The organism is Nostoc sp. CCY 9925, assembly GCF_963920935.1.
GTDB lineage: Bacteria > Cyanobacteriota > Cyanobacteriia > Cyanobacteriales > Nostocaceae > Nostoc.
This window is the reverse complement of the sequence record NZ_CAWUDO010000019.1, coordinates 1-57,671: the sequence shown is the minus strand read 5'-3', so window position 1 is coordinate 57,671 and position 57,671 is coordinate 1. Positions and strand designations below refer to the sequence as shown.

The window sequence follows — 57,671 nt, the reverse complement described above, 5'->3', positions numbered from 1 at the left end:
TGGTTAAACGTTGGCAGCCTGATGTAATTGTTCTAGACTTACAGATGCCAGTCATGGATGGCTGGAGTGCATCTAGCCAAATCAAAGCTATATCTCCTAACACTCAAATCCTTGCTTACTCTTCAGTAGAGGATGTAAGTTTTCAAGAGACAAAAAAAATGTCTAACTTTGATGATGTTTGTAAAAAAGATGTGCCTACCTCTGAGCTTATTGCTTTAGTTAGGCAGTTAGGTAAGCGTACAGGAAATGTCCAGTCACAGAATGAATGATAGATAATGTATTGCGTTACTAACCCAGGCTTAGCTCAATTCCAGGGATTTGAAGACATTATATTACTAAGAAACGTCGGTATATCCTGAAATTCAAGGTTACACCGACGCACTTTTCGATATTTTCTACTCTAGTCCTGAGTCCAGCTTACCTATATTTCTGTTTCCGGAACTGTGCGTCTAAATTCATCAATTAATTCATCTAGTTCTTCCAAAGCCTGATTTACGTCAATTCTTAAAGTTCCCAGGTTTGGCTGTTCCAGTAGACTCAGCAAGTAATCCCGCTTACTTTGTACTACGGCGATTCGTTCTTTTATAGTCTGTAGATCCATTATTTTTCTTGGTGTTAATTACCTTTAAGTTTAAACTTAACTCATAATCGAATATTCTGGAACACTAAGTAGGCTGACTTGAGGAACGAAAAAATGTCGGTTTTCGCTTCGTTCAATCCCAGCCTATTTCCTCCTAAATGAAGACTGAGGAAGTGTTTTTGTCCGCTGAATATGTAAGTTGGCTTTAAACAGACTATTCTTACTCCCTACTCCTTGCCCAAGTTACTATCCTTAATTGCATTAGTATAAGTGGACTTGGGCTATTGCAGACTAATTGGCTCATTGAGAATGCTGCAAGCAAGATGGGCTAATGCTCTTTCCTAATTTGTGACTCATAGCCGATGATAATAAAACTAATACCATTTCAGAAAATTCCTGCAACAAGTACGTAGGTAGGGGCACACAACTGTAAACCTTTACAGGCAATTCATTTGTTGCCAAGATTTTTAGAAATGGTATGAGATATTAACAATTTATACTCATCTAAGCTCATGCTAGGCCAAATCTCTTTGGGAACACTCGGTTTAACTATCGGTAGCATATTAACCATCATTGGCTTCATCGCCTATGCTGCTGATAATGCGACACTCAATCTTGTCGGATTTTTTTACGGGATTCCTCTATTGTTGGGGGGGCTGGCACTGAAAGCTAATGAACTCAAGCCAATACCCTTCAGCCAACCTACGTCACCATCAACATTAACATTGCGTCAGCAGCAAGCAACTGTAACTCAAAATAAAATTCGCAAAGATATCACCAGATATTGCTATGGTCAAGATGCTCATTTCGATACAACACTTGATTTTTTGGGTTTGAGTCCCAGTGATGAAGAACGACCAATAGTTACAGGGTTGCGAGAAACAGAAGTCAATGGAAGCTATGTTTTAATTTTAGAATTTGATTCACCGCTAATACCAATTGACTTATGGCAAAAAAAGCAAGAAAAAATGACCAATTATTTTGGGCCTGGAGTGGAAATTAAAATAACCCAGCCATCTGAAAATAAAATTGAAGTAGCATTAATAAAAAATGCTCAAAAAGAGTCAATAGTCAATAGTTAATAACATTGGGAACTGAGGACTGTGCATTGGGGAGCCAGCGAGGTCTTGCGGGTTTCCCCCATGAGCGACTGGCGTCAGCCTCTGCCAACTTGTTCGCTCTTGGCGTTCCCGTAAGATAGCAAGTGGCGTTATTGGGAGTGCTGTTAGCGGAAGCGGTGCGTTTAGCCTGCGCTGAGTTAACAGTTACGAGTTTTTATTCTCCACTCCGCCCCTCTGCCCCTCTGCTCCCCATCTCGCCTACTCTCTACTTCCTAGATAATTTACAAAATTCAGACACACAAAGCGATTCCCACTCCAAAATCGTTCGACTGAGTGATTTGTACCGACTTGTGCTGAGCGCAGTCGAAGTAGCGCAGTCAAAGTAGCGAACGCGAGTGCGTCTCGTAGAGAAGTCGAGGTAAGCCGAAGTCTAAAATCTAAAATGGTATTACTTTTCTAGACGAACTGCATACCATTGCAAATATTGTCCAGGACCAATATCTAATTCACAACTCGTGTCCAGTAAATATTGTGCTTGAGCCTCTACAGCATCAAACTTTTGCAAGTCAGGTGCCAAATCTTGAATTTTTAGTTGCTGGAGAGTTGTTTTGAGCTTTTCTAATAGCTCTGATGTTGTCAGAAATTTTTCTGGTTGATTTGTTTCTAGAACAACAAAATTATCCTGCTGGTACATTAGTGGATTTGGCATTTTTAAGCTCTAGTAAATGTAGATAGTTTTTGATTTTTTATTACAAAATAATTAGTCCTCATTTTGTATAAAAAATAATTAACACAGCAATCAAATCATAAGTTTTTTGTAGCCATTTTCTAAATATTATATAAATATTTTATCTGCCTCCTTTACCCCGCTGGGTTCTCTCTTGCTTTTGCGATCGCTTCTTCTTTTGGATTTATAAATAATCAGAAAGCGTTTGAAGTTTATGTCTTGATTATGATGTAACTATAAAATTTATTTTGTTAAATATATGAATAATATTTTAAATATTTTATTGATTATATTTATATAATTTTAATCACTCAAGTAGTGTTTTATAAATTTAACTAAGTATCCAAAATTCATGAACATAAGAATTTTTACTGATTTCTTCACTGCTGATTAACTAAAGAATAAAGCTTTCCACATATTATCATATTAATCTTATGTAATTATACTAAATTAGTGCTATGACAATCGTTGGCGAATAGACGCAATGAGTTGAAGTAAAAGAATATTAGTATTTAGTATTAGCTATATTCTGAGTACGATTTGCCAATTAGTTTGCACTATCTGGTTACGTTTTTAAAGGAACCACAAAATTAAATTATTAAGGTGTTGATTTACAATTCTCAAAAAAATTGCAATTTAACTTTAATAATGGGGAAATATAACAGTAACATTTCCTCCCTTAACCATAGCGGAACAAAAAGGTAGCAATTGCCTTTGAGTTCCAATTATAGATTGTATATGCAAATTAGTTATCTACCGCTTGCTTGCCTCAATAATATTGAGCAGTCTATTCTCAAAAAACAGTTGATTGTGAAGCCAAACACACCCTTGCCACAAATGCTGGCATCGATCAAAACAGCGATCGCTCCTATGCGATCTAATTGCTCAGCCTTTTTCAGGATAGTCGCGCAAGTAGAATGTAACTCATGTCAGGCATAAGCCCATTTCCTCTTTCTAAGCAACCACCACTGATTCTGGTAGCTGATGACGACAAGACCATTCGAGTGTTGTTGCGTAAAGCTATGGAACAAGAAGGTTACCGAGTGGTCGAGGTCAATGATGGTAAGCAATGTTTAGATGCTTACGAGACTATTAAACCAGATATAGTTTTGCTCGATGCTGTAATGCCCGTGATGGATGGCTTTACTTGCTGTAAGCAGTTGCTTCAGATTGCCAGAAATAATCTGATGTCAGCATTGGCAACTTTCGATACTGATTCTGTGCTTGGCAATACTGTGATATCCAAAATATGGGAGCGAACTCCCATCTTGATGATCACATGCTTGGACGATGAGGAATCTGTAGACCGTGCTTTTGAGGCGGGAGCAACTGATTATGTTACTAAGCCAATTCATTGGCCTGTATTGCGCCAGCGGCTACGCCGATTACTACAGCAAGCGCAAGTATACAAACAGTTAGAAGCTGCCAACCAAGCTTTGCAGCACCTCGCCAATGTCGATGGCTTAACTGGGTTACCGAATCGTCGTCGTTTTGACGATTATCTTAATACTCAGTGGATTAACTTAGCACAGGAGCAATGCCCCCTGTCACTTATTTTATGTGATATCGACTATTTTAAATTTTACAACGATAAATATGGTCATCCTGCCGGCGATGTCTGTTTACAAAAGGTGGGTACTGTTTTAAGCCAAAAGGCACAAAAACATCAGGATTTAGTAGCCCGTTATGGTGGCGAAGAATTTGCTGTGATTATGCCATATACTCATGCATCTGGCGCAGTTCACGTTGCTGCTGGAATGCAAACAGCAGTCAGAGATTTGCAAATTGTTCATGACGGTTCAGCGGTGAGCCAGTATGTCACCCTAAGTATGGGCGTAGCAACTGTTGTCCCCACTTGGGAATCTTCACCTTTGGATTTGATCGTACGGGCAGATAAAGCCCTCTACCAAGCAAAAGCTGGTGGGCGCGATCGCTTTGTCTCAAGTAGTCATTAGTAATTAGTTATTTATACTGCGTAATTTGTATCTAATTGTACTGACAGCAATCGAAGTAGCGAACGCGAGTGCGTCTCGTAGAGAAGTCGAGGTCAGCCGAAGTCTTGGTGATTGGTTATTCCCTGCGTCTGGCCATATCCCATGCCCAACGATCAAGAAGGATAAACTGGTAATGTGAAGTGGAACCATGCCCCGCTATTGGGAGCAGAGTCTACCCAAATTTGACCGTAATGCGCTCGAATGATGCGTTGGCATAAACAAAGGCCAATGCCGTAACCGTCTGTACCTTCATCTCGTTGCAGACGGAAGTGGTTTTCAAAAATGCGATCGCGATTCTCTATAGGAATACCAGGCCCAGTATCGCCAATACTGAACTGAACTTTTTGGGTGGTGCGGTGTAATCCAGCAATACTAATCTTCCCACCCTTGGGCGTATATTTTATGGCATTATCCAACAGATTTACTAGCACTTGTCGGATGCGTTCTGGGTCAGCATATACATATGGCAAGTCTTTGGGGATATCTGTTTCTACCTCTTGGGATTTGGTAGTGTAGCGATCGCGCAATTCTTCTAATACATCTAAAAACAGTTTACCTAGCTCTACTTTTTGTGGTAAAATAGGAATCTCTGTGTCTTTGCCACGACCTACCTGCAAAAGGTCGGCAATCATCCGGTCAATAATTTTAGTTTGAGCGCGGGCTTGTTTTAATAAATGTGCCGTCATCGACGGTTTGAGGCGCTGGAATTCCGCTGTTTCTACATTGTAGTTAGATTGAAGAGTTTCTATGGCGATCGCCGCAGCAGTTAAAGGATTGCGGAGGTCGTGTGCCAACATAGCAATCACTCGGTCTTTAAACTGTAACTGCTCCTGAAGGTTTTCTTTTTCCTGTTTCAAGCGAAAAATTTCGTCTGAGAGGCGGATAAGTTCAGCAGAAACGGCGACTGAACGGATTGTAGATTTGGGTGATGTCAGGCGACCATTATCGTCTACACGTTCTTGTAAGTCTTCCTGTAATTTTAAGTAGGTTTCTACAGCAGTTTGCCAACGAGGCCACCAGTTTTTTAATTGCGCTATTATATTACTCCCAGCTAAAATCTGCCGTGGTTCCGGATGGATTTTGATTAAAGCTGGTGTTGCTACCAATTTAAAGTGTTCTGCTAAGTAAGGCTGTTGACCAACATCGATGATTTGCAGTTCAAAACTATACTCAGCCTGCAATTCTTTTAAGTAAGCACGTATTCGCTGCACCTGTTGTCGGGACTTTGGGCGTCCATCGACAAAAAGTAGCAGCTGGAGTGGAGCCTCAGAATAAATAGGCTGATCCTGGGAAACTTGCATGTAATCGTGTTTCAGCACTGGTAACAACCCGGCGACGCTTTACAGAAAGTAAAATGGACTGATGGTTGTCGATGGTCGTTCGTTTTTCTTCAATTTAATATCTATTTTAGATTTTTCATACTCATATCAGATCTGCATTTTTGGCATAGGATATATCTTTTTGAGCCTTTTGCCTTCTTTGAGGTAACTTCATCTCCAAGAAACACTCAAGTCTCTTGAATATTAAGTCTTACATTTGGCCTGAATCCAAATTTTTCGCCAGAGTCAGCATGTGAAAAGTTTAATACTATGTCAAATTGGCTAGTACAGCAGTATGTGAATATGAGTAATCGTTTTGAACGGGGGAACACTGAACCAAACGTAGATGCTAATTGTATCCGATCTATCAGGTAGCTGTTAACTATTTTGACCAAGTGTGTAGAGGTTTTTTTTCAACGCTCAGTGCATTGGATCAAGTGTCTTTTGTGCCTCTATCCAATCATCAGTAGGATTGGGAAACAGTGATCAGTAATTACTACCTTTAAAATTGCGAAGGGCGCGGTGTTCTGGGTCTTTCTCAAACAACAGCTTTGCTATTCAAGAAGAATAGGGGGTGGGTTGCTTTGGAGGAAGCTTTGGATAACATACCAGCGATCGCACTTTCAGAGGAAGCACTCACTACTTTTGAGGCCTTTAACAAACACAGGGAGTGGGAAAGAACAAAGTGTTTGTTTTTATTCATACGGGGTGTTACACCGCCTATGTAGCGCTAACAAGAAACTCTTGACTAGAAAGCAAGTAGCACTCTCCGTAGAGAATCATTGATAGATACTAGGGAAACCGTTGCGACACTTAACTAGGAATTTTAGATTTTAGATTTTGCGAAAAGTTGAGCCATTCTTCAAAGCGGGTTTCCCGATTTGTGCGAATTAGCGTTGAGAGGAGGTTCCCTGCCATCAAAACTTTTCAAGACGGATTTTAGATTTTTTTGGCACTGCTGCTTTTTAGCAAGCTCATACCTCACCCCTAGTGAGTGAAACAAATCCAAAATTCTCAGCAGCGCGGTAGCCTCGTGGTCTGTTTCCATCCAAAATCCCAAACCAGTTAACTGCTTTACATAACCCCTACTCTCAAGAACTAAAAACTTACGCTAAGTTCCTGGAATTACTCAACACTGGCATTTTTCGGAGATTTCATTATCCAGCTTACCATCGTCAGATGAATAATCTTCAGAATCGATATTTAAGCCAGCGTTAGGCAATTTCATTGATTCCCCTTTTTTGATGAGGCTAAGGGGGGCTTTATTCATAGTCTATCACTTCAGTGGCTTGGCGATCGCATCAAACTAGTGCATTTGGGCGTAGCTTCAAGCTTTTAGTCGCTAGATTGTTATTTAATGAGCTATCAATCAATTATCAGGTCTGATAACGAAAAATCTAGATAACCATCTGAGAATGTGAGTATTGAAAGCAGGATACTTTTTTATGGTGACCATTGTGGGTTTATTTGTATTTTTTTCCAAAAATGTTACTTTCCCAGAATTTTAGGGAAATCTATAAATAAGCATGGGAATTATCAAAACCTAATGGCTGTAAAACGAAGACAACACGGTAGCTTCTGCTACCGTTTACTAATTTTTTGAGACATTATTAATAGCGCTACGCGAGTTACTAGGGATTGGGGACTGGGGATTAGAGAGATGGAAACATGAAGGAGTGTGGGGAAATTATAGAAAAGCTTCCCACCCTTGCTACACCTCCCACACCCCCCAATGCCCCATGCCTTCTCCCCAATCCCCAGTCCCATTTAATCAACAGTTTGCGCTAGGGTAGGAACTGAAACTCAATTTGTGATTTCCTGTGCTTCCTGCTAAACGTCGAGCTGTATTTCTGAGTTTGGCTGTTTTATTCACTTCGTTAACAGCCTGTGCTAACAGTCCAGTGACCAAAAACCTTGAGGAGTCTTTGGCAGCAGATCCTAGACTGCAAAATAATCCGGTTGTCTTTGGAGAACCTCAGGGTAACCAACCACAAGCACAGCAAAACGACTCAACAGTTCAGTTACCAGCTGATTTCCCTAAAGATATTCCACTATATTCCAATGCCAAACTAGAGGAAGTTAAACCTGCTAGCGATTCAGAAAACAGAGTCTCAACTCGTTGGTTGAGTTCTGACCCTAGCAACTTGATTGCTAGCTTTTATCGTAGTCAGTTGCAAACAAATAACTGGCAAATTGTGCAACAGCCAACAGATGATGGAGTAGGTGTCTTTGAGGCACGTCGAAATAATTCGCTGTTGAAAGTTTCTATTCAGCCTCAATCAGTCACCAATGCCACACCCAATCAACCCCAAACAGCTACTGAATTATTGATTGAGTACGTACCAAATAGTAGTACTGCAACAGCACAACCTACTCCAACTACAAGTCCTAACCAAACTAGTAACGAAGTTCCCCAAGCAGGAGATCCGCAGTTCATTGGCCCTGTAGCACCTGCAAATTTGGCATCACAGCCATCAACCACCGCTAATAACCAAACAACTCCTACAGCCACACGCGAATCTCAGACATTTAACGATCTCAATAAGGCACCACAAGAATGGCGACAACACATTCAAGATTTGGCTGCTTTAGGTGTTTTGTCTATAGAACCAAAGACAACTAAGAGCAATTCTGCTGCAACAACTAACCAATTTGAATCCGGTAAAATCGTTACACGTCGGGAATACGCCCGATGGCTAATTGCTGCTAATAATGCTATGTATGCCAGTAATCCAGCTAAACAAATTCGCCTGGCATCAGAAAGTACTCAACCAGCTTTTAGTGATGTGTCCTCAAAAGATCCTGATTTTCCAGTAATTCAGGGATTAGCTGAAGCTGGGCTAATTCCCAGTCCTTTATCTGGAGATTCTACAGCTGTTTTGTTTCGTCCTGATGCTCCCTTAACACGGGAGGTGTTACTGCTGTGGAAATTACCTTTGGATACTCGCCAAGCCTTACCCTCTGCTAACTTAGATGCTGTCAAACAAACTTGGGGTTTTCAAGACGCAGCGCGAATTGATTCTAAGGCTTTAAGAGCAGTGTTGGCTGATTTTCAGAATGGGGAACAATCCAACATTCGACGGGTGTTTGGCTATACGACCTTGTTTCAACCCAAAAAACCAGTAACTCGTGCTGAGGCTGCTACAGTTTTGTGGTACTTCGGAACTCAAGGTGAGGGTGTCTCAGCGGCTGATGCCTTGAAATTAAAGCAAAGTTAAACTTGTTGCGTATTTTATCAAAGATAATGTAAACCTAAGTATTTACAGCGTTTTTATCTGTGGTTGATGAATTTTTAGGGCATAGTTAAGTAAAATAACGTAAATAAACTCAACAGGCTTGTCTAGTTTTGAAGTAACTCAAAAAACAAGTTGTCAGATTATCGCCGTTTGATTACCTACTTTTAAACGAATTAAAAATCCCCACAGGTAAAACAAATATGAAAAAACAAGCTGTAGCGGCAGGATTTGTTTTGTTTTCTTTCATGTTAACGCCCAAAGCCTCAGCTGCTAGTTTCGATCAGCTTTATGTATTTGGCGATAGTCTTTCTGATACAGGCAATATATACAAGGCTACAGGAAAAACATTCCCTCTAAGCCCACCTAACTTTGAAGGACGTTTTTCCAATGGGCCGGTTTGGGTGGATTATCTCGGAGATCAGTTAGGGTTAAAGCCCACTTTAGTGAGTGATATTGATTTCACTACTATTCCTCCCACACCTTTTCCTACTCAAGGGATAAACTTCGCTTTTGGTGGTTCTAGCTCTGGTTTAGGTAACGCTTTCGTTCCCGATCCAAATTTACCGGGAGTACTCAAACAAGTCTATGGTTTTGCTGCAACTCTGCAAGCAAATAATCAAACTGCCGACCCAGATGCACTTTATACATTATGGGCAGGTGCGAATGATTTATTTTTTGTCAACTCGGAAGACTCGACCACACCAATCACTAATATATCTCTGGCGTTGAATACTCTGGTGGGAGTCGGCGCGAAAAATATTATAGTGTTTAACTTGCCAGATTTAGGGCAGTTACCAGCAGCTAAAATCAACGATCGCAACCCTACAACCCTTAGCAAATCAGTTGGTGAGTTTAACTTGAGTTTAGCAGGAACTGTGAGCGCTTTGAGCCAAAACCCGAATCTCAACATCATCTCTGTTGATACTTTTTCTTTATTTAATCAGGCAAGCACATTTGGTTTTACCAATGTAACCGAGTCTTGTCTATCTAGGCCAGATATATGTAACCCAGTCGATAACAAGTTTCTCGTCTGGGACGGTTTCCACCCAACCACCGCTGCTCATAAGGTGATAGCGGACACTGCATTGGCGGCGATTGAGGCTAAGTCTGTTCCTGAACCTTCGACAGAGTTGGGGACATTGTTGGCAGTTGCTACTTTCGGTGCAGTAGGAATACTCAAGCGCCAGCAAAAAAGGTCGGCACTTACGACTGCGGGTCTGGTTTCTAGCGCCCAATCGTCTCATACAGTTGACAACTAATTATTATTAATGTGGGATTACGATCGCTTATTTGAAATAATTGCAGAGTTGGTGATGCATCATTCTCCTAGTGGTGCAGAAGCCGAAATTAACCAGTTGTTGATCCAACGATTTAGGGCACTGGGTGTAGAAGTCTGGTGCGATCGCGCCGACAATATTATTGCAAAAATCCCTGGGCGAAGTCCAGACCGAGCGATGTCTAACGACAAGCCGCTTCGCGCCTACGCCATTACAGCCCATAAGGATGAAATTGGGGCAATAGTCAAAACTCTCGGCGATGAAGGTCGCGTCGAAGTACGCAAACTCGGCGGTTCTTTCCCGTGGATTTACGGTGAAGGGGTGGTAGATTTACTGGGAGATAACGAAACAATCAGCGGGATTCTCTGCTTTGGTTCCCGCCACGTTTCCCACGAATCTCCGCAAAAAGTCCAGCAGGAAGATACTAGCCTCAAGTGGGAAAATGCCTGGATTGAAACGAAACGCACTACAGCTGAACTAGAAACCGCTGGGATTCGACCCGGAACGAGAATGGTAATTGGCAAACATCGCAAGCTAGCAATTAGATTAAAGGATCATATTGCCAGTTACACGTTAGATAACAAAGCCTCTGTTGCCATTTTGCTAGCTTTAGCTGAAAACCTCAAACAGCCAGCTGTTGATGTTTATCTGGTGGCTTCTGCAAAAGAAGAAGTCGGGGCAATTGGGGCATTATTTTTTACTCAGAATCAGCGTTTAGATGCCTTAATTGCTTTAGAAATTTGTCCATTATCTGAGGAATATCCTGTTAAAGATGGGGAGATTCCTGTACTTCTATCTCAAGATGCTTATGGGATATATGATGAAGGATTAAATGGACAAATACGCCAATGTGCTAAGCAGTTGGATATGCCAATTCAGTTTACAACTCTTAGTGGATTTGGTAGTGATGCTTCAATTGCGATGAAATTTGGACATGTTGGACGTGCTGCTTGTTTAGCATTTCCTACTCAAAATACCCATGGTTATGAAATTGCTCATTTAGGAGCGATCGCTAATTGTATTGATTTATTAAAAACCTTCTGCGAAACTGAGTTGGAGTAATTGTTCAATTTTTTAGAATTTTTAGCCTGAATCAGCATCCTTAGTTGATGTAACTAGGGCTATTTTTTAATACTGATTTAGCTAAATGCTTGATTTGTGTCAAACTTTAGTGTTTAGTAATACTTGACAGAAGCCGATGATGGGATTTGAACCCACGGCCTGCTGATTACGAATCAGCTGCTCTACCACTGAGCCACATCGGCGTACACAATCGAATAGTATAGCATGATTTCATCATGGTAAATCCAAATCCCAAAAATCGCCTCAACCCCGAACAATATGCCCGTCTCAAAGCAGAAATGGCAGCCCCTTATCGCGGCTTACGACAATTTTTCTATATTGCTTTTGGTGCCTCTGGTTTAATTGGGGCATTCATCTTTTTTTTCAGAGTCCTTGCTGGACGAGATGTTGACAGCGCTTTGCCTAACTTGGCTCTCCAAATAGGAATTGTTACCTTGATGGTCTTTCTCTGGCGCTGGGAGCAGCATCGCCAAGAAAGCCGCAAATCTGGTAAAAATGCTAATTCCTGAATCAATCTGAATTGTTAATTTTTGCGATTTTATTTTTACATATCTTGATATTGTTAAATGTTTTGATAACAATTAAAATATCAGGAAAGAAAAAATAAATAAATTATTACAAAATCTCAAAAAGTAAAAATTTCTGAGAAACTGGAAATCGTTGAAACGGGGTCAGCCAATATAAAGACCCTGACCATAAACCAAATTACATTCAAATGGGGTCAACTATATTTAAAGACCCCAAATTTTATAAGTCAATATTTCGAGATTTAATAAAATTCACAATACTGGAAGCGCCAGACTGATAAATTACCAGTCTGGCGCTTCCAATTAATCAATCAATTAAGCCTTTACTACTATGTACTCAAAACTCAGCACTCTTTATTGAACTGTTACCAAATAGGATGAAGGAATTGGTTGGGCGCGCCCGGCATTGACGAGTGCTTGATAAACAAAGGCAGCAACTTCGGCTCTGGTGGCTTCACGGTTAGGATTGAGTTGTTTCGCCGTCGGATAGTTGATTACTAGTTGTCGTACAGTTGCAGCAGCAACAGGGGCGATCGCATAATTCGGAATCTGCCCAGCATCGCTGTAAAACGAAAGGACATTTTGATCGTTGGCAGTTAAGCCCAAACCATTTGCTAAAGCTACTAAGGCCTGCACTCTCGGAATTTGTTGCTGTGGCTTAAAAGTACCATCAGGATAACCAGAAACAAACTGACTTTGGTAAGCAGATTGAATTGCAGCGTAAGCCCAAAAATTGCTTGCTACATCCTTAAACTTAATACCTGCGCGTTTGGGTGGCGGTGTCAGGGCTTTAGTGATAATAGTGGCAAATTGAGCGCGGGTTACAGGTTCATTGGGTTTAAAGGTGCCATCAGGAAACCCAGCAATGATATTTTGGGAAGATAAGGCTTCGATGTAGACTTTTGCCCAGTAATTTGCTGGCACATCTTTAAAAGCAACAGGTCCTCCAGGAGGAACGTCAACAACTGCGGCAACAAAATCTACTGAACCAGCAATTCGTTTTTGATCGATATCGTTGCCAACAGCGAGAATAGTACCAGTTTTAGTAGCATTGTTGACATCATAACGAACGTTATTACGAATCAGATTACCACCAGGATTTTCATTGGTGCCAAGGTCAGGTAAAGCACTAACAGTCGCTACAACACCATCCCGCTTATTGTTTTGAATTACATTCTTACGCAATACAGGCTTAGCTGACTCTGAGATAAAAAGACCGTCTTGGTTTTCGATGATTTGGTTTTCCACAACTAAGGGTGTAGAAGTGCCACCGATCGCTATACCAAAACCAGTATCCTGAAATAAGTTATTGCGGATTTCTCCTTGGGCAGATTTAGCAACTGAAACTCCATTGCCTTTATTTTGCACAAAGATGTTACTTTCGATTTTGGGGTTGCCTGTACCAGTGACAAAAACGCCCTCTCTGATACTGTTAGTAAAAGTACTGTTTTTGATAATGGGATTCGTTGATTCCACCCAAATACCAGTACCTCGGCTATTTGGGTTAGTGACGGTGACACCCGTAATAGTCGTATTTTGGTCAGCAAGGATGGTAATGTCTTGTCTGGCAAAGGTGCGACTAGTATAGAAACCTCCACCAGAAATTAATATCGCCTGACCTCTAGTAGATTCATCACCTCGCAGTGTTACCCCTGGTTTTAGCAAGATGGGAAAGGTTTCCCCACTTTCCTGGCTATAATTCCCAGGTGCAAGTTGAATTGTTGCGCCTGTTTGGGCTTGACTAAGAGCAAAACTTATGCTTTTGTAAGGTGCGTTGGCTGTTACACCAGCACCAGCGGTATCTGCACCAGTTGAGGGATTAACGTAAATTACTGTTGCAGTGGTAGGAACTTGGGCTGTGAGAGTTGGGGCAATACCTTCTGGATGAGTAGCACCAGCATTTACCTGGCTAGGTAGTACTATTGACCCAGTAGAAACAACTAACAAAGCCGTTAGTCCGGCTGCCATGCTTACACCATATCTGGCATGATTGCGAGAAAGAAGGCGAAAATTTTTCGCTGGAGAAGTCTGAAAACCCCGATGTTTCATTTTTGAGTCTGTGATGTGCTGAATTACGATATGTCTAACAAGGTTAAAGCTAGCAGTCTTCTAAGCTGCTTATAAAACCCATGCAAAACTATACCGAATGATTAGCACTGATTCAGCTAAATTCCTGAGATAAATCACAGAACTTATACATAAGTTATATAGTTTAATTCAGAAAATTTTACTATGACAATCGGATTTGGTTTTTGAACTTGTTTATATGGTGTGCAAACCGCAATAGGCAGGGAATAGGCAATCAGCCTTTTCGGTTTGAGGGCAAGCTTTTTGAAATCAAATAGAAGTTCTATAGTGCAGTACAGCATAAATCCAGCTAGCGTATCAATTAACAAGGCAAGGACTTAAATTCCTTGCTTGGTCTAAGTACTATAGCTGGATATTGTAACTAATTATGCTAGTAAGAAATCACAAGAATTGGTGGCGATTGTTTGGAGAATGCCTACCACCAACTTCGTTATCTACAAAATTTACTGGATATCTAATAAGCTAGAGTTTCTAAGGTTTCTCGTAAATATCGCTGTACCTGCTGTTCTAAGCGAAGTTCCTGTAATTGAGTACCACGTTCTAGTTGCCAGCGTTGAAAACCGGAACTAGTGGAGATAGCGCATTTGAGGCTATACCAAATTTCACTATCAGCAGAAAATTGGCGATCGCTATAAGCTGGAATTTGAGCCATAATTTCTCATTCCTCTGTTATTAGTTATTGGGCAAAACAGTTCCGAGTGCTGAGTTAGGAGTTAGGAGTTATTATTCTTCCTCATCTCCCTCATTCCCACATCTGCTCCTAGCCTCTTCAAAGAAAATAATATTTACTCTCGGGGCTGCTGCGAATCTGTGTTTCTTGCAAACAAAGATTCAAACAACCGGGGCAACATTTGATTAACCCGCACGCCTAAAATTGTAAAATCTTGTTTAATCTTTTCTAAAGATAACGGCTCTATGGCAGCAAATTCTGTGTCATTAGTCACTAAAACTCGCATGACACTAACGGGAATTTGTAAAAATAGATTACTGGCTAAAAAGGCTAAGGCCGCAAGTATTAAACCGAGACTGCGCCATTGTGGTAAAAATTTAGCTGTATTTGCTACTAATGGGGCAATTTGGTAAATATGCCACAACGCCCAAATCGACAATACTGATGTCACTAGGGCTAGAATACGATTTAACTTTGTATTAGTTAAACAAAGGATTTTTCGCTGCCGCTCAGTTAAATTTTCTGGCTTTAGGGCTATTCCCAAAAGGCCAAAGATGTAAAAAGGGCGACGCAGCTGCATCCATAGCAACGGCACAACACCAATGGCGGCTACTAAGAACAGTTCCATCCAAACGGGCAAAAACGGCTCACCCACGGACAGGAACAATAAGCAGAGTATTGAAAAAACAGGTAATGTCGCTAATCCAGCGACGTGAATCCACAAAATTGGTTCAGAGCGAAATGAAGCCATATATTAAAGTTATGAGTTAAAAGTTAATAGTTAGGAGTTAGGAGCTTTTAATTCATAACTCCTAACTCCTAACTTCTAACCATTTTACCCTCAGCACTATCTCGTTAAGGTGAGAGTACGGCGCTTGGTAACCATCTGATAGGCTTCGATGATATCACCTTCAACCCAATCATTGAACTTATCGATGCCGACACCGCATTCATAACCGGCGTTGACTTCGCGGGCGTCTTCTTTCATCCGTTTTAGGGAGTCAAGCACGCCTTCATAAATCACTTTAGTGCCACGTCGCACCCGCACTTTGCAGTTGCGAATTAGCTTACCAGATTGAACGTAACAACCAGCAACCGCACCACGGCCGACTGGGAAGACGGCGCGGACTTCGGTTTGACCCAAGGGTTCTTCCACCAACTCTGGTTCGAGAAGACCTTCCAAGGCATCTTGGATATCTTCTAAGAGTTTGTAGATAACGTTGTATTCCCGAACATCTACACCCGCTTCATCGGCGGCTTGTCTTGCACCACTGGCAAAGGTGGTGTTGAAGCCAATAATTACGGCGTTACTAGCAGATGCTAAGTCGATATCTGTTTCGGTTATTTCGCCAGCAGTAGCTAATAGCATCCGGATTTGGACTTCGTTTTGAGGGATTTGCTTGAGCGCTCCCACAATGGCTTCCACAGAACCTTGCACGTCTCCCTTCAAGATCAAGTTGAGTTCTTTCAACTCGCCTTCTTGTGCCTGAGCTGAGAGGGTTGTGAGTGTAACACGTCCTTGCAACAGGCGGGATAGACGTTGTTTGTCGGCGCGATCGCTTGCTAGGTTTCTGGCTTCTTTTTCGTTTTCGAAGACCTCGAACTCGTCGCCTGCTGCTGGTACATCACTTAAGCCCAACACCTCAACAGCAAAGGAGGGAGAGGCAGCTTCGACTCTTGCGCCTCTGTCATTCACCATTGCCCGCACCTTACCAAAGGCAGAGCCGGCTACCAGCATATCTCCTACATGCAAGGTGCCATTCTGAATTAGCAAGGTCGCAACTGCTCCCTTGGCTTTATCCAGATGTGCTTCAATGACAGTTCCTTTAGCAGAACGGTCTGGGTTGGCAGATAGTTCTCCTACCTCTGCTACCAAGAGGATCATTTCTAAGAGCGTATCTAGGTTTTCGCCCTTGATGGCGCTCACCGGCACCATAATTGTGTCACCGCCCCATTCTTCTGCTGTCAGACCATACTGGGTGAGTTCTTGTTTCACCCGATCTGGCTGTGCAGCTTCTTTGTCAATTTTGTTGATGGCGACGACAATTGGCACTCCTGCTGCTTGAGCATGGCTAATGGCTTCAATGGTTTGGGGACGAACACCATCATCGGCAGCCACTACTAACACAGCAATATCTGTTACCCGCGCTCCTCGTGCCCGCATAGCTGTAAAAGCTTCGTGGCCTGGAGTATCTAGGAAGACTATCTGCTGGGGTTTACCGTCATGTACCACATCCACATGATATGCGCCGATGTGTTGGGTAATACCACCAGCTTCGCCAGCAGCTACTTTGGTTTTACGAATCGAGTCGAGCAGGGTTGTTTTCCCGTGGTCTACGTGACCCATGATTGTCACCACTGGCGGACGCCGATGGAGATTTTCCAGGTCTTCGACGCTGACCATTTCCGTAACTTTCCGAGCTTCTGCTTCTGGTTCGGCGGTTTCAACTTCTATTTCTAGTTCTTTTCCTACCAGAGTAATTGTCGGAATATCCAGATTTTGAGTGATGCTCACTGCCATGCCTTTGAGGAACAGGATTTTTACAATCTCTGTATCGGCGACAACCAGGAGATCAGCCAATTCTTGGACAGTCATTGGCCCTGTGACCACGACTTTTTCCGGACGATCGCGCTTGGTTTCGACTTCTTGACGACGGTTATGGTCGCGGTTGGAACTACTAGATTTTTTATTTCTTGCTGTTGGGGCGCTAGCCAGGGCTGCTGCTGGGGCTTGTGCGGGTCGAGTCGCTTTCGGTTTGGGGGGACGGGCGATGGAAAGACTAACTTGGACAGTGGCTGGTGTGTCTAGATCGTCGTCATCGAGTAAATCGTCTTCAAATTCCTCATCATCTAGAAGTATTGGCTTGGCCCGCTTGCCTTTGACGCCGGCCTTGCCCGCCTTTTCTTTAACTTCGTCAATGATTTCTTCTTCTACCCACTTTTTGCCGCCTTTGGCTGGTCGAGGCGGAGTTGGGCGTTTGAGATCTAGGAGATCCGGGGCGATTGGCTCGTCACCTAATACCTCAGTTTTCGCCCCTATTGCTGACAGATGTCTTGGTGGAGTAGCAATGGGCATTGCTGCTGCTACAGCTTCACCAGGACGTGCGGGTCGGGGTCTTTGCCCGTCTCCAATAGGAGATGGCCCTGATGGTCGGCTTCCTCTTTGCTCCGGTTTGACGGGTGACAGGGTGGGACGAGGCTGTCTTTGTGGTGCAGCCGATGAGGCCTGGTCAGTTGGCAGTTTAGCAACTTTTGGCTTAACTTGATGGTCGCGATCGCCTTCTGTCGGCCGTGGACGTTCCCGTTTGAGGATCGGTTTGTCTGCCGGAGATTGCTGCTCAGTCTCGGGTTGTTCCGCCGCAGGTCTGGCCGGTGGCGCAACTAATTGCGGTTTTTGAGGCTTTTCCGGTTTTGGTCTGGCTGGAATTACTTTTTCCGGTTTTTGGGCAACTGCTTTTTCCTGTGGCTGATTTGGATTAGGTGTTTGTTCCAAGTCTTTGACAGTAGGTTGCTCTGGGGTCTCAGATTGATTCCGGGGTACGGGTCGAGTTGGTGCCGTCGGCTTCATGGGTGAGACTGGTGTAGCGAAAGGCCGTGGAGGTGAGGGAGGATTAGCTTCAGACAAAGCAGCTTGGGTATTGGTAGCAACTGACGCCTCTGGGGCGTTGGAGGTAGTATTTCTCAATATTTTGGGTTTGCGTATTTCCAAAATTTGCTGTTTGTGGGGTGCAGCAGGTCGGTTACGTCCGCCGTTTGGTGGTGAATTTGATTTATGGCTGGTTGTACCTGGTTCTTTTTTAGGCGTCCCATTTGTAGCTGCGAGTTTTTCGGCAGCAGTGCGAATCTGTTCTGCCTCGGATTCTGAAATCGTGCTGCTATGGCTTTTGACCGCGATGTTGAGCTGGTCGCAAATTGCTAATAGCTCTTTGTTATCCAAATTCAATTCCTTTGATAATTCATAGATTCTAACTTTGCCGTTGTTCATCCACTCTTCCCCTTTAATTTACAGTTTTAGCGGATGGCTGCCCGGTTTGCGACATCTCCATCCTTTGATCACTGTTTTTAGGTTGCCCTTGGTAATTTTGCCGGTGCCTCCAATCAGGAAAGAGAGATGTTTCGGTTTAATGGCATCCCCACCAGGAATGATGGTTGAGAGATGCCCATAAAAATTTTTTAAATAAAAGATTTTTATGGTCACCCTTGACGCCGAACTGCGCCTGAGCGCTACCAGGTTGCCATTTTGTAGTTTTTTGGTTTGCTGATTCTGAGTCTTCCACAACACAATCGAGTACATTTTGTTCTGGGAATGTTGCCTCGCCCCTCTTTTGAAGGAAGAGCCGAATGCTTTCTACACCCATTTACTATTTTGGCACTAACCCTAACGTTCGACAGAGGATGTGAAAAAAGCGCGATTAATTCGACTTTCGCACAATTTCTCTGCTGATAACGGCACTAAGTTATTCCAACTAATTAAGTTTGATTTTGGGTATTATTGTGGGCTAGACGTTGCGACAAGCTTTGGTACAGCGTTTCTGGCACTGATGCATGTAGCGATCGGCCTAGTCGATTTTTCTTTTGAGCTGCTTGTAGGCAACTCCCTTGCGGGCAAATATAGGCAGAACGCCCCATGCCCCGATCTAATTGTACCTTTCCAGATGGAAAGACGCGTACAATCCGCCAAAACTCTTCTTTTAAACCTAGTTTGCGGCAGCTAATACAGCGCCGATAATTTGGTTTCATCAGTTTTGTTAGGATCTCAGTTCAGCATTTTGGATGTAGAAAGAAGTTCGTTATTACTATTTTTTACTTATACCAACTCGTTTTGAACAAAAAAATCTTTGAGATTGGAACTAAAATCAACAGTAACAAAACTTAACAAAAATTGATAAATTATTCTTCATCCTCAGGATCAAAAGTATCATCATCTAATTCTTCTGCGAATTCGTCTTGATTTTCGCTCTCTAATTCCTCAAAATCAGCATCATCATCTTCTTCCTCTGCTTGATATTTAGCTCTAGAAGCTACAAATTTAGCATCTTCTCCCGCATAGTCATATTTAGCTTTGTCTTTGATGTCAATTTTCCAGCCCGTCAGGCGTGCTGCTAAACGGACATTTTGTCCTTCTTTGCCAATGGCCAAACTCAGTTGATCTTCAGCCACTAGTACGTGAGTTTGCCGGGTTTCTGGGTCCATTAGGCGGACTTCATCTACTCGTGCTGGACTCAAGGCATTAGCGATATATGTTGCTGGGTCTGGTGACCAGCGAATTACATCTATTTTTTCGCCGCGTAATTCGTTAACTACTACTTGAATTCGCGAACCCCTAGCTCCGATACATGCACCAACTGGGTCTACATCGCGATCAAGAGTATCTACTGCTATTTTAGTCCGGGGGCCTACATAACGGGAAGGGGGGTTTGCCTCCCTCGCTACGGCAACAATCCGTACTACTTCGTCTTCAATTTCTGGTACTTCATTAGCAAACAGATAAACGACTAAACCTGCGTCTGCTCTAGATACTAGTAACTGCGGTCCCCGTTGCTGACCTTGGGAAACTTTTTTGAGATATACCTTGAAGGTGGCATTTGCCCGATAATTATCGTTGGGTAGCTGTTCGCGCTTTGGTAATTCGGCTTCCACTTCTGGCTGACCAAAGCCACTGCTAACTGCCAAAATTACTGATTGACGTTCAAACCGCAGGACTCTTGCTTGGAGAACAGTTCCTTCTAGGTCTTGGAACTCTTCTTGCACCATTTGGCGCTGCTGATCCCGGAGTTTTTGCGCTAATACTTGCTTGGTTTGCATAGCTGCCATGCGACCAAACTCTCCTTGATCTGGTGTCACATCCAGCACTACAGAGTCGCCTAACTGGGCTTCGGGAGCTACTAGTTGAACTTCGTCTAGAGAAATTTGATGGTCTGTATTACTGACTTTTTCGACAATAGTTTTAGTGGAAAGAACACGAAATCCTTCTTCTTCTATATCCAGTTCTACTTCAAAATTATCAAAGTAATCTTCGTCAAACTGTTTGCGCTCTAAATTTTGGGCGCGACGGTAACGTTCATAGCCTTTAAGTAGTGCTTCTCTAATAGCTGATTGAACAGCAAGGCGAGGTAAATTGCGCTCACGACTAATACTTTCAATTAATTCTTTTAATCCAGGTAAAGTAACCATTGACATAAGCAATCTCCTTTAAAAATCAGGGACTGGGGATTGGGGTCTGGGGATTGGGGCTGGGGACTGGGATATGGGGCATAGGGCATGGACGATAAGGCAGAGGTGATGGCGTGCAAAGGGGAAAGACTTGCAACAACTTTCCCTTTGCACCTGAAGCTCCTCTACTCGTGTATTCCCCCAGTTTCTATTTCCTTATCCCTAATCCCCAGTCCCTAATCCTCAGTCCCTAATCCCTAGTCCCTAGTCATTCGTTTAACGGCGTTCGTCTAGCTGCACCCTAGTAATTAGGGAGCGCTGAATTTCGACTACACGACCTTTTTGGTTTAAGTAAACTGCTGTCTCATCCCGGCGAATCAACTGACCAGTCCACTCTTGTTGTCCGTCGTAGGGCGGGGAAGTGGAGATAATGACAGGAAATCCTTTAAAAGAGATAAACTCCCTGTCAGTGACCAATTGCCGCGAAATACCAGGACTGGACACTTCCAAGACATAAGCATCTGGAAAGACTTCCGCAGCATCTAAGGAGGTTTCTAAAGCCCGGCTCATCCTCTCACAATCATTTAACCCAGTATCTTGCTGAGGATTGCGAATATCTACCCGCAGCACTGGTGGACTTTGGTTAGTGTGAAAAACCACACCAATTAGTTCTAATCCCAGTTCTTCTGCTACTGGTGTCGCCAAATCAATAATTTTTGGTACTAAGGGATGAGCCATGAGAAAATTCAATAAAAAAAGTGGGCATCGACCCACTTCCTGCGATAGGGATATCTTCCAAGAAGTCTTGTGACGAACCAATAGTAGTTCGCCCTCATTCGAGTTTAGCGCATTTCTTTTGTAGCGGGGCATCGGCATTGGGGAAGAGGATCGGGTGCACAGAGGAATAAGAGGATGGGAGAGCGGAGGACATGACGAGTAGAGGGAAAGGAGATCTCTTTGGCCTCCAGTCCTCTGCCCCTTTACCCCTCATCTCCCTGAAAAAGTAGCGCCTTTATCGACTACTGCTGGAAGTGATGCCTGTGTTCGTAGCTGCCTGGTTTGCTCGATGATTTGCTCGATATCTTCTTGGGACAAACGCTGAACGTAGTTGAGTTTGATTTCTTCTAAGAAGTCAGAAAGTAAACTCTCAATTTCTGTAAGCAAGTGCTTTTCTTTGATTTGCCCTGTCAAAGCCTCGCTGAAACTTTGTACTAGTTGACTGGTAAGTTTTGCAGCAACAGGATCTTCAACGGCACTAACTAAAGTTTTGTAAAGATTTGTGGTGATTTGAGTGGCTAATTGTTCGCTGAGTTGTGTTTGGGCTTGTCCGACACCTGGGAGGTTCTGGAGGTTGCGGTAGATGGGAACTTGATCGATGACGGTTTCGATATTGTGACGCAAAATGGCAACGATCGCTGGTTGGATTTCGGGTAGCACTTGGTAAACAATTGTTTTTACCAAAAGAGCTGCGATCGCTTCTATTTCATTGACATTATTAATATCTATGTAGGAGCGCACATTCTCCTGTTGTGACAGCCACCGGACTAACTCACCTCGCTTAATTGAACCCTGAACTTGGTTAATTACCCTCACCACTACAATTTCTGTGAGTTCTTCGGCAAAATTGGCGACGATTCCCTGATTAATTTGTCGGCGCACGGGATACAAACTTAATAACTTTGCTTGGTCAAGGCGCACTAATACAGGTATAATTCGCAACCATCGGAAAAATGGTACTAATAAGAACAGGTCGTACCAACGCCACAAGAGTGCTTCTAACCAGCTTAAACCAGCATGTTGGCGTCTGATTAAAAAGGTACGCCCCAGCAATTCTAGGGCAAATAAAATCACAAAAGCTGAATCAATAATCCAGAAATTATTGATAAAGTCGCCACTTTCCCCAATTCGGCGGTAGTAGTTAGTGGCAATCAAGGGCCGAATTCTCTGGTTGAAAAAATTAATTTCTTGAAGCCAGCCTTGTTGGGTTAAGTACGGTTGACTCCAAAAAATCGCAAAGGACTGTTTTGCAGATTCTTTGTCGGTGCGATCGCGCATCCGATTTTTGATTTTTTCTAGGGTACCACTCTTATTCGCTCCCGCAAATGGGTTAGTGTCAATCATCTCGTTACTAAGACGAGTTATTTCCTCTAGCCTGTTTTTTACTTCAGGTGACTGTAATCCTGTTTGGCTGACTTGTTCTTGTAATGCATCTAAGGTTTCTAGATACTTTTTCGTGTCTCGATGCGGTTCAATACCTTTGATTGGGTCATAAATGTGGACAATTTGGGGAAGTTTTTGCAAGTACAAATCCCGCCAATGTACGTAACTTAAATCAAACAAAACTAAACTTAAATTTACCGTGGCGAGGATTGCCATAAATCTTTCAAACCAAAGATTGCGCTGCTGAGAATTTTTTATGTTTTTCATTTCTTTGTTTTAAATTATACATTTCTCTTGATTTTCAATATCCACTGTCTGATTTATTGACTACCAGGTTTTGACAACTAATTTAGCTTCGCTAATATAAGATACTTCTTTTGATGGATGACACAAATTAGTTTTTTATAATCAGTTAAGTTTGACAAATATAAATTACAAATTATTCAAAAATCATTAAATAATTGCGAAAAAAGTTATTAAAGAAACTTAAAATGCAGCTGTTAACGTCTATAATCCTGCTGATTTAATCCAAAGGAGTTTTCATTATGTGGTGTGGGTTTGGAAAATCAAGCGCGACTTTTGCTGCTACCTGCCTGTTAACTGCTAGCATTGTAATTGTAGATACAGGTTTTGCAGCCCCTCAACGTAGTTATACGCCACAGCAATTTCGTGCTGTGTTACGGGGGTTAGGCTATAACGTCAAGGTAACAAATACGCCGTTGACGGACGAAGAAACCAAAAAAGCAATTCGTGAATTTCAGACCGGTTACAAGCTAAAACCAGTTGATGGGATAGCGGGACCAAAAACCCAAGATTTTGCTGCTAACATCATTAAAATTCTGCAAGGGAATTTGAATGCGGTAGTTAAGCCCAATCCTCCCCTTCCTCGCGATCATTTTTATGGGCCTCAGACCGAAGCAGCGGTAAAGGAATACCAAAAGAAAAATCAGTTGCAAGAAACCGGAATTGCTAATTTAGCCCTCCGGCAAAAGATCGACCAAGAAGCAAAGGCACTTGTAGGTCAGCCAACTCCTAAGCCATCACCTACACCAACGGCTAAACCGACGGCTAAACCGACGGCTACACCGAGAAGTGTACCGACAGCTACGCCAACTGCGACACCGACAGCTACGCCAACTGCGACACCGACAGCTACGCCAACTGCGACACCAACTCCAACACCGACAGCTACACCAACTCCAACACCTACGTCTACACCTTAAAATCCCACGAAAAAATTCCTACTTCAAAGCCTCAACTCAATGTAATTCGTAGTTGTAATTCGTGGCATTTCCTACACCACCCTTTGGGTAGGTGTAGGGTTCTTAATCATTCAAAGCTATGGCTGTGGCAGCGATGCGTGCAGCTTTTTAGAAAGTTAGTTGTTCTGTGCTTGAGTTACGAATTATGAATTATTGGGTTCTTCTAAAGGTCTGCCTTTCGGCACAGGTAGAGCTGGACTACGGTCATTGTAAGGCATAGGAATATACTGGACAGTGGGTCGCCCTCCTTGTGGCTGTGGGTACAAATCCATCAAATCATAAATAGAATGGGGCAGCCCGACGGTTATGGGCAGCCCCATTTCTGTTGCTTCTTCAACAGTGATGGGATAGTCGTGGGTGACACGTCCAGTTGTTAAAGCTTCGATAATCGATTCGATATTTTCTGGCTGAACTTTTTGTTTAGGTATACTGTCCTTGAGCAGAGTCCGCACAAAGCGTTGTACTTGCTGTATTGCTTTGCCTGCGAGGTCAGCCATAATTAGGGTTTGGTCGTCAATCTCGCTAATGGGTTTATCTTCAACCACTTTGACGATACTAGCTGCTGGGTAGTTACCGAGTTGGGGATCAACTGGTCCCAAAACAGCATTGGCATCCATAACAATTTCATCAGAAGCCAGAGCTAGCATTGTACCGCCACTCATAGCGTAGTGGGGTACAAAGACTGTGACTTTTGCTTGGTGGCGAATTAATGCTCTAGCAATTTGTTCTGTAGCTAAAACCAAACCACCAGGAGTGTGCAAAATTAAGTCAATTGGCACATCTGGGGGAGTGAGACGAATTGCTCGCAGTATCTGTTCTGAGTCTTCTATAGTAATGTAGCGAGATAAGGGAATTCCCAGCAAGCTAATGGACTCTTGACGGTGAATTAGTAAAATCACCCGACTTTTGCGTTGCTGCTGAAATTCTTGTAAAGCACGCAAGCGTCGATATTCTATTTGGCGTTTTTGCCAAAGGGGTTGCAAAGAAGTAAGAAGCAGGAAAATCCAGAATAAATCGCCAATACCAAAGCCCATAAAATTATTTATTGTTCAAAAATAACGGTTACCGCCATTATTGTGACAATTTTTGGGCGATCGCAATTCTATCGCAAGGCTAGAAGAGGAGGGGGAGTGCTGTTAGCTCTCTTCGGGGCGTTTAACCCGTTAGGAGTTAGGAGTTAAGAATTATTCTCCTCGTCCCTTTGTCCGTTATACCAATTTGAAATACTCCCAAACCCTTGTTCTGTCCGGCTTTCTTAATTTTGACCCTTCTCTGCGAGACGCTACGCAAACGACTCCGCTCAGGGTTAAATTTTGAATGCGTGAATTTTGAATTGGTATTACTTTCCCCGTCGCCAAATTTTGATTGTATCGTCATCGCCGCCACTGACTAAGGTTTGTCCATCAGGACTAAAGGCGACACATCTCACATAGCTGGAATGCCCTGTCAGGGTGCTGACTTCTCTACCACTATGTAAATGCCACAATTTAATAGTGTTATCCCAACTACCACTAGCGAGAAATTGCCTATCCCGGCTAAAGGCGACTGACCAAACTGAATCAGAATGACCAGTTAGGGTGCGAATTTCTCTGCCTGTGTTTACATGCCACAGTTTAATTGTGTTATCGGCACTAGCGCTAGCGATGATTTCTCCATCGTGGCTGAAGGCGATACAGTTGACAAAAAAAGTATGTCCAAGAAGTGTGCAAATATTTCTGCCTGTGTATACTTGCCACAGTTTGATGGTGTAGTCATTACTACCACTAGCTACAAGCTGTCTCTCCTGATTTTTGGTGGTTGTAGCTGTTCTCGGAGAGTAGGCAACTGATGAAACTGGGTCAGAATGACCTGTGAAAGTTTGGATTTCTATGCCAGTGTGTATTTGCCAGAGTTTAATTGTACAGTCAGCACTACCACTAAGGAGCAGTTTGCCATCTGGACTGAAGGCGACGGAATTTACCCAGTTGGTATGACCAATGAGAGTACGAATTTCTTTGCCTGTGTTGACATCCCACAATTTAATCGTGTTGTCCCAACTACCGCTAGCCAAAATTCCCGAGTTGATATCTGTGATTCCGCCTGTTCTACCGGACTCTCCTTGATAAGGAGAATTTGGGGAAATTGGGCTAAAGGCAAGGGAATGAACCATACTGGAATGACCAGAAAACCAACGGCCCAGTTGACGCACTAGCTTGCCAGTACTCAGTTGCCAAAGTTTGATAGTTTTGTCGTTGCTGCCACTAGCAAGAAATTGTCCGTCTGGGCTAATGGCGATCGCATGAACCATACTAGAATGACCTTTAAGGGTCTGTACGCATTGCCAGTTCTGCCGATCTAATACAACAGGTCCAGATGATTGTGCAATATTTTCAGGCGATTGTCGTTTCGGCTTGTTCGCAAAAGACAATGGTATTGTTGCTAAATCTTCCTCAGGATCGTGTTTGAGTAAATTCAACCACTCTTGCACGGACTGGGGACGATAAGTTGACTCCAGATCCATGCCGCACATAATAGCTTGATTTACCCTATTACTGATGTTGGGATTAAAATATTGCGGTGGTTCTAAATTAACATTGTGGCGGCGATCGTCTGCACTTGTTGGTACAACTCCTGTAAGTAAATTATACAAAGTAGCGGCTAGGGCGTAGATATCAATGTATTCTCCTCGTGGCGCTTCTAATTCATACTGTTCAGGCGGGGCAAAACCAGGAGTGCGATACACTGTATGCCTTTGAACTGCATTGGGAATAAATTCTCTGGAAATGCCAAAGTCTATCAGCACCGCTTCTGATTTATCAATGCGAATCATGATGTTGCGCGGTTTGAGATCCCGATGCAACAGCCCTTTAGAGTGAATCAGCATCAAAGCGTCGCCAATTTGCCGAATATACAACAGTGCTTCTGTTTCTGATAGCAAACCTACCCGCTTCAAGCGTTGTCCTAAGTCTTCGCCTTGGATGTACTCCATCACCATACAAGGCGAACCTGCTTCATCAAAGACGTTTTCTATCTGTACTATATGAGGATGGTGACACACAGCCAGCCGAACTGCTTCATCACGGAAGTCTTGCCGTAATTTATTTCGGTGGAGTATCCAAGCGGGGTGATTCAGGATTTCTTCTTTGAGAGTTTTAATCACTCGCAGTTGATTTCTTTGATTTCTGGCAAGATAAGTAATGCCAATTCCACCTTCGCCTAGTTGGCTTTCAATAATGTAGCGCCCTCCGAATAAAGACTTTCCTGGATTCCACACCATTAGTAATATTTGACGTTTTTTGGTATTTATTTTGGCACGGTATCAGAACAGCCAACACGAATTTTTGGGAATTCCATTTGAATTGTTGTTGTAGCTTTCTGGAAGTTAGTTACTTAGATAACATTTTCATCACCTCAATAGTTACTATTAATTAATAGTATAAATTTGGATAGATCTTTCTAGTTTTAGCTAAACTATGCCTTTATACCCAAATATGAAACTTGATTGCTCTTGCGAGAGTCAACGATGACTTTAGCAATATTTGCTCATAATAATTTGACTTGTAGGTAATCTAAAATTATGCTAAAGAATTTAAATCTGAAACAAAAGTTTACAATTCTGCTACTAGTAATTTTGACATTTGGTCTAAGCTTAAGCGGATTTGCTCTTTCTTCTTTGCTCAGGGAGAATGCCAAACAAGATATTAGCTCAACAGCTCTCATGCTGATGCAAACAATGAGTTCTGTTCGTAAGTACACCAGTACTCAAGTGAATCCAGAGTTAGCTGATAAATTAGCAACGGAGTTTTTGCCGCAAAGTGTACCTGCATACTCAGCACGGGAGGTATTTGAAATTTTGCGGAAAACAACAGACTATCGTGACTTCTTTTATAAAGAAGCAACTCTCAATCCTACTAATCTTCGAGATAAAGCAGACGGTTTTGAGACAGAAATTGTAGAAAAGTTCAGAAATAAATCAGACTTGAAAGAAGTGAGTGGATTTCGCTCAATTCCTGGTGGAGATATCTTTTATATTGCTCGTCCGCTGCCAATTTCTGAAGAAAGCTGTCTCAAGTGTCACAGTGTGCCTGAAGCTGCACCTCAAAGCATGATTACTCTTTATGGTACAGCTAATGGATTTGGCTGGAAGCTAAATGAAATTGTTGGCGCTCAAATTATATCAGTGCCGGCTAATAACGTTATCAACAAAGCCAATCAATCCTCTTTAGTAATCGTTCTGATTGTATCAACTATTTTTATCGCAACTATTCTCTTAGTTAACTTTTTCTTAAATCGACAAGTTGTGATTCCTCTCAAACGCATGACTCGTATTGCTGAGGAAGTAAGTACGGGACATCTAGAAGTTGAATTTGACCAGATGTCTAATGATGAAATTGGTAATCTAGCTAGAGCTTTTAGGCGGATGCAATTAAGTTTAGAAATGGCAATGAAACGAATCAAACGCACTCAGGGAGGTACGGAAAATTAAAAAATGTCAGAATTCAGGAGTCACAATAGGGGGGTTAGGTTCTGAAGCTTTTGGTGCTTCATACAATACTTTCCAAACATTTTCTTACCAAATTCTAAATTGTGACTTCTCAATCCTGAATTATTCTGACAATAAATTAAACATCATCACTTACAGAAAATTTCAAGTTAGTGAATTACACCATTTAGGTATGATAGCTAAATTGTAAGCCGATTCTAATTCGGAATTCTGACTCCTGAATTTTGAATTTCGCTGTAATTATTTGGTTATCTAAATCCTACGAAAACAAGCTTTTTTTAAATTCAAAAGCTGCTTGAAAGTCAGGAATTTCTGCGGCTATCAGTTCAACAAATTGATCAGGTGAAATGTAAGGATTTTGAGCCAATATTTCTTCTAGAACTAGAGTTGCCATTGGTCCGATGTGGTAAGCTAACTCTTGCTGACAATGTTTAACAAATGCTGGATTAAGGGAAGCTTGTTGTTGTTCAATTCCCCGAATTTGTGGACTCACAGTTAAACCGGGTGAACTAAAGATCGTCTCTCCTAGTTGGTTGTATGATTCGGAAATTGCCGACATAGCCTGATATTCAGGATTAAATACTGTGGGAGGCAAATCATTTGCCATTACAGGAGATGTTAGTACTTGTGGTTGTTCAAGACGCTCTAAATCTGCGATTACTTCTCTAGCTGTTTGGTATCGCTTGTTGGGTCTATCGGCTAACATGCGATCGAGTACTTGAGTGAAATCATCACTCACATAGGCATAATAACGCCAGTTCCATTCTAAGGAGTACTGATCCATTAATAAAGATGGATCTTTACCTGTGAGTAGTACAATAGCTGTTACTCCCAAAGCATAAATATCACTAGAGGCAGAACATAAACCTAAGCTAATTTGCTCGCGAGGAGCGTATCCTACTTTCCCAACGAGGGACATTTTACCAACGAAAGTTATTTGGTTAGAAGTTTTGGCTTCGTTGATATCAGTAATTTGCTTGCCAACACCAAAATCAATCAGTACTGGCAAATCTTTGCCATCTGGTAGCATAATATTGTCAGGGGAAATATCTCGATGGATAATATTATGCTGGTGGACATATTCCAGCACAGGCAGTAAATTTTTGAGCCACTGGATAACTTCGTCTTCAGAAAAATTTCTTCCCTGGCGTTGAAGTTCTCCTAGCAGCCGAGAATATGTTTTACCATCGACATATTCTTGCACTAAAAACAACCGACCATCTCCTTCAAAACAAGCCAAAAACTTGGGAATTTGAGAATGTTGCAGTTGGTGAAGAATTTTGGCTTCTCTCTTAAATAAGTTGCGATATTGTTCGAGTCCGCTTTCTCCTGTGCCAATGGGTGCAAACTCTTTGAGAACACAAGCTTCATTAAAACGACGAGTATCAAACGCCAAATAAGTTCGCCCCAATCCTCCCTGTCCCAAAAGTTTTTGGATAATATAGCGGTTATCGATTAGAGTTCCAGCGGCTATTTCTGGTCTTGTCAAAGGGGACTGTGACATCATCATCGCACTCCTAGCGATCTTAATTATTGATAGATTATTTGGTTTGCTGAAAGTCAGAAACTCTAGCAGATAAAGGCTGATATCATCTATAAAATAGAGGTTAGCACCACCGTCAAAATTAGGAAATACACTTTTCTACACTTTTTAGATGGTCTTATGTGACCAAATTAACAATTTTTAGTTGAGTAGGTTTTAGTACTACTTAATATTAAGTATTTTTGCAGCGAGGATCTAGCCCGTGTCTGCGGTAATATCTGCGAGTGCTTTGGGCATCGCTTTTTAGATTCGCTATTTAACCTTATCTTAGCCTTAGTAAGTCAATTGCTACTAACGTTTGAAACAGCTAGCACTTAGCATAACCTCATAGTGTTTTGCTAAAACTGAAGTTGCTATAGAGTTATCAGACTAAATATTATATATATTTCAAGTAATGGATATGCGATCGCTCTTAAAAATTAATCTTTCTGCAACCTGATATTGCTACATCGACATATAGAAGCTTTCAATATAAGTCATTATTCTTCTAAAACAGAAAATTATGCTCCTTAATGGAAGAATTTCTACTTCTATTCATTGTTTCTTGTATGTGTTGTAAAAGCTGGTTACTAGTAACATAAATTAATAAAAAATAAAGAAAAAATATCCGAAGTTACAATAATTAATCTAGGTCGTCAGGATTAACGCCTAACTGACGTAAACGTTCTGCCAGTTGTTCTGCTTTTTCTCTAGCTTGAGCAGCTTCTTGTTGAGCAATTATAGCTCGTTGGGTAGCGGCAGCAGCTTCTTCTGTGGGTGCGAGAATTAATTCTCCTGCTAAAGTGAACCACCTTAACCACAATCTTTCAATATCTCGAAATGAACCTTGCCATAAGCCTAAACTTAAATCTATTTCTGGCATTAGTATGCGTCCCTCAGTCAAATTCATCGGTTCATAATGACCGCCTACTAACTGAAATGCCTGAAGTTCATTAGTGTAGCGACTGAAAACAACATAGTAAGGAATCCGCTTTTACTTGGGTAACAGACGAATCGTTATGTACAATACCTAACTTGAAATCTGCTGTATTTAGCAAATTTTTAACTAAATCTAGCAATCCTAAATTATTTACCAGAAGTTTAATCTTCAGGTTCAATTCCCGCAGCCCGCAATTGTGCTGCTAGTCTTTCAGCACGTTGGCGTTCTTGTTCAGTACGTTGGCGTTCTTGTTCGGCTAATTCTGTTCCCCAAGGTAAAAGGTTTCCTTGTTCATTCCACCACCGCAACCATTTTCCTGTGCGGTTTTCACGAGTACCTTGCCATACTCCAAGGTAAAGATTGATTTGGGCTATCCAGTAGCGTTGATTTTCATCAGGCTCTTGCAAAACGTACTGTTCTGTGTCTTGTAAGCGATACATCTCGAAATTACCACTATCTGGCTCAAAGATGATGTAGTTTGGTACTTTTAAAATGCGCTCGTAGAAAAACCATTTTCCTGGGGGATACGTCGCTTTGATAGAATACTCTGTCTCCTGTGTATCAGAAACAAATTCCATCACAATTACAGGAATATCACCCTGTAATTGAGGTGTGTAACTGCGTATTACTTCTTCTCTACTAACATTAATTTTGGCAATGAAAGCCCAATCAGGGGCTTTAATAACTATTCTGTTATTTAAAGTGGCACAAATACCGTAATTAGTTGTTGTCAGGGCGTTAGCTGAAATTTTTCCGGCTAATTGTAGGCTTTCTGTGAGTGCAGCTGCTAAGGCCGGTTGGTTGATGTTGTCCACTGGGTCATCTGGGAGTTTGTAATCATTGGGTAATTTTTCCCAAGTGATTTGGTAGTCTTGGGTGATGGCTGTCATGGTGGGTTGTCCTTTGGTGTGTCAAGGGGACTGGAATTGTTTTGCTAATACCCAGTATCCAGTCCCTTTACTCATATTCATCGGGTTCTAAATCGTCGTTTGTCAGTTCTTGATGGGGGATGGCGGCGATAATTGCATCTATTACTTTAGATACTGGTAATATTTCAATATTGAGGTCAGGAAATTTTGTGCCTTTGGGCACGATCGCTCTTTTAAATCCCAATTTAGCTGCTTCTTTCAACCGCAGTTCCATTTGGGAAACCGATCGCACTTGTCCGCCTAAACCAACTTCCCCAATCAAAACTGTACCGGGATCGACAATGCGATCGCGGAAACTTGCAACAATCGCGATCGCTACTCCTAAATCTACTGCTGGTTCTACTACACTCAATCCCCCAGCAGAAGCAACATAAGAATCTAATTTCGACATGGGAATCCCCACGCGTTTTTCTAAAACGGCGAGAATTTGCACCAGGCGGTTGTAATCTACGCCAGTACCTGCACGCCGAGGGGAAGGGTAGCTGGTGGGACTCACCAAGGCTTGTAATTCTACAACAATCGGGCGAGTTCCTTCGCAAGCAACGACAATGGCAGTACCTGGCGCGGGATCGTCACGATTGCCTAAAAATAACTCTGAGGGGTTAGGAACTTCCCGCAGTCCGTGTGCCACCATTTCAAATATGCCGATTTCATGTGTTGCTCCAAAGCGGTTTTTGACTGTGCGTAATAACCGATGGGAGGCAAAGCGATCGCCTTCAAAATACAACACTGTATCTACTAAATGTTCTAAAACTTTCGGCCCGGCGATCGCTCCTTCTTTGGTGACGTGTCCCACAATCAACATGGTAATATCTTCATGCTTTGCCACCTTCATCAAAGCCGCAGTACATTCACGTACCTGAGCCACCGAACCAGGCGCAGAAGTCAACGCAGGAAAGAATACTGTTTGAATACTATCAATCACTGCCACGTTTGGCTTTAGAGAGTCTATTTCGCGTAAAATTTCTTCTAAATCTGTTTCTGGCAGTACATATAAATCTGCACCTATACTGTCAGGGTCTATGGGAAGTGTATTATCTACTACTACCCTGACATTTTCCTCACTAGGGACATTTACGGGTTTTGATACTCCCAAACGAGAAGCTCGTAATTTTACCTGCTGTCCCGATTCTTCACCAGTTACGTAAAGGATGCGATATTTCTGCGCTAGTTGATTTGATACTTGCAGTAATAATGTCGATTTCCCAATACCCGGATCGCCACCAATCAACACCATAGAGCCAGGGACAACCCCACCACCAAGTACCCGATCCAATTCTTCATAACCAGACTCCCACCGGGCGATTTGGCGATCGGTAATTTGGTCAAATGTTAAGGAGGCTCGTGCTTTAGCTGGTTTAGAGTGAGATTTGCCATTGGTTTGAGTTGATTGCCAACCACTTACTCCTCCCCGACTGGGTACATCTACTGATGATTGGATCAGCATTTGTTCTTCTAGAGAATTGTAAGTGCCACAGGCTGGACACTTACCAAACCATTGAGGGGATTCTGCCCCACAATCGTTACAAACGTAAAAACTTTTTGGCTTTGCCATTCGTAAATCTTATTAAATAATCTTAATATTTACTTAAATTTTTGGATAAGACTAAAATCCAATAATAGTGGTAATTAGAGCTTTTTCCAAATCAATTTATGGAATGATATCTTAATATTATGGTATTAAAAATTAATCATGTAAATTTTTAGTGAAGGAGCGCCGATTAACTTGGAAAGTCATAAAGAAAAAATCTTGGTAGTAGACGATGAAGCCAGCATTCGCCGGATTTTGGAAACGCGCCTTTCGATGATTGGCTACGATGTCGTGACAGCTGGTGACGGAGAAGAAGCTTTGGAAACTTTTCGCAAAGCCGATCCTGACCTGGTAGTTTTAGATGTGATGATGCCAAAGCTAGATGGCTACGGTGTTTGTCAAGAATTACGCAAAGAATCAGATGTTCCCATTATTATGCTAACAGCCTTGGGGGATGTAGCTGATCGCATCACTGGACTAGAATTAGGTGCTGACGACTACGTAGTTAAACCGTTTTCCCCTAAAGAGTTAGAAGCCCGGATTCGGTCAGTGCTGCGGCGAGTAGACAAAACTAGTGCTACTGGCATTCCCAGTTCTGGTGTAATTCATGTCGCTAACATTAAAATCGATACCAATAAGCGACAAGTCTATAAAGGTGACGAGCGGATTCGATTGACAGGTATGGAGTTTAGCTTACTAGAGTTGTTAGTCAGTCGCTCAGGAGAAGCTTTTTCCCGTTCAGAAATTTTGCAGGAAGTTTGGGGTTACACACCAGAACGCCATGTAGATACCCGTGTAGTAGATGTACATATATCCCGTTTGCGGGCAAAGTTAGAAGACGATCCCAGCAACCCAGAATTAATATTGACAGCCCGAGGTACTGGTTATCTTTTCCAGCGAATTATTGAACCAGGGGAGGAGTAGGAGAGGGACAAGGGGACAAGGGGACAAGGAGAAAGACTAATGCCCAATGCCCCATGCCCAATAACTAATGACCAATGACTAATGACCAATGACTAATGACCAAATCCGATCCCAATCGAGTTTTGCGGCGTCTACCCATTGTTGTAGGTGGGCTAGGCGCTGTACTTTTGCTAATTAACCGCTTGTTGACACCGCAACTAACCGAATCTCAAGCGCGTGGTGATGTGTTGGGTGTGATTTTGAGTGCGGTGTTAATTTTGACGGGCTTAATTTGGCAGCAGGTACAGCCGCGATCGCCTGATACTGTAGAACTAATCGGAGAAGAGGGTTTTATACTCGCGCCAGACTTACCAGAACCTGTGAAAACTGAACTAGCTTGGGCATCTCATTTATTGTTGACCAATACAGTAACGCGATCGCTAGTAGTTTTTGATCAAGGTAAAGTTTTGTTGCGTCGCGGAATTTTGGGTACTAAATCTGAGGTTATACCAGGAGCAATCTTAAAACAGGTACTCGAAAAACAAAAGCCGATTTATCTAGTGGCGCTAAAAGTTTATCCAGGTAGGATTGAATTTGATTATTTACCTGAAAATACTCAAGGGGTAATTTGTCAACCTATTGGCGATCGAGGCGTCCTCATTTTGGGAGCGAACGCCCCTCGGAGTTACACCAAACAAGACGAAAAATGGATCGCGGGAATTGCTGATAAATTAGCTGTTACTCTTAGTCAATTTTAGATTTTGGGCTTCGACTGAGCGTAGCCGAAGTCTAAAATCTAAAATTCAATCACCAAGAAGTTAAAAAATTCCACCCTTCTGTTTCTTCTGGTGTATTTCCTTGTGTTGGTTCGGGTGTAGTATTTAAATCTTTCTGTTGAATTAATTTATCATAATCTCCAGAATCAACCCATTTTAATAACTCGCCAGCCCGCATCACAACCCAAGGAAGTCCAGATTCTGTATAACTCAATATTTTGGTTACTCGATCAGCACTATCAAGATTTTGGGATGCAAACTCACGCGCTTGAGTTAGAAAATCTTCAATCACAGGAGTAGTCAAGTATTCACCTGGTAAACCTGCAACTTTGATCAATACGCTGGTTGCGACATTAATATCCTGACAAGCCAACAAACCAGCGCGATCGGCAGTGAACCTAGCCATCATCTGCCAATTATATAAAGCCAATTCCATACCACTGGCTACCAAGCCACCGACTCCCAATGTAGTACTACTCAACAAATTTTTTAAAGTCGGCATCACAAATGCCATTTGGTGATAAACCATATGCTGACTCTTAATGCGAGCGACTTCATGTCCCAAAATATAAAGCAATTCATCTGTATCAAGCCACTCCATTGCATCTAAATTGATACCAATAAGAGGTTTTTCTACTCCAACAATATAGCTTTCAATGTGACCTGTGGCTCGAAATAGATATAGTTCAGGAAGTGGGTTAACATCAAGAATTTCACAAGTTTCTACTAATGTCTGATGCAATTGGGGAAAATTACGAGGGGTAATTCTGATACTACTGCCAAGGCTTTGGATGCGGAGTAGGCGATCGATACCGTACTCGTTTATTTTTTTGAGTAGCAGAGAGACACCAGGCATCTTTTGTAAAGAGGCTAAGGCTTTGCGATCGAAAGGGTGTTCGTAGGTTTGTGAATTTAGTCCAGTTAATATTTTTCTCTGCATTGATTTCTAATCCCCAGGTGTAAGTGCTTTTACTTGCTGTTGAGTTTTTTTAAATAGTATAAATCGCATCTTTGATTAAGCTTGAAGTCCAGATATTTATCATCATCTTGCTTAAATGGACAAGCATCTTTGAGAAAATGCAATAAATTTACTTTATAAATCAATCATTTTTTAGATGCTCTTTTTTGGATGTAACACGTTTTGGGATAGCACAGCGGTGCTACCCTACAAATGATTAACTGATTTGGAAATTTCAAATTTTATCTATGCAAATTATCTATTGGCTATTAATTGCCGTAATGGGTGTGGGCATTATCGGCGCGGTAGTTCCTGCGATTCCGGGTGCCAGCTTAATTTTAATTGCAATTATCATTTGGGGAATCGTTAGCAGTTCCTTGGCAGCGATTAAGATTCCCTTAATTATGACAATTATTGTTTTGTTACTCAGTGTAGGTGTGGATTTTTTAGCTAGTTACGTAGGAGCAAGACAAGCTGGAGCTAGCAAGTGGGGGCAGATTGGCGCGATTGTCGGTTTAGTGCTGGGATTTTTGGGATTATTGCCAGCTTTACCCTTTGGAGGGCCACTGTTAGGAATTTTACTAGGGCCGCTGTTGGGAGCAATTATTGGTGAGTATCTTTACCGACGTGAATTAGGATTAGCAGTTAAAGCGGGTATCGGAATTGTCGTCGGTACACTGGTTGGGAATTTGATTCAAGGGTTGTTGGCGATCGCATCTGTTACAGTATTTATAGTTACAACCTGGTCACAGGTATACGGCGCCTAAAATTCATTAAGGATTTCACTATATTTACCCAGATAATAAAATTGAGTAGATAAAAATAACTAAGTGGCATGATTAGTTATTTTATCTACTCAATTTAACGATGAAAAATTCTATTTGCTAGTAAGATATACACGCAAACATTAATATTTTCTATACAAGATTCAGAATTCAAAATTACTTCTTGTTTGAATTTTCCATTTTGAATTCAGGGACAGTCATGGTCAGAATTAAACTGCTTGTGAGTTTTTTCTACGCTTCTGCAAACTAAACAAAGCTACTAATCCCAAAACACCTAAGCTCACAGTAGTTCCTGGTTCAGGTACAGTTTGGTTAACATCCAAACGGACACCATCGCCAGTGATAAATTTACCACCAATATTGCCGAGTTTGACCTCAAAAGAATTGACATTTGTTAAGGTCACTTTCTTGATATTGGCATTATCTCCTGGAGTAACTGTTCCTGCAAAAGCACCACCGTTAACGCTCAGAATAGCAGTACCTATATCTTCCACATCAAAGAATGATAGTACTAACTCGCTAATTGTGCTAGCAAAGTCAAACTTGAACTGACCAACTTCCAATTGACCATTTTCGGGTACAGTCCCGTCTGTTTTTCTAGCTACAGGACGGAACCAATTTTCACCTGCAATTGTGTTAGTTCCTGCATCTGGCTGACTGAACGAAATACCAAAACCATAAGAATTTGAGGTTGAACTATCATCACTAAATAATAGACTTGGCAGGTAATTTGCGTTGTAATTCTGACTGGTGACTGTGTAACCATAGGCAGTTGTATCAATACAGCTACCAGTCAAACAAGCGACATTTGTCAGTTGAATTTCTCCTTCTACTGGAGGAACTAAAGAAGCAGCTTGAGCTTTAGATATACCACCAATTACATTTAAACTGATAGTAGATGCTGCAATTGTTGTTGCTAAAATAGTTAACTTTTTCATTATATTTCTCCTCTGATTAGTAATGCTTTAAATGAAAAATTTTGTTTTCATTTGTTTCTCTGTATTTGTATATTAACCGGGCAATTACGTAAGCGCATCTACTGGCGTCTTAATTCACACAATCTTTATTAGTAAATCGCTATATATGAATATTTTCCTAACAATATCTACTTTAAGTTAATTTTTATACATTTAGTCAATCAATAACTAAGTATACTAGTACTTAATCGTGGGCTTTACCGCTACTTAGAAATTAAAAGTTTTTTATGAAAGTACTCATAACAGAATGGCAGTGGCTCTTCTACCCCGTCTTGCGAAAAATAAAAACCTCTCCGCAATGGGAGAGGGTTTTACAAGTAGGGAAACTTCAAAGAGGGGCTGTTTTACCACAAAATTTAGAATTCAGGCTTATAAGCTTAAGCTGATTGCAAATATTCTCTAGCTTCAGTAGCGATCGCTTCTACATCATCATCAACCAGAGTTTCTAATATAGATTTGGCTTCTGGACTACCCAAATGAATCAAGGCTTGTAAAAGTCTGTAACGGATTTGCGAATCTGGATTGGTAGCATAAGGAGCTAAAAGGGGAACCGCTTGTATATCTCCCAACTCACCCAAAGAACTAATAGCCGCAGTTTGGACTAATTCATTGTCTGAAGAGAGTGCCTGTTTAAGTAGTTCAAAAGATCGCGGGTCGCCTAACTCACCTAGTGTAGCAATGATGCTAAATTGTATTAGCCATTCATCGGTTGTATTGTAAAGTTTCTCCAAGTCTTCAAAAGCTTCGCGTAACTTCAGAGCGCCCAAGCAATCTGCTGCTGCTGCTTGTACATCTATTTCTGGGTCATTGACCAAGCGATCGCGTAAGATCTCCAAAGATAACTGTAAATCTTGTTTTCCCAGTGTATCCATTTGACTCACTGCTGAGTAGCGGACACGGGCATTGCGATCGGTAATGGCACTTTGAATCAATTCAAAACCGATCGCTGGTTCTAATTGACGGATTTGATTTACTGCACGCAAGCGATCGCCCAAATCCTCAGAACTAAGCAATTGTCTAACAGACTCTGGAGTAATGGTCATTTTATTATCCTTGATTTTCAAACGTATAAAAAAGAGTCAAGGGTTAAAAACTCTTGACTAATGACTAATGACTAATGACTAATAACTAGTCTTGACTTGCTGCCATTGCCCGAATAATATCACCACGAGTCAGGATACCAATTACTTGGCCCGTGCCGTCAAGTACTGGCAACCGGTGAACACTGCGATCGTGCATAACTGTAGCAGCTTCCCTTAAAGTTTTATCAGAGGAAATAGTGATGGGGTTTTTACTCATGACTTCCCCAACGGTTTGCCCTAATGCTTTATGCAAGTCACGTTCATATGTAGCAGGGTTTTTCAAATAGATAACGCTATCAAGAAACATGATGTATGCAGGTGGAGTTACACCAGTTTCTTGCCACATCAAATCGGTTTCTGAGATAATGCCCACCAATTTACCGCCATCATCCACAACCGGTAGCCCGCTGATGTGGCGTTCTGCGAGAATTTGGATAGCTTCCTTGAGTGGAGTTTGTGCCCGAACAACTATTGGATCGCGGGTCATCACCTCGGCAACGGTTTTAGGCATTTGTTTACTGACACCATTTATCAAAGTCTCTGCGATTATTGTAGAAAATTGCGGGACTCAACCTGATGCAATTAATAGATTGTTACGGGAATAGGGCATGGAGAGCATCAATAATTTGAATATTTGCTTTTGGAAAACTAAACTTTTCAAGTTCTTCCAAGCTTACCCAGCGAATTTCGTCGCATTCCAATGGCTGGGGAACACCTGTAACATGACGGCACTGATGTACTGTCAGGGTAACGCGTAAGTCTGTATAGGTATGGTCAATAGTGATTAGATGCTCTCCGACTTCGATCGCTATTGCCAATTCTTCGTAAATTTCCCGTTGAATACACTCTTGGATAGTTTCACCAGGCTCAATCTTACCACCAGGAAATTCCCACAAACCACCCATCGCTCCTTCTGGACGACGGCGGTCAATTAAAATTTGCTTTTCGTCATTCCAAATTACGGCAACGCCAATGATTTTATGAGGTAAGAAAGAACTGGTTTGACTCATGGTTTATGGAAGTGAGGAGTGGAGAGTGGGGAAATGGGGAAAGCAGGGAAAGCAGGGGAAGCAGGGGAAGCAGGGGGAGAAAAACTCTCTCTAACTCACTACTCAGCACTCAGCAATGGCTCAACGCCCTGAATAAAGTTAACAGCACTCCCCAATGCCCCATAACAAAACTCGGCAGACTACTGTTAACCCTGCCGAGTTTGTATTGATTGCGAATGTTGTTTATCGCTATTTGTCTATCCACACGTTTTTCTTATTCATTGTAAAAATGCGCCTCTGGTTTCAGGAATTCCCAAATTAGGTAGGTTTAGAGAAAAACAAATTAATGAATTCTGCATTACTCTGAACTTTTTGGGTATCAATTTCAATCCAAATTTGCTTGTTTTTTGGATCTTGTCAAATATTTATGTGATATATTTGGAAATTCTAGACAAGGATTTTGCACATGGCTATTTTCATACTATACAGCCATAACTGTGAGTGACTTCAGCCCAATAATATTGAATTTCCTAAATATTACAGCGAATTACAAATAAGGTAAAGTACACAAGCATTCCTCTCAAACTTTAGTGAGAAACCTGTTTGACTTGCCAAGTCTGACTCATCAATTCTGAGTTATGCTGTAATATTTTTAGTCAATTTCGCTATTGTTAGTTTCAGTTCCTTGTAGGGCGATTTCAAAGTTCATTCTTTGCTCAGCGTTACGCAAGAAATAACCGCTAATCATCGCAGAGGCTAAAAGCCGACCGAGGCTTTCACGACTGGTGGTTACAGCAACTCCAAAGTGTTCTGAAGGCAAATTTCCCAACAGTCCTGTAATGTTACGTTCCATCACCTGAAAAACTTCTGGAGAAGTGGGTTTAGATAGCTGGGTAACTGTCTCAGGACTCAAGGACTTAACGTACTGCCATAGCAAATCGCTAGTTTCTGATTCACTATTGAAAAATTCTGAGACGCGATTGGATGGATTACTCATTTTTGATCTCCTTGACTACCATTCCTAACTACGGTATTCGTGATTTGGAGACTAAATGCCTTTCCTAGATTTGGCTCAATTGGCTATTTGGTCTTCCTGTTAAATAATGTAACAGGCTAACTTGCTGGTGAAAGTGGGTGTAACCGTACCAAAAGCAGCGTATTTTCTCACCAATTGTTCAGTAGTCATTGGTCATTCGGCATATGGCATTGGACATTAGTTATTTGCTAATGACTAATGACTAAGCGCAAAGCCTGAGCGGAGATTTCCTGCGCTCAGACTTTGTAACAGAAGACTAATGACTAATGACTAACTTGCCAAATATTCATCCATATTGGCTTTAGATTTACGAAGTTTAGTCAAGGCTTCCCGCTCGATTTGCCGGACTCGTTCCCGACTAATGTTGAGGATTTCACCGATTCTTGCTAGAGTCAGTGCTTGCCCATCAGTTAACCCAAAGCGCAGCGTGATTACTTCCCTCTGTTGTGGCGTGAGGTCACCCATCAGGCGCTCTAAGTCATAAGATAGGGAAGATTGCATAACGAACTCTTCGGGAGAAGCTCCTGGATCTTCCAGCATTTCTCCGAGTTCGGTGTCGTAGTTATCACCTAAACGCAAATCTAAGGAAAGGGGTAAACGCGCCTTTTCTAGATACTCTCGCACTTGCTTTGGTGTTAATTCCAATTCTTGGGCTAGCTCACCAGCTGTGGGAGCGCGTCCCAATTTTTGAGACAATTGCCGCTGTGCTTTTTTAATTTTATTTAATTTTTCGGTTATGTGGATAGGCAAACGAATGGTACGAGCTTTTTCTGCTATGGCACGGGTGATAGCTTGGCGAATCCACCAATAGGCATAGGTAGAAAATCTATAGCCTTTCGTGGGGTCAAACTTTTCCACGCCGCGTTGCATTCCGATACTACCTTCTTGGATCAAGTCCAGTAAATCGACGTTGCGCTTGATGTACTTTTTGGCAACAGAGACCACCAGCCGCAAATTGGCTTCTACCATCTTGCGCTTGGCAATTTCACCATCAGCGATCGCTTCGTTCAACTCTGCTGGTTCTAATTGTGTCGCTTTTGCCCACTCTTCTAGAGTTGGTTGACGACCTAACTGGATGGCAAGACTTTCCCGCGATTCGTGCAAAGCCGTTGAACGTTGCACCTGCTTACCATAGAAAATCTCTTCCTCGTGTGTTAAGAGTGGCACACGGCCAATCTCACGCAGGTAAGTCCGCACGAGGTCTGTGGCTGTCTGAGCGGTCTTCATGGCGCTACTCTTTGGTGATGATGGGTTTGATGGTAGGGTCATTCAGGGATAGATGCTCTAGATGGGTGCTACCAGTCTGACTGGGAACCCATACTTATGCTTTGCAACTTACGCGCCCGATAAATTCGGCTGCTCATAAATAATCAAAATTGAGCTTCTTAACTGCTAAAAGTTACAGCTATTTCCTACTTTCCACAAGTATCTACAGTTAGATAAAGGGTAATTTCTTAAACATTCTTCTATTAGATTAATATTAACAATTGTAACCTTTCTGATAAGGTTTTGGCTATATACCTGGATAAATTTCCTGGTCTTTCCAGTTTATGCAGTAGTATTTTTCCTTTTAAGACCGTCCAAAAGACGATTTCACTACTTATCTGGCTCAAAGAAACTTCCTCATATTTGTTAAAATATCTCAATGAGAACTATAGTCATTATCTTGTAAGGATTGTTTAATTTTTCAGAATAGGGAATGGGGCATTGGGCATGGAAAAGAGGCTAGGGGGCGAGGGGAAAAACTTTTCTCCCCTGCTCCCTTGCTCCCCCCCTCATCTCCCCACTCCCTACTCCCTCACAATGTTGCAGTAGTCTTGGATGACTTTTACATCCAAGGTCGTAGTTTGTAAGGAACGGATGGCGGCGACGGTAGCTTTTGCACCTGCGATGGTAGTTATAATGGGGATTTTGTAAGCCAAGGCTGTGCGGCGGATTAACCTGGCATCGGTCTGGGCTTCTTCCCCTGAGGGTGTGTTGATAATCAGTTGGATTTTCTGGTTTTTGATTGCATCTAGGACGTGGGGTCGTCCTTCATGAAGTTTAAGTACTAATTCAATATCTAACCCCTGTTCGAGAAGAACCCGGCGTGTACCAAGTGTGGCCATCACCTTAAAGCCCAAATCGATAAATTCTTTCACCACAACTGCGGCAGCTGCTTTATCGCGATCGCTCATTGATACAAACACGGTACCGCTTAAGGGTAAACGCTCTCCAGCACCCATTTCGGCTTTGGCAAAGGCTCGTCCAAAGTCGCTGTCAATCCCCATCACCTCACCAGTGGAGCGCATTTCTGGGCCTAATATTGTATCAGTTCCAGGGAATTTATTAAAGGGTAATACAGCTTCTTTAACAGCAATATGGGTCGGGATGATTTCTTGGGTGAAGCGTAGCTCCTCTAGGGTTTTGCCTGACATAATTAAGGATGCTAGTTTCGCTAACTGGACACCCGTCGCTTTAGAAACAAATGGCACTGTGCGAGAAGCGCGGGGGTTAGCTTCCAGAATGTAAACTTGCGGAGAATAGCTGCTTGCACCAATGACGGCAAACTGAATATTCATCAACCCCACCACTGACAACGCTTGCGCCAGTTGCACTGTCCAAGTGCGAATTTGATTGAGAACTGCCGGTGGTAAGGAAATCGAAGGTAACGAACAAGCAGAATCTCCTGAGTGAATTCCTGCTTGTTCGATGTGTTCCATAATCCCACCAATGACTACCCGTCCTGTATGGTCGGCGATCGCATCGACATCAACTTCTATGGCATTTTCTAAAAACTTATCAATTAAAATTGGATGGTCTGGTTCTACCTGCACCGCAAAGGTCATGTAGCGTTCCAACTCGGTATCGGAATAGACGATTTCCATGGCCCGTCCTCCCAATACATAGCTAGGACGCACCACCACTGGGTAGCCAATGCGTTTGGCGACAATCAGGGCATCTTCGTAACTCCGAGCAATACCATTAGGTGGTTGAGCAATATTTAACTCCTTGAGAATCTTCTCAAATCGCTCTCGGTTTTCTGCCATGTCGATGGAATCTGGCGATGTACCCCAAATTTTGGGGAGTGGAGATTGGGAACTCTCCCTAATCCCTAATTTCTGCAAATATTCTTGAAGCGGAATAGCCAACTTTAAGGGTGTTTGTCCGCCAAACTGGATTATTATGCCTACAGGATTTTCAGTTTCGATGATATTCAGGACATCTTCTTTTGTTAACGGCTCGAAGTAAAGGCGATCGCTGGTATCATAATCCGTGGAAACTGTCTCTGGGTTCGAGTTAACCATAATTGTCTCGTAGCCCGCTGCTTTCAAGGCATAGGCGGCGTGACAACAACAATAGTCAAACTCAATTCCCTGGCCAATACGGTTAGGACCACCACCCAAAATCAAGACTTTGGGCTTAGTTGCTGGTAAAACCTCTGTTTCTTCTTCGTAGGTAGAATAGTAGTAAGGAGTAAACGCTTCAAACTCCGCTGCACAGGTGTCCACAGTTTTGTAAACTGGGATGACTTCTAGTTGTTGGCGATAGGTGCGGACTTCATCTTCAGTGGTTTTGGTAGCATAAGCAATCTGGCGATCGCTAAACCCATTCCTCTTCACCTCATAAAGTTGCTCTTTTGTCAATTCTTTTAAGGATGTGCGCTTGAGGAATTTCTCCACATCTAGAATTTGCTGCATCTTATCCAAGAACCACGGGTCAATACCAGTAAGTTCGTAGATTTCTTCGGCACTGATTCCTAACTGTAAGGCATGACGCACGGCAAAAATGCGATCGGGGTTTGGTGTCCGCAGTAGGGCACGAATTTGTTCGCCGCTGGGTAATTTTTCGGCTTTGTCGCAACCCCAGCCAGCGCGTCCGGTTTCCAGAGAACGCAATGCTTTTTGGAAAGATTCGTTGAAAGTTCGCCCAATTGCCATTGCTTCTCCCACTGACTTCATTTGGGTTGTCAGCACTGGTTCCGAACCAGGGAACTTTTCAAAGGCAAAGCGGGGGATTTTTGTAACTACGTAGTCAATTGTTGGTTCAAAGGATGCCGGAGTTTTCTTGGTGATGTCATTTTTTATTTCATCCAAGGAGTAGCCTACGGCTAACTTGGCTGCCATTTTAGCGATGGGGAAACCGGTGGCTTTAGAAGCTAAAGCCGAGCTACGGGAAACGCGGGGGTTCATTTCAATCACTACCACATCTCCAGTGACAGGATTAACGGCAAATTGAATATTAGAACCGCCAGTTTCCACACCTATCTCGCGGATGATTTTAATTGCCATATCCCGCAGCCTTTGATATTCTTTATCAGTGAGGGTTTGCGCGGGAGCCACGGTAATCGAATCGCCAGTGTGGATGCCCATAGGATCAAGGTTTTCGATGGAACAGATAATCACTACGTTATCTGCCAAGTCACGCATCACTTCGAGTTCGTATTCTTTCCAGCCAAGTAAAGACTGGTCAATAAGAATTTGCGAAACAGGACTAGCATCTATACCCACCTGTGCCATTTCTTCAAATTCTTCTTGGTTGTAGGCAATACCGCCGCCACTTCCACCCATTGTGAAGGCAGGACGAATAATTAGCGGATACGTGCCAATTTGGCGAGCGATCGCTTTTGCTTCTTCTAAGGATTCCGCTGTGCCACTGGGACACACAGCTACCCCAATCCTTGCCATTGCCTCACCAAAAAGTTTTCTGTCTTCAGCTTTTTCAATGGCTGGCAGTTTAGCGCCGATTAACTCAACGCCGTATTTTTCCAACACGCCATTTTTTGCTAAAGCAACAGCGATATTCAGGGCAGTTTGTCCTCCCATCGTTGGGAGTAAAGCATCAGGGCGTTCTTTGGCGATCACTTTTTCGACCAATTCCGGAGTCAGCGGCTCAATGTAAGTGCGATCGGCTGTTTCCGGGTCGGTCATAATCGTTGCAGGGTTAGAGTTGACCAACACCACTTCATAGCCTTCTTCTCGCAGCGCTTTGCAGGCTTGAGTGCCAGAGTAGTCAAACTCACAGGCTTGTCCGATCACAATTGGACCAGAGCCTAACAGTAGAATCTTCCGGAGGTCATCACGGCGGGGCATAGTAGTTGCCTTGGAGTACGAGAATACAAATCCTGATTATTTTAAGGGTGTTTATCCCCTATCGTGCTTTTTATTATTAAGTTTTCTAACTTGATAGGGCATGGGGCATGGGGCAAAATAGTTCCCAGATCTGAGTAAAGAAGTGCGATTCCCCACTCAGCACTGGGCACTGGCTTAACGCCCCGCTACCGCTAACAGCACTGCCTCATCTCCCAATGCCCCATGCCCAATGCTCCATGCCCTATCATTATTTTGTATTTCTAATTTTATTGAATTATGATGCTAAATTCTTTCTAGTTCTTGCGAAGATTTTTTATTTAATTTGATGAGAATTTTCAACAAATACTGATTTATTGTGCCAGAGATCTGCGTGTTTATTTATAACAAATAGGTTACTGAGAGCAAAATATATGTTGGTCAACTAATTGCTAAATACTTTCAATGTTAAATATGATGTAAATATGTTGACTTAGATTAAAAATGGCAGAGAGATAGAAATGCTACTCTCTGCCATTTTTTATAATATTTTAAGAGTTAATGCTGCTGACTTTTTCTTTCGCTCTAGGTAGAAAAATCTAGATTATGAGAGTTTTAGCTTTGAGCAGCTTGCACAAACCCTAAGGTTAAGCTGTCTTTAGCGAGGAAGTGAGACAGATGATAAGCACGTTCCTCAGTTTTTAACAAAATCTTTTCGTAGAGATAGCGTGTAGCCCGATCCCCTAAACTCTCTGCCTGAGCGGCTTGACGGCGAATCACACCAATGATTGCTTGTTCAGCAACTAGGTCATTTTCTACCATTTGGCGTGCAGAATATACGCCGTCAGATTCTTGTTCAAAACAGGTTAATTCTGCTAGTTTGCTGAAGGTTGCAACTGGCACACCACCCAGTCCATCTAAGCGCTCTCCAATTTCGTGGATGTGGTCTTGCACTTCATTGTAGCTTTCGTTAAAAAACTCATGCAGAGAGTAAAATTCTGCACCTTCAACTACAAAATGATGCTTTTGGTACTGCAAGTAAAGTGCTTGGAAACTAGCTAATACAACGTTGAATCCTTCTGTAACTGGGGCAGTTACGCTGTGATCCAACAGCACAGGATTGTCATATACATGACCAAAATTTCGTAACAAAGTTTGTGTTTCAGACATTGTTCTCCTCGCTCTTTAGCAGTTACAGTTTTTAACTGCTCAGTCTTTATATACTAACATTTTCACAATAATGGCAAGGCCTATTCGCCATAACTAAATTTTTAATTTTTAGCTACAAAAATTGTTCAGTTTATTTGTTTGTTGAATGATGTTAAGGGGCTGGGGGATTGGTGATTGGTGATTGGGAACTGGGGGAGATGAGGAGACAAGGAGCAAGGTTACAAGGTGACTTGAGTAAGAAGTTTTTCCCCTTGTACCCAATTCTCTTTATCCCCTTATCCTATTCCCATACCCAATCCCCAGCGATGCACTGACTTGTACTGAGCGCAGTCGAAGCAGCTTGTCGAAGTGTCCCCAGTCCCCAGCGATGCACTGACTTGTACTGAGCGCAGTCGAAGTAGCTTGTCGAAGTGTCCCCAGTAATTATTTTTTCAAAGTTAATGAGAATTGTTTGCACTTAAGGTATGCTGGTTTTAAGAGGTTAAACTCCCATGACTTTCAAAAAGTAAGAAGTTAGATCGCGGTATTTACTGCAAGTTTGTTGCACTTTGAGGGCAATTCTCTTGAAATCGTTTAGTTCAGAAGTAGAAAGCAAGCACGTTGTTGAAGTGAATTGGGCAGACCGCTGGCAAGTCTATCAACGCCTAAAGGAATTAGATGTTCCCTGTAGTTGTGTGACTAATCAGCCATTACAAGTTGAAATTAGTTCTGCTACTGCGGCTGTTCAACTTTGGAGTGTGATAAGGCGATTCACAGCCTCTCGTCAAGACCAGATTTGGACTCTTGAATCTTGCTGGAAAAGTCGTTACCAAAAGTCCTAATTTACATCGCCAATTTTTACTCTGGTGCTGAAAATATCACTGTAGTTAGCTTGTATTAGTTATAAGGAGGTTAAAAAATGGGTGCATGTCATAGTCTGGAAGTATCGGAATTTTGCCTTGAGGGCAGATTTATAGATTTTGTTATTAAAGATGGCTATAAGTTAAAAGGTTTACTGCTAGGTACTAATGAGGGTGAGTGTTACGTTAAACTCGCTAAGGATTTACGGGCTGCTTTTGATTTGCGGCTACCACGAGGTACTTGGCTGCAAGTTGTTGGTTACAAAAAATACGATATAAAAAAAGACAAAGTTACATTCAAAGCTGAACGTGTGATGGCGGCGCGTTCTGAAATGGCGAGAGTTCAAACCATCACTGCACCACAAGAACCACAATCAATTGATAATGCGAAGGTAAAACCAGCGAAGACGAAAGCAACGATTTTGGTCTGTCAAAAGTCTGATTGTATGAAACGTGGTGGTAAAGCAGTTTGTCAGGCGTTGGAGGCTGCTTTAAGCGATCGCGGTTTAGAAGACCAAGTTACAATCAAGGGCACTGGTTGTATGAAAAACTGCAAAGCCGGGCCAAACTTAGTGATGCCAGATAAAACCCGCTACAGCCAGATTCAAGCACCACAAGTCCCGGCGCTGATGAATAAGCATTTTGCTGACAAAGGTTTAGCAGCACAACCAGAGAGTTTCAAAGAAGTACCAATGGTTAATCCCAAGTTTTGCTGATGTTGAGAGGAAAGTCTTAACTGATTAATGAGAAAATTTAATGGTAATTTTTTAGTGTGTTCCCTTGATACTCGGCAGTAATCTTTGCAAGATTTTTGCAAGAGTTATCGATATAGCGATCGCCTACACAATGTCATCAAACGGCCATAATGTAAAGGCGTAGGCCTAGCCCAAACTAGGCATCGCTTCATATTTCTATGCAATTGAGTTGAGCGATAGCAAACGAATTTGTCATTAAAAAGGTAAAGACCCTCGCAATTATTTTTCAAATTGGTATTAGAACTGCAAAACAGCATTGATTCCTAAAGCGAGCTGTTGGCATCGCTTCACAATTTCTACTGGAAATTAAATGCCTAAGTTAGAGAAGACTGCAACAACTGTCGCATGGATGTAGCTTGCACATGGTTAGGGAACACAGCTAAAAAGTCATTCAGGTCTTGGATTGCTATTTGGATTGCTATACGGATATTGAAGGAAGCACCTTGAGATAAAGTATATTGATATAACTGCTCTGCTGGTTGATGATATTGGGCAGTCAAATAGTAAAGAGCTAAGTTAAAACTATTACGCCAGTTTTTAGCATCTTTTTGGTAATGCTCTTTAGCAAGCTTGATGGCAAGAGCCAAATCAGCCCGTGCTTTGTCTAGTTGGTTTAGGGCTAGATAAGCTAAAGCGCGATTATACAAATACCAATCATAAAAAACCTGACGGGAGTTTGGAAACCCACTGGTTTCAGGTCTCTGAGGTAAAACGACATCAGATTTTAAGTTAACAGCACGATTGAAATCTGCAAGAGACTCATTGTAGGACTTAAGCATCAGATACGTATAACCTCTATTTATCAGCGACCAGTCATCTTTGGGATTAAGTTCAATAGCACGGTTTAAATCTTGTAGTGCTTCACTGTATCGCTGCATTTGGCGATAAGTATAACCCCGACGTGCCAGCACCCATTGATAATTATGGTTAAGTATAATGGGGCGGTTTAAGCCTTGCGGTGGTGCTTCATGGTAGCGTTGCATTCGTCGGTAAATAAAACCCCTAAATCCTGTGGCTGGTGTCCATTGGTAATCGACATCAAGTTCAATGGCGTGGTTTAAGTCTTGCAGTGCTTCCTCATATCGGTGCATATAGCGGTAAGTATCGCCTCTACTTGCGATCGCCCATTGATAATTCGGGTCAAGTTCAATGGCGCGGTTTAGGTTTTGCAGTGCTTCCTCATATCGGTGCATCAGGCGGTAAGTTACACCCCGATGTGCCAGCGCCCATTGGTCATTAGGGTCAAGTTCAATAGCGCGGTTTAGGTTTTGCAGTGCTTCATCATATTGGTACATCAGGCGGTAAGTCACACCTCTACTTGCGATCGCCCATTGATAATTCGGGTCAAGTTCAATGGCGCGGTTTAAGTCTTGCAGTGCTTCTTGGTAACGCTCCATTTGGCAGTAAGTCATCCCTCGAACTGTTAAATAATCAACATCTTCAGGGGCTAACTTTATCGCCTGGGTTAAATCTTCTAAAGCTTTTGAATATTGATTAGATTGAGAGTAAATATAACTACGCCAATCTAAAGCTACTGCACGCCATTTGTCCTCAAGGCTAGCATCGCTCAACAGGGTTGTGAGCATTTGGGCGGCAGCTTCATAATGTTTGTCTTCATAGGCTTTTAACCAATTGGCTAGTTGCTCGCCCCAACGCTGAACTTCGCTACAATCGACATCTTTACCAGCCTGAAGCATTGTTGCTGCCCAAAATTGGGCAAAAGTGCGCTGATTTTTGAGAGCTGCAAGGAATTCATTGAGAGCTACGGGTAAGTACTTTTGTGGTGATTGGCATAAGCGGTGATACAAAATATTGAGCTTATGGCTTTGCCAAGTTCGATCGCGCCAAGCTTTTACTTCCTGCAATTGCAATTGGTTACCTAGCGTGTCGTAATAGTCTGCTAACTTACTATGTATCTCAGCCCAACCTTGCGGCGATGAAAGGCGCTTGTGGCGTAACATTTGCGTTTTCACCACATCATGATAAGCCCAGCCGTCGGTACGTTCGTTGACAAAGGATGTTTCTTTAAGCCAAGTAAATAGCTCATCTGCTTCTTGTTCTCCTCTTAACTTGGCTATGACATCTCGATTTAAGCACCGAGGAATGGCAGCATCAAGCGCCACTTGTCGCCGCTTGGGGTCATCAACCCATTTTAAAAATCTTTCTACAGCACTGCTGCTAGGCTCAAATACTTGGTTGGGGTCATTGGGATGAGCATCTGCTAGCATTCCTACTAGCAAGGGCAAGTTTCCAGAAAAGCGTAAGATCGTTTCAACAACGCGACTGTTAGTAATGCCTTTGCGAGTTAAATATTGTTGGGCTTCTTCTTCTGTAAATGGTTCCAGAGGAAAACGAACTATTAACCCCTCATAAGGTGCCCAATGATTTTTATCTAATTCATGGCGACCGGCAATGGTTATCAATATATTGAGAGATACTTCACCGTAGCGACCGTCTAAAATTTCCCGTAGCCAGCTATCTAGGAATTCTCCCGTGCGTTCGTAAGTATCAAAAAACAAAACAACAGCAGTTTCTTTAGCAATTTTAAAAATATCTTGCAAAAATAGCGGCGTCAGCACTTCTTCAGGTTCTTGAACTAAGCGCACTTCATCTTTATTGGTAATTTTTTTTGCAATATATGATGCCCATTCTCCGGCTTGGCTAGCCAAAGCATCCTCATCTACAAAATCAAATACAGCACCGCCAACGGGAACTTGATGTGCTAGACGCACGCCTGTTTTTACCATAGTTTTGCCGACAAACGCCGAAAAGCCTTGAGGAGCTTGAGGATCGGTTTCTAATTCGTGGCGCTTTTGACGGTAAACTTTGTAGCGTTCTGTAAACTGCGGTAGTTTGTGACCTTGGCGTTCTAACTCTTGGGCTAAACGACCCATGACTTCTGGTACAGTTTTCTCAGCTTCATCGATGTAAGCCGAGATAATTTTTGCTTCATCGGCAATTTTGCGAAACTGGCGTAACAGTGTACTTTTACCAACCCCGCCTTCACCCCAAACGTTAAACAAAAAACGACGGTGGTCATCCTCTAACGGTAAAGCCAAATTTTGCCGAAATTGGTTTACCTGGTCTTCACGACCTACAAAACCCGATTGTTGACGCTGCTTAAGAATATCTTGTAAACTCTTGGGCTTGTTTTGGGGGTTCATTACCAGATTTAATTGTGAGGCGCTAATGTTTACGAGATAACTACTAAAGCTACAGGCTCTATTTCGGAATCGATCGGACTTTTTTTAGGTAATTTTGGCATTTAAAATTGATTTAAGCTCAAAGTTGAGCTTTTGAGGCTCAAGGTTGACCTTCTGAGGTTCAATGTTGACCTTCTAAGGGTCAAAGTTGAGCTTCTGAGGTTCAAAGTTGAGCTTCTGAGGCTCAAGGTTGACCTTTTGAGGCTCAAAGTTGACCTTCTGAGGCTCAAAGTTGACCTTCTGAGGTTCGACGTTGACCTTCTGAGGCTCAAGGTTGATCTTCTGAGGCTCGACGTTGAGCTTTTGAGGCTCGACGTTGAGCTTTTGAGGTTCAAAGTTGAGCTTAGAGGATGTTTGAAAACTCATGATTGATGTATCAAATATTTTTTACCCCTCCCTAACCCTCCCCTTGTCAAGGGGAGGGAACTGGATTTCCGGTCTCCCCCCTTGACAAGGGGGGATTAAGGCGGGTAATTAAAATCACAGCTAACCACTTTTCAAACAACCTCTTAGAACTGCAAAACGTGATGAAGTTGGTTTGATTATTGAGGTGTAAGCAAAGTAAGCAAATCTCTAGCACTAACAATTGCAATACCTTGATAACTGCCCAGAGGTAATAGATGGCGTTTGTCGCCTGTAACAATGTGAGTTGCATTACCAAGAACTGCACATTCTAAAACCATGTTATCTTTTGGGTCAGTAGTAAGAACATTTAAAGTATTGGTAATTGTGACTAGTTGTAGAAAGCTAAGTAAATCAGCTATTGTCTCAATTACCTGAATCTCAGAAAATTTCAATTTCTGCTCTAATTTTTCTGTCAGTTCATCAAGTATTTCTTGACATATTAAACCTCTTACCCGGTCTTGGCGTGCGAATTCAAGACAATGATAAGGACTACCTTTCCAACCAATAGCAGAGAGCAAAATATTTGTATCAAACACTACTACTGGTAGCACTGTCTGTCCTCATGCACTAAGTCATCTATAAATGACTCGCGTTCATCTTCTGACATATTGTCCCAATTTAAACCACGTTCGGCACACAAGTTGCGTAATTGGGTTTGAGCATACTCCATACGAGAATCACGGTTTTGTTCGCTTTCTTGTGCTAGGGCTAATAATACTACTCGTTTACTTTCTGGCGGTAGTTGCTTGACTAATTCAATTACTTGTTCATCGCTCAATGTCAGTTTTGGCATTGTCCTTACTGGAAAACTGGATTAGTTTTTTTAAGCTCTTATTTCAGCGTATCAAGAGATTTGCAATTGAGTAAGAGACGCGATAAATCGCCGTCTCTACAATAGACATAGGCATGAAAATGAATGTAGAGACGTGGCAATGCTACGTCTCTACAAGGGTTTTGGGTAACGCAGAATTAATTTCACCAGATGTCTAATAATCAATCCTTTGTAGAGACGGCGATTTATCGCGTCTTTGGGATCTAGAATTTTGATGAAAAAATTTTAACCAAACCGTATTGGACGTACCCCAACTCAAACATTGCTTAATATTTGTAGTAGAAATTACATGACCTAAGTTAGAGAAGACTGCAACAACTCTCGCATAGATGTAGCCTGCACATGGTTAGAGAACACAGTTAAAAAGTCATTCAGGTTTTGGATAGCTGCATGAATACGCTCTAAGGAAGCACCTTGAGATAAAACATAGCGATATAACTGCTCTGCTGGTTGATTATATTGAGCAGCTAAATAGTAAAGGGCTAAGTTAAAGGCATTATTCCAGTCTTTAGGATCTTTTTTGTAATCTTCTTTAGCAAGCTTGATGGCAAGCACTAGGTCAGTTCGTGCTTTGTCTGGTTGGTTAAGAGCTAGGTAAGTTAAAGCGCGATTATATAAATACCAATTACTGTCAGAATCTAAATCAATAGCATGGTTAAAATCTGCAAGAGCTTCATTGTACCGCTTAAGCATTAGGTAAGTTTGACCGCGACTTGCGATCGCCCAGACACGCTTGGGGTCAAGTTCAACAGCGTAGTCTAAGTCTTGTAAAGCTTCCGTATATTGCTTCATTGAGCGGTAAGTTTCACTACGATGTGCGATCGCCCAGGCACGCTTGGGGGCAAGTTCAATGGCACGGTTAAATTCTTGTAGAGATTGTCTGTATTGCTTCATTAAGCGGTAAGTTATACCGCGATGTGCGACCGCCCAGGCATCTTTGGGGTCAAGTTCAATGGCGCGGTTAAAGTCTTGTAGAGCTTGTGTGTATTGCTCCATTAAGCGGTAAGTTTGACCGCGATTTGCCATCGCCCAGGTATCTTTGGTGTCAAGTTCAATGGCACGGTTAAATTGTTGTAGAGCTTGTGTGTATTGCTTCATTAAGCGGTAAGTTATACCGCGTTCTATGAACGCCCAGACATATTTAGGGTCAAGTTCAATGGCGCGGTCAAAGTCTTGTAGAGCTTTCGTGTAAAGCTTCATTGAGCGATAAGTTTCACCGCGCCAACCTAGAGCAATAGATTGCCATTGTATCTGAATACTGGGATTTTGTAGGAGTGCGGTAAACATTTCAAGCGTTACTTGATAACGGTCTTCTTTATAAGCTTTTAAACCATTAGTTAATTGTTCGCCCCAACGCTTAACTTCAGCAGAATCAGCATCTTTACCAGCCTGAAGCATCGTTTCTGCCCATTGTTGGGCAAATTTTTGTTGATTTTTGAGTGCAACGAGAAATTCATTGAGAGCTAGAGATAAACTCTTTTGTGGTGACTGACATAAGCTGTGGTACAACACATTTAAAGTGTGACTTTGCCAGCTAGGATCGCGCTGTTTCTTCTCTTCTTCTAATTGCAGTTTGTTCCGCAGGGTGTCGTAGTAATTTGCCAGCTTGCTATGTATCTCAGCCCAACCCTGCGGTGATGATAGGCGCTTGTGGCGTAACATTAGCATTTTGACGACATCGTGATAAGCCCAGCCGTCGGTACGTTCGTTGACAAAGGATATTTCTTTTAGCCAAGTAAATAGCTCATCAGCTTCTTGTTCTCCTCTCAATTGAGCGATAATATCCCGATTCAAGCACCGAGCAATGGCAGCATCGAGAGCAATTTGTCGTCGTTTGAGGTCATCAACCCATTTTAAAAATCTTTCTACAGCACTGCTGCTCGGCTCAATTATTTGGTTAGGGTTATTTTGATAAGCGTCTGTTAGCATTGCCACTAGCAAGGGCAAGTTTCCAGAAAGGCGTAAAATCTCTTCAACGTGCTGGCTGTTTGTGATGCCTTTGCGAGTGAGATATTTTCGGGTTTCTTCTTCGGTAAAAGCTTCCAAAGGAAAACTAACTATTAACCCCTCGTTGCCTGTCCAAAGATTTTTATCTAATTCCTGGCGACCAGCAATAGTTATCAATATATTGAAAGATACTTCACCATAGCGACCCTCTAGAATTTCTCGCAACCAGTTATCTAAGAATTCCCCGGTGCGTTCGTAAGTATCAAAAAACAAGGCAACAGCAGTTTTCTCACAAATTTTAAAAATATCTTGTAAAAATAGTGGGGTCAGGACTTCCACAGGTTCTTGAACTAACTGCACCTCATCTTTATTGGTGATTTTCTTAGCAACATAAGATGCCCATTCTCCCGCTTGGGTAGCTAAAGCATCCTCATCTACAAAGTCAAATACAGCACCGCCAACGGGAACTCGACGCGCCAGACGCACACCAGTTTTAACTACAGTTTTTCCCATAAAAGCCGAAAAACCTTGAGGAGCATCGGGATCGGTTTCTAATTCTTGGCGCTTTTGACGATAAACTTTGTAGCGATCGCTAAACTGCGGCAACTTATGACCTTGCCGTTCCAAGTCTTCAGCTAGACGACCCATCACTTCTGGTACAGTTTTCTCGGCTTCATCTATATAAGCCGTAATATTTTTTGCTTCTTCAGCAATTTTGCGAAACTGTCGTACAAGTGTGCTTTTACCAACCCCGCCTTCACCCCAAATGTTATACAAAAAACAACGGCGATCATCTTCTGGGGGTAATGTTAGATTTTGCCGAAATTGGTTTATTTGGTCTTCACGACCCACAAAACCTAATTGCTGACGTTGCTTAATAATATCTTGTAGGTTCTTGGGCTTGTTTTGTGGGTTCATTACAAGATTCAATCTTGGGGTGCTAATGCCTACAGAATAATTACTAAATATACAAGGTGTATTTCGGAATTTATGAAATTTTTTTGAGATAATTTTTATGCATTGAGCTTCTAAGGCTCGATGTTGACCTTCTGAGGCTCGATGTTGACCTTCTGAGGCTCGACTTTGACCTTCTGAGGCTCGACTTTGACCTTTTGAGGTTCAACTTTGACCTTCTGAGGCTCGACTTTGACCTTTTGAGGTTCAACGTTGACCTTCTGAGGCTCAATGTTGACCTTCTGAGGCTCAATGTTGACCTTCTGAGGTTCAACTTTGACCTTCTGAGGCTCGACTTTGACCTTCTGAGGCTCAAAAATGCCTTGGCGACTAGAAGTCGCGGCTACACAAACAAAACCCGCCTGCGCGGGTTTGAAAAATTTTTGCATACAAAACGCGGTAGGGGCGCACAGCTGTGCGCCCCTACAAATAACGTGTATTCTACCCAAATTGATAACTGTTGCGATCGCCTATTTTAGGCTTTAGCTAACTGGGACTTCGGCTTGCTTTTTCTTAGAACGGCGGGTAAACCTGCGTCCCATCTCATCAATGACTGCATCTAATCCTGCGACATCACCGCTAGCTTTGGCATAGCTATAAACTGCTAATGCTGCGCTATATGCTTCACTAGCAGCGGCTATACAGGTATCATCTACCAGTTCTTGCAGTTGGGTTAAAGACAAAAGCACCGGATACAAGTCCTCATATATTTCCAAGTCTCGGCGCATCTCTTCTAAATCAAAAGAACGAGGCAAAAAATTAGGGTTTTGTGTCGCCACTTCTAAGGCTTTGCTGACAAAAGCCCGACTTTTATCTCCCATCTTCAGCATTGTTCGCCGGTCTTCAGGGGTCAAATCAATTAAAAATGGTAACTTTTCCCGAATAGTGGATATTGCCTGCATGACTGCGTACTTATCTGCTGGGCTTAAACTGGCACTGACACGATTTTCTGCCATTTTTAATACTCCTTAATTGGGACTTAATTTCAGTATTCCCAAATTTGTATAGGCGATCGCGTTTCTTGAGAGGTAATTGAGAGAGTATTATCTAGATTTACAATATGAAGGTAATCAACTATCTCGAAGATGAAGTGATAAGAGTGTTTAAGCTGTCGCGTCTTTACTTTTCCAAAGCATTGTCGATATACCAAAGGTTACGCGTTCCAAAAAGTGCAACTTGTGGGCGCGACAGCTTAGTATAAACTGATGAAACTGAATGGAGAAATCAATGCGTAAACAAATCATCGAATATACCTCTCCACTAGATGCGCTGATTGCCCTTACCAGACAGTTAAATACCTATGAAATAAAGTACCAAATGAATTCAGAAGAATTTTTTGCAAAATATAGCCAAGGAGAAATGTCTGACGATGAAGTGTTTGTCGAATGGGCAGGAAACTACCAACATTATTTAGCTCTAAGTAGAATGGCGCAAAAAAACCAAAGTATGTAACGGAAAGTAAAGTTGCTC

The 57,671-nt window shown here is 42.2% G+C and carries 48 protein-coding genes, 1 tRNA gene and 1 pseudogene (1 of these 50 running past the window's edge); 16 read left to right on the top strand and 34 right to left on the bottom strand.

Features of this window, described 5'->3' with window-relative positions; translation table 11 throughout:
* Positions 1-269: the 3' portion of a response regulator transcription factor gene (locus ACM0OY_RS12735; RefSeq protein ID WP_414569215.1), read on the top strand. 151 nt of this gene lie to the left of the window's left edge; the window shows 269 of its 420 coding nt (coding positions 152-420); its start codon lies off the left edge, out of view; it ends in the stop codon at positions 267-269.
* Between the two features lie 152 nt (positions 270-421).
* Here the strand turns inward: ACM0OY_RS12735 and ACM0OY_RS12730 are convergent, their stop codons facing one another.
* Complete coding sequence (locus tag ACM0OY_RS12730; RefSeq protein ID WP_414569214.1) at positions 422-601, bottom strand: hypothetical protein; 180 nt, start codon at positions 599-601, stop codon at positions 422-424.
* 491 nt (positions 602-1,092) lie between these two features.
* On the opposite strand from ACM0OY_RS12730, the gene ACM0OY_RS12725 reads away from it, so the two are divergent.
* Positions 1,093-1,662 carry a DUF2854 domain-containing protein gene (locus ACM0OY_RS12725; RefSeq protein ID WP_414569213.1) on the top strand — a complete coding sequence of 190 codons (570 nt, stop codon included), beginning with the start codon at positions 1,093-1,095 and terminating at the stop codon, positions 1,660-1,662.
* A gap of 427 nt (positions 1,663-2,089) precedes the next feature.
* Here the strand turns inward: ACM0OY_RS12725 and ACM0OY_RS12720 are convergent, their stop codons facing one another.
* Entirely contained in the window at positions 2,090-2,350 is a 261-nt protein-coding gene (locus ACM0OY_RS12720) for a chlororespiratory reduction protein 7 (protein WP_414569212.1), read from the bottom strand.
* Between the two features lie 944 nt (positions 2,351-3,294).
* Here ACM0OY_RS12720 and ACM0OY_RS12715 point away from each other — a divergent pair.
* Complete coding sequence (locus ACM0OY_RS12715) at positions 3,295-4,323, top strand: diguanylate cyclase domain-containing protein (protein WP_414569211.1); 1,029 nt, start codon at positions 3,295-3,297, stop codon at positions 4,321-4,323.
* 152 nt (positions 4,324-4,475) lie between these two features.
* Here ACM0OY_RS12715 and ACM0OY_RS12710 read toward each other — a convergent pair whose 3' ends face one another.
* Positions 4,476-5,681 (bottom strand): histidine kinase, encoded by a 1,206-nt coding sequence (locus tag ACM0OY_RS12710; protein ID WP_414569210.1) that lies wholly within the window; start codon positions 5,679-5,681, stop codon positions 4,476-4,478.
* A 1,820-nt stretch (positions 5,682-7,501) separates the two neighbouring features.
* Between ACM0OY_RS12710 and ACM0OY_RS12705 the strand changes: the two genes are divergently transcribed.
* The 3 genes from ACM0OY_RS12705 to ACM0OY_RS12695 all read left to right on the top strand — a co-directional run bounded on the left by ACM0OY_RS12705 (position 7,502) and on the right by ACM0OY_RS12695 (position 11,256).
* Positions 7,502-8,899, top strand: coding sequence for an S-layer homology domain-containing protein (locus ACM0OY_RS12705; RefSeq protein WP_414569209.1), 1,398 nt, complete (start codon positions 7,502-7,504; stop codon positions 8,897-8,899).
* A gap of 218 nt (positions 8,900-9,117) precedes the next feature.
* Entirely contained in the window at positions 9,118-10,176 is a 1,059-nt protein-coding gene (locus ACM0OY_RS12700; protein WP_414569208.1) for an SGNH/GDSL hydrolase family protein, read from the top strand.
* A 9-nt stretch (positions 10,177-10,185) separates the two neighbouring features.
* Entirely contained in the window at positions 10,186-11,256 is a 1,071-nt protein-coding gene (locus tag ACM0OY_RS12695; protein WP_414569207.1) for a M42 family metallopeptidase, read from the top strand.
* Positions 11,257-11,387: 131 nt separating this feature from the next.
* On the opposite strand, the gene ACM0OY_RS12690 is transcribed toward ACM0OY_RS12695, so the two are convergent.
* Positions 11,388-11,459: transfer RNA gene (locus tag ACM0OY_RS12690), tRNA-Thr, on the bottom strand.
* A 33-nt stretch (positions 11,460-11,492) separates the two neighbouring features.
* On the opposite strand from ACM0OY_RS12690, the gene ACM0OY_RS12685 reads away from it, so the two are divergent.
* Complete coding sequence (locus ACM0OY_RS12685; protein ID WP_414569206.1) at positions 11,493-11,786, top strand: DUF3493 domain-containing protein; 294 nt, start codon at positions 11,493-11,495, stop codon at positions 11,784-11,786.
* Between the two features lie 372 nt (positions 11,787-12,158).
* Here ACM0OY_RS12685 and ACM0OY_RS12680 read toward each other — a convergent pair whose 3' ends face one another.
* The 9 genes from ACM0OY_RS12680 to ACM0OY_RS12640 form a co-directional block, all read right to left on the bottom strand.
* Positions 12,159-13,853 carry a DUF1565 domain-containing protein gene (locus ACM0OY_RS12680; RefSeq protein WP_414569205.1) on the bottom strand — a complete coding sequence of 565 codons (1,695 nt, stop codon included), beginning with the start codon at positions 13,851-13,853 and terminating at the stop codon, positions 12,159-12,161.
* Between the two features lie 493 nt (positions 13,854-14,346).
* The gene (locus tag ACM0OY_RS12675; protein ID WP_414569204.1) at positions 14,347-14,544 is read right to left on the bottom strand and encodes a hypothetical protein; all 198 of its coding nucleotides are present in this window, start codon (positions 14,542-14,544) and stop codon (positions 14,347-14,349) included.
* Between the two features lie 133 nt (positions 14,545-14,677).
* Positions 14,678-15,313 (bottom strand): low-complexity tail membrane protein, encoded by a 636-nt coding sequence (locus ACM0OY_RS12670; RefSeq protein WP_414569203.1) that lies wholly within the window; start codon positions 15,311-15,313, stop codon positions 14,678-14,680.
* A gap of 96 nt (positions 15,314-15,409) precedes the next feature.
* The gene (gene infB / locus ACM0OY_RS12665) at positions 15,410-18,547 is read right to left on the bottom strand and encodes a translation initiation factor IF-2 (RefSeq protein ID WP_414569202.1); all 3,138 of its coding nucleotides are present in this window, start codon (positions 18,545-18,547) and stop codon (positions 15,410-15,412) included.
* A 136-nt stretch (positions 18,548-18,683) separates the two neighbouring features.
* Positions 18,684-18,920, bottom strand: a complete 237-nt coding sequence (locus tag ACM0OY_RS12660) for a hypothetical protein (RefSeq protein WP_414569201.1) — start codon at positions 18,918-18,920, stop codon at positions 18,684-18,686.
* Positions 18,921-19,032: 112 nt separating this feature from the next.
* Positions 19,033-19,302: a YlxR family protein gene (locus tag ACM0OY_RS12655; protein WP_414569200.1), complete on the bottom strand. Its 270-nt coding sequence runs from the start codon at positions 19,300-19,302 to the stop codon at positions 19,033-19,035.
* A 150-nt stretch (positions 19,303-19,452) separates the two neighbouring features.
* Positions 19,453-20,742 carry a transcription termination factor NusA gene (gene nusA / locus ACM0OY_RS12650; RefSeq protein ID WP_414569199.1) on the bottom strand — a complete coding sequence of 430 codons (1,290 nt, stop codon included), beginning with the start codon at positions 20,740-20,742 and terminating at the stop codon, positions 19,453-19,455.
* 249 nt (positions 20,743-20,991) lie between these two features.
* Entirely contained in the window at positions 20,992-21,453 is a 462-nt protein-coding gene (gene rimP, locus ACM0OY_RS12645) for a ribosome maturation factor RimP (protein ID WP_414569198.1), read from the bottom strand.
* Positions 21,454-21,702: 249 nt separating this feature from the next.
* Complete coding sequence (locus ACM0OY_RS12640; RefSeq protein ID WP_414569197.1) at positions 21,703-23,142, bottom strand: hypothetical protein; 1,440 nt, start codon at positions 23,140-23,142, stop codon at positions 21,703-21,705.
* Positions 23,143-23,420: 278 nt separating this feature from the next.
* On the opposite strand from ACM0OY_RS12640, the gene ACM0OY_RS12635 reads away from it, so the two are divergent.
* Complete coding sequence (locus ACM0OY_RS12635) at positions 23,421-24,098, top strand: peptidoglycan-binding protein (RefSeq protein WP_414569196.1); 678 nt, start codon at positions 23,421-23,423, stop codon at positions 24,096-24,098.
* A 182-nt stretch (positions 24,099-24,280) separates the two neighbouring features.
* Here ACM0OY_RS12635 and ACM0OY_RS12630 read toward each other — a convergent pair whose 3' ends face one another.
* Together ACM0OY_RS12630 and ACM0OY_RS12625 are read right to left on the bottom strand one after the other, a co-directional pair.
* Entirely contained in the window at positions 24,281-25,171 is an 891-nt protein-coding gene (locus tag ACM0OY_RS12630; protein WP_414569195.1) for an SDH family Clp fold serine proteinase, read from the bottom strand.
* A 305-nt stretch (positions 25,172-25,476) separates the two neighbouring features.
* Entirely contained in the window at positions 25,477-27,393 is a 1,917-nt protein-coding gene (locus ACM0OY_RS12625; RefSeq protein ID WP_414569194.1) for a protein kinase domain-containing protein, read from the bottom strand.
* 300 nt (positions 27,394-27,693) lie between these two features.
* Between ACM0OY_RS12625 and ACM0OY_RS12620 the strand changes: the two genes are divergently transcribed.
* A complete protein-coding gene (locus ACM0OY_RS12620; RefSeq protein ID WP_414569193.1) occupies positions 27,694-28,602 on the top strand; it encodes a c-type heme family protein in 909 nt (302 codons plus the stop codon).
* Between the two features lie 277 nt (positions 28,603-28,879).
* Here ACM0OY_RS12620 and ACM0OY_RS12615 read toward each other — a convergent pair whose 3' ends face one another.
* From ACM0OY_RS12615 to radA, 4 genes and pseudogenes are all read right to left on the bottom strand, one after another.
* Positions 28,880-30,124 carry a protein kinase domain-containing protein gene (locus ACM0OY_RS12615; RefSeq protein WP_414569192.1) on the bottom strand — a complete coding sequence of 415 codons (1,245 nt, stop codon included), beginning with the start codon at positions 30,122-30,124 and terminating at the stop codon, positions 28,880-28,882.
* Between the two features lie 661 nt (positions 30,125-30,785).
* Positions 30,786-31,133, bottom strand: a pseudogene (locus ACM0OY_RS12610) (Uma2 family endonuclease); the annotation flags it as partial.
* A 110-nt stretch (positions 31,134-31,243) separates the two neighbouring features.
* Positions 31,244-31,972: a Uma2 family endonuclease gene (locus tag ACM0OY_RS12605; RefSeq protein WP_414569191.1), complete on the bottom strand. Its 729-nt coding sequence runs from the start codon at positions 31,970-31,972 to the stop codon at positions 31,244-31,246.
* Between the two features lie 67 nt (positions 31,973-32,039).
* On the bottom strand, positions 32,040-33,566 hold the full coding sequence (gene radA, locus ACM0OY_RS12600; RefSeq protein ID WP_414569190.1) for a DNA repair protein RadA: 1,527 nt from the start codon (positions 33,564-33,566) through the stop codon (positions 32,040-32,042).
* A 171-nt stretch (positions 33,567-33,737) separates the two neighbouring features.
* On the opposite strand from radA, the gene rpaB reads away from it, so the two are divergent.
* Complete coding sequence (gene rpaB, locus ACM0OY_RS12595; protein ID WP_096542480.1) at positions 33,738-34,466, top strand: response regulator transcription factor RpaB; 729 nt, start codon at positions 33,738-33,740, stop codon at positions 34,464-34,466.
* A gap of 95 nt (positions 34,467-34,561) precedes the next feature.
* The gene (locus ACM0OY_RS12590) at positions 34,562-35,203 is read left to right on the top strand and encodes a cofactor assembly of complex C subunit B (RefSeq protein WP_414569189.1); all 642 of its coding nucleotides are present in this window, start codon (positions 34,562-34,564) and stop codon (positions 35,201-35,203) included.
* 49 nt (positions 35,204-35,252) lie between these two features.
* On the opposite strand, the gene ACM0OY_RS12585 is transcribed toward ACM0OY_RS12590, so the two are convergent.
* Positions 35,253-36,161: a M48 family metallopeptidase gene (locus tag ACM0OY_RS12585; RefSeq protein WP_414569188.1), complete on the bottom strand. Its 909-nt coding sequence runs from the start codon at positions 36,159-36,161 to the stop codon at positions 35,253-35,255.
* 266 nt (positions 36,162-36,427) lie between these two features.
* Between ACM0OY_RS12585 and ACM0OY_RS12580 the strand changes: the two genes are divergently transcribed.
* A complete protein-coding gene (locus ACM0OY_RS12580; RefSeq protein ID WP_414569187.1) occupies positions 36,428-36,946 on the top strand; it encodes a DUF456 domain-containing protein in 519 nt (172 codons plus the stop codon).
* Positions 36,947-37,173: 227 nt separating this feature from the next.
* Here ACM0OY_RS12580 and ACM0OY_RS12575 read toward each other — a convergent pair whose 3' ends face one another.
* The 8 genes from ACM0OY_RS12575 to ACM0OY_RS12540 form a co-directional block, all read right to left on the bottom strand.
* Positions 37,174-37,902: an LEVG family PEP-CTERM protein gene (locus ACM0OY_RS12575; protein WP_414569186.1), complete on the bottom strand. Its 729-nt coding sequence runs from the start codon at positions 37,900-37,902 to the stop codon at positions 37,174-37,176.
* Between the two features lie 416 nt (positions 37,903-38,318).
* The gene (gene nblB / locus ACM0OY_RS12570) at positions 38,319-38,984 is read right to left on the bottom strand and encodes a phycobilisome degradation protein NblB (RefSeq protein WP_414569185.1); all 666 of its coding nucleotides are present in this window, start codon (positions 38,982-38,984) and stop codon (positions 38,319-38,321) included.
* Positions 38,985-39,069: 85 nt separating this feature from the next.
* Positions 39,070-39,534, bottom strand: coding sequence for a CBS domain-containing protein (locus tag ACM0OY_RS12565; RefSeq protein ID WP_414569184.1), 465 nt, complete (start codon positions 39,532-39,534; stop codon positions 39,070-39,072).
* Positions 39,535-39,616: 82 nt separating this feature from the next.
* A complete protein-coding gene (gene mutT, locus ACM0OY_RS12560; protein WP_414569183.1) occupies positions 39,617-40,033 on the bottom strand; it encodes an 8-oxo-dGTP diphosphatase MutT in 417 nt (138 codons plus the stop codon).
* 631 nt (positions 40,034-40,664) lie between these two features.
* Entirely contained in the window at positions 40,665-41,009 is a 345-nt protein-coding gene (locus ACM0OY_RS12555) for a DUF760 domain-containing protein (protein ID WP_414569182.1), read from the bottom strand.
* 309 nt (positions 41,010-41,318) lie between these two features.
* Positions 41,319-42,275 (bottom strand): RNA polymerase sigma factor, RpoD/SigA family, encoded by a 957-nt coding sequence (locus ACM0OY_RS12550; RefSeq protein ID WP_414569181.1) that lies wholly within the window; start codon positions 42,273-42,275, stop codon positions 41,319-41,321.
* Between the two features lie 563 nt (positions 42,276-42,838).
* Entirely contained in the window at positions 42,839-46,120 is a 3,282-nt protein-coding gene (gene carB / locus ACM0OY_RS12545; RefSeq protein WP_414569180.1) for a carbamoyl-phosphate synthase large subunit, read from the bottom strand.
* Positions 46,121-46,711: 591 nt separating this feature from the next.
* A complete protein-coding gene (locus tag ACM0OY_RS12540; protein ID WP_414569179.1) occupies positions 46,712-47,266 on the bottom strand; it encodes a Dps family protein in 555 nt (184 codons plus the stop codon).
* A gap of 563 nt (positions 47,267-47,829) precedes the next feature.
* On the opposite strand from ACM0OY_RS12540, the gene ACM0OY_RS12535 reads away from it, so the two are divergent.
* Positions 47,830-48,087, top strand: a complete 258-nt coding sequence (locus ACM0OY_RS12535; RefSeq protein WP_414569178.1) for an Asr1405/Asl0597 family protein — start codon at positions 47,830-47,832, stop codon at positions 48,085-48,087.
* A 77-nt stretch (positions 48,088-48,164) separates the two neighbouring features.
* On the top strand, positions 48,165-48,821 hold the full coding sequence (locus ACM0OY_RS12530) for a (2Fe-2S) ferredoxin domain-containing protein (protein WP_414569177.1): 657 nt from the start codon (positions 48,165-48,167) through the stop codon (positions 48,819-48,821).
* Positions 48,822-49,174: 353 nt separating this feature from the next.
* Here the strand turns inward: ACM0OY_RS12530 and ACM0OY_RS12525 are convergent, their stop codons facing one another.
* Positions 49,175-52,024, bottom strand: a complete 2,850-nt coding sequence (locus ACM0OY_RS12525) for a tetratricopeptide repeat protein (protein WP_414569176.1) — start codon at positions 52,022-52,024, stop codon at positions 49,175-49,177.
* Positions 52,025-52,156: 132 nt separating this feature from the next.
* Between ACM0OY_RS12525 and ACM0OY_RS12520 the strand changes: the two genes are divergently transcribed.
* Positions 52,157-52,435: a hypothetical protein gene (locus ACM0OY_RS12520; protein WP_414569175.1), complete on the top strand. Its 279-nt coding sequence runs from the start codon at positions 52,157-52,159 to the stop codon at positions 52,433-52,435.
* 170 nt (positions 52,436-52,605) lie between these two features.
* Here ACM0OY_RS12520 and ACM0OY_RS12515 read toward each other — a convergent pair whose 3' ends face one another.
* From ACM0OY_RS12515 to ACM0OY_RS12495, 5 genes are all read right to left on the bottom strand, one after another.
* Positions 52,606-53,019 carry a putative toxin-antitoxin system toxin component, PIN family gene (locus ACM0OY_RS12515; protein WP_414569174.1) on the bottom strand — a complete coding sequence of 138 codons (414 nt, stop codon included), beginning with the start codon at positions 53,017-53,019 and terminating at the stop codon, positions 52,606-52,608.
* Positions 53,007-53,261 carry a hypothetical protein gene (locus ACM0OY_RS12510; RefSeq protein ID WP_414569173.1) on the bottom strand — a complete coding sequence of 85 codons (255 nt, stop codon included), beginning with the start codon at positions 53,259-53,261 and terminating at the stop codon, positions 53,007-53,009. The genes ACM0OY_RS12515 and ACM0OY_RS12510 overlap by 13 nt, the downstream gene beginning before the upstream one ends.
* 333 nt (positions 53,262-53,594) lie before the next feature.
* On the bottom strand, positions 53,595-56,165 hold the full coding sequence (locus tag ACM0OY_RS12505) for a tetratricopeptide repeat protein (protein WP_414569172.1): 2,571 nt from the start codon (positions 56,163-56,165) through the stop codon (positions 53,595-53,597).
* 110 nt (positions 56,166-56,275) lie between these two features.
* On the bottom strand, positions 56,276-56,590 hold the full coding sequence (locus ACM0OY_RS12500) for a hypothetical protein (protein WP_414569171.1): 315 nt from the start codon (positions 56,588-56,590) through the stop codon (positions 56,276-56,278).
* A gap of 93 nt (positions 56,591-56,683) precedes the next feature.
* Positions 56,684-57,157, bottom strand: coding sequence for a hypothetical protein (locus ACM0OY_RS12495; protein WP_414569170.1), 474 nt, complete (start codon positions 57,155-57,157; stop codon positions 56,684-56,686).
* Positions 57,158-57,428: 271 nt separating this feature from the next.
* Here ACM0OY_RS12495 and tumA point away from each other — a divergent pair, with 271 nt between their 5' ends.
* Entirely contained in the window at positions 57,429-57,653 is a 225-nt protein-coding gene (gene tumA, locus ACM0OY_RS12490) for an antitoxin TumA (RefSeq protein ID WP_414569169.1), read from the top strand.
* Positions 57,654-57,671: the final 18 nt, after the last annotated feature.

Bases quoted from the DNA above. Each gene is read 5' to 3' on its own strand.
- ACM0OY_RS12730 (WP_414569214.1), bottom strand. From the start codon at position 601: ATGGATCTACAGACTATAAAAGAACGAATCGCCGTAGTACAAAGTAAG.
- ACM0OY_RS12725 (WP_414569213.1), top strand. From the start codon at position 1,093: ATGCTAGGCCAAATCTCTTTGGGAACACTCGGTTTAACTATCGGTAGC.
- ACM0OY_RS12720 (WP_414569212.1), bottom strand. From the start codon at position 2,350: ATGCCAAATCCACTAATGTACCAGCAGGATAATTTTGTTGTTCTAGAA.
- ACM0OY_RS12715 (WP_414569211.1), top strand. From the start codon at position 3,295: ATGTCAGGCATAAGCCCATTTCCTCTTTCTAAGCAACCACCACTGATT.
- ACM0OY_RS12700 (WP_414569208.1), top strand. From the start codon at position 9,118: ATGAAAAAACAAGCTGTAGCGGCAGGATTTGTTTTGTTTTCTTTCATG.
- ACM0OY_RS12695 (WP_414569207.1), top strand. From the start codon at position 10,186: ATGTGGGATTACGATCGCTTATTTGAAATAATTGCAGAGTTGGTGATG.
- ACM0OY_RS12685 (WP_414569206.1), top strand. From the start codon at position 11,493: ATGGTAAATCCAAATCCCAAAAATCGCCTCAACCCCGAACAATATGCC.
- ACM0OY_RS12680 (WP_414569205.1), bottom strand. From the start codon at position 13,853: ATGAAACATCGGGGTTTTCAGACTTCTCCAGCGAAAAATTTTCGCCTT.
- ACM0OY_RS12675 (WP_414569204.1), bottom strand. From the start codon at position 14,544: ATGGCTCAAATTCCAGCTTATAGCGATCGCCAATTTTCTGCTGATAGT.
- ACM0OY_RS12670 (WP_414569203.1), bottom strand. From the start codon at position 15,313: ATGGCTTCATTTCGCTCTGAACCAATTTTGTGGATTCACGTCGCTGGA.
- infB (WP_414569202.1), bottom strand. From the start codon at position 18,547: ATGAACAACGGCAAAGTTAGAATCTATGAATTATCAAAGGAATTGAAT.
- ACM0OY_RS12660 (WP_414569201.1), bottom strand. From the start codon at position 18,920: ATGGGTGTAGAAAGCATTCGGCTCTTCCTTCAAAAGAGGGGCGAGGCA.
- ACM0OY_RS12655 (WP_414569200.1), bottom strand. From the start codon at position 19,302: ATGAAACCAAATTATCGGCGCTGTATTAGCTGCCGCAAACTAGGTTTA.
- nusA (WP_414569199.1), bottom strand. From the start codon at position 20,742: ATGTCAATGGTTACTTTACCTGGATTAAAAGAATTAATTGAAAGTATT.
- rimP (WP_414569198.1), bottom strand. From the start codon at position 21,453: ATGGCTCATCCCTTAGTACCAAAAATTATTGATTTGGCGACACCAGTA.
- ACM0OY_RS12640 (WP_414569197.1), bottom strand. From the start codon at position 23,142: ATGAAAAACATAAAAAATTCTCAGCAGCGCAATCTTTGGTTTGAAAGA.
- ACM0OY_RS12635 (WP_414569196.1), top strand. From the start codon at position 23,421: ATGTGGTGTGGGTTTGGAAAATCAAGCGCGACTTTTGCTGCTACCTGC.
- ACM0OY_RS12630 (WP_414569195.1), bottom strand. From the start codon at position 25,171: ATGGGCTTTGGTATTGGCGATTTATTCTGGATTTTCCTGCTTCTTACT.
- ACM0OY_RS12625 (WP_414569194.1), bottom strand. From the start codon at position 27,393: ATGGTGTGGAATCCAGGAAAGTCTTTATTCGGAGGGCGCTACATTATT.
- ACM0OY_RS12620 (WP_414569193.1), top strand. From the start codon at position 27,694: ATGCTAAAGAATTTAAATCTGAAACAAAAGTTTACAATTCTGCTACTA.
- ACM0OY_RS12615 (WP_414569192.1), bottom strand. From the start codon at position 30,124: ATGTCACAGTCCCCTTTGACAAGACCAGAAATAGCCGCTGGAACTCTA.
- ACM0OY_RS12605 (WP_414569191.1), bottom strand. From the start codon at position 31,972: ATGACAGCCATCACCCAAGACTACCAAATCACTTGGGAAAAATTACCC.
- radA (WP_414569190.1), bottom strand. From the start codon at position 33,566: ATGGCAAAGCCAAAAAGTTTTTACGTTTGTAACGATTGTGGGGCAGAA.
- ACM0OY_RS12590 (WP_414569189.1), top strand. From the start codon at position 34,562: ATGACCAAATCCGATCCCAATCGAGTTTTGCGGCGTCTACCCATTGTT.
- ACM0OY_RS12585 (WP_414569188.1), bottom strand. From the start codon at position 36,161: ATGCAGAGAAAAATATTAACTGGACTAAATTCACAAACCTACGAACAC.
- ACM0OY_RS12580 (WP_414569187.1), top strand. From the start codon at position 36,428: ATGCAAATTATCTATTGGCTATTAATTGCCGTAATGGGTGTGGGCATT.
- ACM0OY_RS12575 (WP_414569186.1), bottom strand. From the start codon at position 37,902: ATGAAAAAGTTAACTATTTTAGCAACAACAATTGCAGCATCTACTATC.
- nblB (WP_414569185.1), bottom strand. From the start codon at position 38,984: ATGACCATTACTCCAGAGTCTGTTAGACAATTGCTTAGTTCTGAGGAT.
- ACM0OY_RS12565 (WP_414569184.1), bottom strand. From the start codon at position 39,534: ATGCCTAAAACCGTTGCCGAGGTGATGACCCGCGATCCAATAGTTGTT.
- mutT (WP_414569183.1), bottom strand. From the start codon at position 40,033: ATGAGTCAAACCAGTTCTTTCTTACCTCATAAAATCATTGGCGTTGCC.
- ACM0OY_RS12555 (WP_414569182.1), bottom strand. From the start codon at position 41,009: ATGAGTAATCCATCCAATCGCGTCTCAGAATTTTTCAATAGTGAATCA.
- ACM0OY_RS12550 (WP_414569181.1), bottom strand. From the start codon at position 42,275: ATGAAGACCGCTCAGACAGCCACAGACCTCGTGCGGACTTACCTGCGT.
- carB (WP_414569180.1), bottom strand. From the start codon at position 46,120: ATGCCCCGCCGTGATGACCTCCGGAAGATTCTACTGTTAGGCTCTGGT.
- ACM0OY_RS12540 (WP_414569179.1), bottom strand. From the start codon at position 47,266: ATGTCTGAAACACAAACTTTGTTACGAAATTTTGGTCATGTATATGAC.
- ACM0OY_RS12530 (WP_414569177.1), top strand. From the start codon at position 48,165: ATGGGTGCATGTCATAGTCTGGAAGTATCGGAATTTTGCCTTGAGGGC.
- ACM0OY_RS12525 (WP_414569176.1), bottom strand. From the start codon at position 52,024: ATGAACCCCCAAAACAAGCCCAAGAGTTTACAAGATATTCTTAAGCAG.
- ACM0OY_RS12510 (WP_414569173.1), bottom strand. From the start codon at position 53,261: ATGCCAAAACTGACATTGAGCGATGAACAAGTAATTGAATTAGTCAAG.
- ACM0OY_RS12505 (WP_414569172.1), bottom strand. From the start codon at position 56,165: ATGAACCCACAAAACAAGCCCAAGAACCTACAAGATATTATTAAGCAA.
- ACM0OY_RS12500 (WP_414569171.1), bottom strand. From the start codon at position 56,590: ATGCAAAAATTTTTCAAACCCGCGCAGGCGGGTTTTGTTTGTGTAGCC.
- ACM0OY_RS12495 (WP_414569170.1), bottom strand. From the start codon at position 57,157: ATGGCAGAAAATCGTGTCAGTGCCAGTTTAAGCCCAGCAGATAAGTAC.
- tumA (WP_414569169.1), top strand. From the start codon at position 57,429: ATGCGTAAACAAATCATCGAATATACCTCTCCACTAGATGCGCTGATT.